This window comes from Pseudomonas sp. MYb118, from assembly GCF_040947875.1.
In the GTDB taxonomy this organism is placed as follows: Bacteria; Pseudomonadota; Gammaproteobacteria; order Pseudomonadales; family Pseudomonadaceae; genus Aquipseudomonas.
Genome location: NZ_JBFRXN010000004.1, coordinates 632,757 through 688,141, shown reverse-complemented (window position 1 = coordinate 688,141; position 55,385 = coordinate 632,757). Strand labels below are relative to the sequence as shown.

General features: G+C 62.0%; 56 protein-coding genes and 2 pseudogenes (2 of these 58 cut by a window edge). 24 read left to right on the top strand and 34 right to left on the bottom strand.

Annotation, left to right across the window (positions count from 1 at the left end):
- The 12 genes from ABVN20_RS29205 to ABVN20_RS29150 all read right to left on the bottom strand — a co-directional run.
- A protein-coding gene (locus tag ABVN20_RS29205; RefSeq protein ID WP_368559253.1) for a GNAT family N-acetyltransferase crosses the window boundary here: on the bottom strand, window positions 1–319 show its beginning. 362 nt of this gene lie to the left of the window's left edge; the window shows 319 of its 681 coding nt (coding positions 1–319); it begins with the start codon at window positions 317–319; its stop codon lies off the left edge, out of view.
- Window positions 320–466: 147 nt separating this feature from the next.
- Window positions 467–2,938, bottom strand: coding sequence for a TonB-dependent siderophore receptor (locus ABVN20_RS29200; protein ID WP_368559252.1), 2,472 nt, complete (start codon window positions 2,936–2,938; stop codon window positions 467–469).
- Window positions 2,939–3,053: 115 nt separating this feature from the next.
- Window positions 3,054–4,007 (bottom strand): FecR domain-containing protein, encoded by a 954-nt coding sequence (locus ABVN20_RS29195; protein ID WP_368559251.1) that lies wholly within the window; start codon window positions 4,005–4,007, stop codon window positions 3,054–3,056.
- A gap of 3 nt (window positions 4,008–4,010) precedes the next feature.
- Window positions 4,011–4,520, bottom strand: a complete 510-nt coding sequence (locus tag ABVN20_RS29190; RefSeq protein ID WP_368559250.1) for a sigma-70 family RNA polymerase sigma factor — start codon at window positions 4,518–4,520, stop codon at window positions 4,011–4,013.
- 201 nt (window positions 4,521–4,721) lie between these two features.
- Complete coding sequence (locus ABVN20_RS29185) at window positions 4,722–7,217, bottom strand: TonB-dependent siderophore receptor (RefSeq protein ID WP_368559249.1); 2,496 nt, start codon at window positions 7,215–7,217, stop codon at window positions 4,722–4,724.
- A 216-nt stretch (window positions 7,218–7,433) separates the two neighbouring features.
- On the bottom strand, window positions 7,434–8,363 hold the full coding sequence (locus ABVN20_RS29180) for a FecR domain-containing protein (RefSeq protein ID WP_368559434.1): 930 nt from the start codon (window positions 8,361–8,363) through the stop codon (window positions 7,434–7,436).
- A 26-nt stretch (window positions 8,364–8,389) separates the two neighbouring features.
- Window positions 8,390–8,932 carry a sigma-70 family RNA polymerase sigma factor gene (locus ABVN20_RS29175; protein WP_368559248.1) on the bottom strand — a complete coding sequence of 181 codons (543 nt, stop codon included), beginning with the start codon at window positions 8,930–8,932 and terminating at the stop codon, window positions 8,390–8,392.
- 95 nt (window positions 8,933–9,027) lie between these two features.
- The gene (locus ABVN20_RS29170; protein WP_368559433.1) at window positions 9,028–9,570 is read right to left on the bottom strand and encodes a YceI family protein; all 543 of its coding nucleotides are present in this window, start codon (window positions 9,568–9,570) and stop codon (window positions 9,028–9,030) included.
- A 70-nt stretch (window positions 9,571–9,640) separates the two neighbouring features.
- Window positions 9,641–10,102: a MarR family winged helix-turn-helix transcriptional regulator gene (locus ABVN20_RS29165; protein WP_368559247.1), complete on the bottom strand. Its 462-nt coding sequence runs from the start codon at window positions 10,100–10,102 to the stop codon at window positions 9,641–9,643.
- A 171-nt stretch (window positions 10,103–10,273) separates the two neighbouring features.
- Complete coding sequence (locus ABVN20_RS29160) at window positions 10,274–10,726, bottom strand: Ohr family peroxiredoxin (protein ID WP_368559246.1); 453 nt, start codon at window positions 10,724–10,726, stop codon at window positions 10,274–10,276.
- A 204-nt stretch (window positions 10,727–10,930) separates the two neighbouring features.
- Window positions 10,931–12,289, bottom strand: a complete 1,359-nt coding sequence (locus ABVN20_RS29155) for an MATE family efflux transporter (RefSeq protein ID WP_368559245.1) — start codon at window positions 12,287–12,289, stop codon at window positions 10,931–10,933.
- Between the two features lie 328 nt (window positions 12,290–12,617).
- Window positions 12,618–13,295 (bottom strand): GntR family transcriptional regulator, encoded by a 678-nt coding sequence (locus tag ABVN20_RS29150; RefSeq protein ID WP_368559244.1) that lies wholly within the window; start codon window positions 13,293–13,295, stop codon window positions 12,618–12,620.
- Between the two features lie 157 nt (window positions 13,296–13,452).
- Here ABVN20_RS29150 and ABVN20_RS29145 point away from each other — a divergent pair, with 157 nt between their 5' ends.
- The 3 genes from ABVN20_RS29145 (at window position 13,453) to ABVN20_RS29135 (ending at window position 16,800) form a co-directional block, all read left to right on the top strand.
- Window positions 13,453–14,250 (top strand): enoyl-CoA hydratase-related protein, encoded by a 798-nt coding sequence (locus ABVN20_RS29145; protein ID WP_368559243.1) that lies wholly within the window; start codon window positions 13,453–13,455, stop codon window positions 14,248–14,250.
- A 1-nt stretch (window position 14,251) separates the two neighbouring features.
- Entirely contained in the window at window positions 14,252–15,448 is a 1,197-nt protein-coding gene (locus ABVN20_RS29140; protein ID WP_368559242.1) for a CaiB/BaiF CoA transferase family protein, read from the top strand.
- A gap of 62 nt (window positions 15,449–15,510) precedes the next feature.
- Entirely contained in the window at window positions 15,511–16,800 is a 1,290-nt protein-coding gene (locus tag ABVN20_RS29135) for an MFS transporter (RefSeq protein ID WP_368559241.1), read from the top strand.
- A 359-nt stretch (window positions 16,801–17,159) separates the two neighbouring features.
- Here ABVN20_RS29135 and ABVN20_RS29130 read toward each other — a convergent pair whose 3' ends face one another.
- A complete protein-coding gene (locus tag ABVN20_RS29130) occupies window positions 17,160–17,978 on the bottom strand; it encodes a GIY-YIG nuclease family protein (protein WP_368559240.1) in 819 nt (272 codons plus the stop codon).
- A gap of 168 nt (window positions 17,979–18,146) precedes the next feature.
- On the opposite strand from ABVN20_RS29130, the gene ABVN20_RS29125 reads away from it, so the two are divergent.
- Window positions 18,147–18,590 carry a glycine zipper 2TM domain-containing protein gene (locus ABVN20_RS29125; RefSeq protein WP_368559239.1) on the top strand — a complete coding sequence of 148 codons (444 nt, stop codon included), beginning with the start codon at window positions 18,147–18,149 and terminating at the stop codon, window positions 18,588–18,590.
- A gap of 58 nt (window positions 18,591–18,648) precedes the next feature.
- Here ABVN20_RS29125 and ABVN20_RS29120 read toward each other — a convergent pair whose 3' ends face one another.
- A complete protein-coding gene (locus ABVN20_RS29120) occupies window positions 18,649–18,930 on the bottom strand; it encodes a hypothetical protein (protein ID WP_368559238.1) in 282 nt (93 codons plus the stop codon).
- A 265-nt stretch (window positions 18,931–19,195) separates the two neighbouring features.
- On the opposite strand from ABVN20_RS29120, the gene ABVN20_RS29115 reads away from it, so the two are divergent.
- The 5 genes from ABVN20_RS29115 to ABVN20_RS29095 all read left to right on the top strand — a co-directional run bounded on the left by ABVN20_RS29115 (window position 19,196) and on the right by ABVN20_RS29095 (window position 23,105).
- Window positions 19,196–19,432 (top strand): hypothetical protein, encoded by a 237-nt coding sequence (locus ABVN20_RS29115; RefSeq protein WP_368559237.1) that lies wholly within the window; start codon window positions 19,196–19,198, stop codon window positions 19,430–19,432.
- Window positions 19,433–19,501: 69 nt separating this feature from the next.
- Entirely contained in the window at window positions 19,502–21,040 is a 1,539-nt protein-coding gene (locus tag ABVN20_RS29110; protein ID WP_368559236.1) for a multicopper oxidase family protein, read from the top strand.
- Between the two features lie 12 nt (window positions 21,041–21,052).
- Complete coding sequence (locus ABVN20_RS29105; RefSeq protein ID WP_368559235.1) at window positions 21,053–22,189, top strand: hypothetical protein; 1,137 nt, start codon at window positions 21,053–21,055, stop codon at window positions 22,187–22,189.
- A 3-nt stretch (window positions 22,190–22,192) separates the two neighbouring features.
- Entirely contained in the window at window positions 22,193–22,750 is a 558-nt protein-coding gene (locus ABVN20_RS29100; RefSeq protein ID WP_368559234.1) for an SCO family protein, read from the top strand.
- 19 nt (window positions 22,751–22,769) lie between these two features.
- On the top strand, window positions 22,770–23,105 hold the full coding sequence (locus ABVN20_RS29095) for a hypothetical protein (RefSeq protein ID WP_368559233.1): 336 nt from the start codon (window positions 22,770–22,772) through the stop codon (window positions 23,103–23,105).
- Window positions 23,106–23,109: 4 nt separating this feature from the next.
- Here ABVN20_RS29095 and ABVN20_RS29090 read toward each other — a convergent pair whose 3' ends face one another.
- The 3 genes from ABVN20_RS29090 to ABVN20_RS29080 form a co-directional block, all read right to left on the bottom strand.
- Window positions 23,110–23,601, bottom strand: a complete 492-nt coding sequence (locus ABVN20_RS29090) for a DUF2269 family protein (RefSeq protein ID WP_368559232.1) — start codon at window positions 23,599–23,601, stop codon at window positions 23,110–23,112.
- Window positions 23,602–23,603: 2 nt separating this feature from the next.
- Entirely contained in the window at window positions 23,604–24,731 is a 1,128-nt protein-coding gene (locus ABVN20_RS29085; RefSeq protein ID WP_368559230.1) for a saccharopine dehydrogenase NADP-binding domain-containing protein, read from the bottom strand.
- 87 nt (window positions 24,732–24,818) lie between these two features.
- The gene (locus ABVN20_RS29080) at window positions 24,819–25,775 is read right to left on the bottom strand and encodes a threonine dehydratase (protein ID WP_368559229.1); all 957 of its coding nucleotides are present in this window, start codon (window positions 25,773–25,775) and stop codon (window positions 24,819–24,821) included.
- A gap of 84 nt (window positions 25,776–25,859) precedes the next feature.
- Here ABVN20_RS29080 and ABVN20_RS29075 point away from each other — a divergent pair, with 84 nt between their 5' ends.
- Window positions 25,860–26,705 (top strand): helix-turn-helix transcriptional regulator, encoded by an 846-nt coding sequence (locus ABVN20_RS29075; protein ID WP_368559228.1) that lies wholly within the window; start codon window positions 25,860–25,862, stop codon window positions 26,703–26,705.
- Here ABVN20_RS29075 and map read toward each other — a convergent pair.
- From map to ABVN20_RS29025, 10 genes and pseudogenes are all read right to left on the bottom strand, one after another.
- Complete coding sequence (gene map, locus ABVN20_RS29070) at window positions 26,698–27,486, bottom strand: type I methionyl aminopeptidase (RefSeq protein ID WP_368559226.1); 789 nt, start codon at window positions 27,484–27,486, stop codon at window positions 26,698–26,700. The genes ABVN20_RS29075 and map overlap by 8 nt on opposite strands.
- Window positions 27,483–27,755, bottom strand: coding sequence for a ParD-like family protein (locus ABVN20_RS29065; protein ID WP_368559225.1), 273 nt, complete (start codon window positions 27,753–27,755; stop codon window positions 27,483–27,485). The genes map and ABVN20_RS29065 overlap by 4 nt, the downstream gene beginning before the upstream one ends.
- A 73-nt stretch (window positions 27,756–27,828) precedes the next feature.
- Complete coding sequence (locus tag ABVN20_RS29060) at window positions 27,829–29,019, bottom strand: M20 family metallo-hydrolase (protein ID WP_368559431.1); 1,191 nt, start codon at window positions 29,017–29,019, stop codon at window positions 27,829–27,831.
- A complete protein-coding gene (locus tag ABVN20_RS29055) occupies window positions 28,937–29,566 on the bottom strand; it encodes an L-2-amino-thiazoline-4-carboxylic acid hydrolase (protein WP_368559224.1) in 630 nt (209 codons plus the stop codon). Before ABVN20_RS29055 ends, ABVN20_RS29060 begins: the two co-directional genes overlap by 83 nt.
- Before the next feature lie 63 nt (window positions 29,567–29,629).
- A complete protein-coding gene (locus ABVN20_RS29050; RefSeq protein ID WP_368559223.1) occupies window positions 29,630–30,781 on the bottom strand; it encodes a branched-chain amino acid ABC transporter substrate-binding protein in 1,152 nt (383 codons plus the stop codon).
- 84 nt (window positions 30,782–30,865) lie between these two features.
- Entirely contained in the window at window positions 30,866–31,582 is a 717-nt protein-coding gene (locus ABVN20_RS29045; protein ID WP_368559222.1) for an ABC transporter ATP-binding protein, read from the bottom strand.
- The gene (locus ABVN20_RS29040) at window positions 31,575–32,105 is read right to left on the bottom strand and encodes an ABC transporter ATP-binding protein (protein WP_368559430.1); all 531 of its coding nucleotides are present in this window, start codon (window positions 32,103–32,105) and stop codon (window positions 31,575–31,577) included. The genes ABVN20_RS29045 and ABVN20_RS29040 overlap by 8 nt, the downstream gene beginning before the upstream one ends.
- An 88-nt stretch (window positions 32,106–32,193) precedes the next feature.
- Window positions 32,194–32,349, bottom strand: a pseudogene (locus ABVN20_RS29035) (ATP-binding cassette domain-containing protein); the annotation flags it as partial.
- A complete protein-coding gene (locus ABVN20_RS29030; protein WP_368559221.1) occupies window positions 32,346–33,449 on the bottom strand; it encodes a branched-chain amino acid ABC transporter permease in 1,104 nt (367 codons plus the stop codon). The pseudogene ABVN20_RS29035 and the gene ABVN20_RS29030, both read right to left, overlap by 4 nt.
- Entirely contained in the window at window positions 33,446–34,393 is a 948-nt protein-coding gene (locus ABVN20_RS29025) for a branched-chain amino acid ABC transporter permease (protein WP_368559219.1), read from the bottom strand. Before ABVN20_RS29025 ends, ABVN20_RS29030 begins: the two co-directional genes overlap by 4 nt.
- Before the next feature lie 205 nt (window positions 34,394–34,598).
- On the opposite strand from ABVN20_RS29025, the gene ABVN20_RS29020 reads away from it, so the two are divergent.
- The 3 genes from ABVN20_RS29020 (at window position 34,599) to yghU (ending at window position 37,565) form a co-directional block, all read left to right on the top strand.
- Complete coding sequence (locus ABVN20_RS29020; protein ID WP_368559218.1) at window positions 34,599–35,498, top strand: LysR substrate-binding domain-containing protein; 900 nt, start codon at window positions 34,599–34,601, stop codon at window positions 35,496–35,498.
- A gap of 245 nt (window positions 35,499–35,743) precedes the next feature.
- Window positions 35,744–36,598, top strand: coding sequence for a hypothetical protein (locus ABVN20_RS29015; protein WP_368559217.1), 855 nt, complete (start codon window positions 35,744–35,746; stop codon window positions 36,596–36,598).
- Between the two features lie 127 nt (window positions 36,599–36,725).
- Complete coding sequence (yghU, locus tag ABVN20_RS29010; RefSeq protein WP_368559216.1) at window positions 36,726–37,565, top strand: glutathione-dependent disulfide-bond oxidoreductase; 840 nt, start codon at window positions 36,726–36,728, stop codon at window positions 37,563–37,565.
- 335 nt (window positions 37,566–37,900) lie between these two features.
- Here the strand turns inward: yghU and ABVN20_RS29005 are convergent, their stop codons facing one another.
- On the bottom strand, window positions 37,901–40,798 hold the full coding sequence (locus tag ABVN20_RS29005) for an EAL domain-containing protein (RefSeq protein WP_368559215.1): 2,898 nt from the start codon (window positions 40,796–40,798) through the stop codon (window positions 37,901–37,903).
- Between the two features lie 190 nt (window positions 40,799–40,988).
- The gene (locus ABVN20_RS29000) at window positions 40,989–41,468 is read right to left on the bottom strand and encodes a VOC family protein (protein ID WP_368559214.1); all 480 of its coding nucleotides are present in this window, start codon (window positions 41,466–41,468) and stop codon (window positions 40,989–40,991) included.
- A 167-nt stretch (window positions 41,469–41,635) separates the two neighbouring features.
- Between ABVN20_RS29000 and ABVN20_RS28995 the strand changes: the two genes are divergently transcribed.
- Window positions 41,636–42,808 carry a GGDEF domain-containing protein gene (locus tag ABVN20_RS28995; protein ID WP_368559213.1) on the top strand — a complete coding sequence of 391 codons (1,173 nt, stop codon included), beginning with the start codon at window positions 41,636–41,638 and terminating at the stop codon, window positions 42,806–42,808.
- Between the two features lie 4 nt (window positions 42,809–42,812).
- Here ABVN20_RS28995 and ABVN20_RS28990 read toward each other — a convergent pair whose 3' ends face one another.
- The gene (locus ABVN20_RS28990) at window positions 42,813–43,202 is read right to left on the bottom strand and encodes a GFA family protein (protein ID WP_368559212.1); all 390 of its coding nucleotides are present in this window, start codon (window positions 43,200–43,202) and stop codon (window positions 42,813–42,815) included.
- A gap of 122 nt (window positions 43,203–43,324) precedes the next feature.
- On the opposite strand from ABVN20_RS28990, the gene ABVN20_RS28985 reads away from it, so the two are divergent.
- The 4 genes and pseudogenes from ABVN20_RS28985 (at window position 43,325) to ABVN20_RS28970 (ending at window position 45,186) form a co-directional block, all read left to right on the top strand.
- Window positions 43,325–43,729, top strand: coding sequence for an antitoxin Xre-like helix-turn-helix domain-containing protein (locus ABVN20_RS28985; protein ID WP_368559210.1), 405 nt, complete (start codon window positions 43,325–43,327; stop codon window positions 43,727–43,729).
- A complete protein-coding gene (locus ABVN20_RS28980; protein WP_368559209.1) occupies window positions 43,723–44,415 on the top strand; it encodes an RES family NAD+ phosphorylase in 693 nt (230 codons plus the stop codon). The genes ABVN20_RS28985 and ABVN20_RS28980 overlap by 7 nt, the downstream gene beginning before the upstream one ends.
- Before the next feature lie 126 nt (window positions 44,416–44,541).
- A pseudogene (locus tag ABVN20_RS28975) lies at window positions 44,542–44,619 on the top strand (outer membrane lipoprotein carrier protein LolA); the annotation flags it as partial.
- A gap of 126 nt (window positions 44,620–44,745) precedes the next feature.
- Complete coding sequence (locus ABVN20_RS28970) at window positions 44,746–45,186, top strand: phage infection protein (RefSeq protein ID WP_368559208.1); 441 nt, start codon at window positions 44,746–44,748, stop codon at window positions 45,184–45,186.
- Between the two features lie 72 nt (window positions 45,187–45,258).
- Here ABVN20_RS28970 and ABVN20_RS28965 read toward each other — a convergent pair whose 3' ends face one another.
- Window positions 45,259–46,929, bottom strand: a complete 1,671-nt coding sequence (locus tag ABVN20_RS28965; RefSeq protein ID WP_368559207.1) for an MFS transporter — start codon at window positions 46,927–46,929, stop codon at window positions 45,259–45,261.
- A 218-nt stretch (window positions 46,930–47,147) separates the two neighbouring features.
- Here ABVN20_RS28965 and ABVN20_RS28960 point away from each other — a divergent pair, with 218 nt between their 5' ends.
- A complete protein-coding gene (locus ABVN20_RS28960) occupies window positions 47,148–47,717 on the top strand; it encodes a chorismate mutase (RefSeq protein ID WP_368559206.1) in 570 nt (189 codons plus the stop codon).
- A gap of 4 nt (window positions 47,718–47,721) precedes the next feature.
- Here the strand turns inward: ABVN20_RS28960 and ABVN20_RS28955 are convergent, their stop codons facing one another.
- On the bottom strand, window positions 47,722–48,108 hold the full coding sequence (locus tag ABVN20_RS28955) for a cytochrome c family protein (protein WP_368559205.1): 387 nt from the start codon (window positions 48,106–48,108) through the stop codon (window positions 47,722–47,724).
- Between the two features lie 249 nt (window positions 48,109–48,357).
- On the opposite strand from ABVN20_RS28955, the gene ABVN20_RS28950 reads away from it, so the two are divergent.
- The 4 genes from ABVN20_RS28950 to ABVN20_RS28935 all read left to right on the top strand — a co-directional run bounded on the left by ABVN20_RS28950 (window position 48,358) and on the right by ABVN20_RS28935 (window position 53,962).
- Window positions 48,358–49,731 (top strand): glutamine synthetase family protein, encoded by a 1,374-nt coding sequence (locus tag ABVN20_RS28950; protein WP_368559204.1) that lies wholly within the window; start codon window positions 48,358–48,360, stop codon window positions 49,729–49,731.
- 7 nt (window positions 49,732–49,738) lie between these two features.
- On the top strand, window positions 49,739–51,130 hold the full coding sequence (locus tag ABVN20_RS28945) for an aldehyde dehydrogenase family protein (RefSeq protein ID WP_368559203.1): 1,392 nt from the start codon (window positions 49,739–49,741) through the stop codon (window positions 51,128–51,130).
- A gap of 3 nt (window positions 51,131–51,133) precedes the next feature.
- Window positions 51,134–52,294 (top strand): iron-containing alcohol dehydrogenase, encoded by a 1,161-nt coding sequence (locus ABVN20_RS28940; protein ID WP_368559202.1) that lies wholly within the window; start codon window positions 51,134–51,136, stop codon window positions 52,292–52,294.
- Between the two features lie 105 nt (window positions 52,295–52,399).
- Window positions 52,400–53,962: an amino acid permease gene (locus tag ABVN20_RS28935; RefSeq protein WP_368559201.1), complete on the top strand. Its 1,563-nt coding sequence runs from the start codon at window positions 52,400–52,402 to the stop codon at window positions 53,960–53,962.
- A gap of 256 nt (window positions 53,963–54,218) precedes the next feature.
- On the opposite strand, the gene ABVN20_RS28930 is transcribed toward ABVN20_RS28935, so the two are convergent.
- Entirely contained in the window at window positions 54,219–54,509 is a 291-nt protein-coding gene (locus tag ABVN20_RS28930) for a type II toxin-antitoxin system RelB/DinJ family antitoxin (protein WP_368559200.1), read from the bottom strand.
- A gap of 310 nt (window positions 54,510–54,819) precedes the next feature.
- The gene (locus ABVN20_RS28925) at window positions 54,820–55,155 is read right to left on the bottom strand and encodes a hypothetical protein (RefSeq protein ID WP_368559199.1); all 336 of its coding nucleotides are present in this window, start codon (window positions 55,153–55,155) and stop codon (window positions 54,820–54,822) included.
- A 176-nt stretch (window positions 55,156–55,331) separates the two neighbouring features.
- On the opposite strand from ABVN20_RS28925, the gene ABVN20_RS28920 reads away from it, so the two are divergent.
- Window positions 55,332–55,385 carry the 5' end (the start) of an amidase gene (locus ABVN20_RS28920; protein ID WP_368559198.1) on the top strand. The gene runs 1,647 nt beyond the window's last position, so the window shows 54 of its 1,701 coding nt (coding positions 1–54); it begins with the start codon at window positions 55,332–55,334; the stop codon falls past the right edge of the window.

Sequence of the window (55,385 nt, the reverse complement as noted above, 5' to 3'; positions counted from 1 at the left end):
CCTGCACCGCCATGTACGCCACGGCGCAGGCGTCGGGGTCCTCCTCGGTCGGCAGGTACAGCAGGAAACCCGCCAGCGTTTCCGGGTCGTCCACTTCGGTGGCGACCAGCAACTCCACGGCAATGCCCTTGGTCCCGTTCAGCGCCTCCAGGTAAAGGTGCACTTCATAGCCGATGGCGTACTGGTACACGTTGTACAACAGGTTGCTCGGCGGGATGGCGACCATGCTGATGTCGGTCAGGTTATCGACCACCATCTGCAGGATCTGGCTGGATAGGTGCTCGGGGCACGGGGTCTTGAAGTGGCTGATCTGGAACATGGGGGCATTGCTCTGGGGCGGACGCGAGGGTGTCTATCATACCGCGCTTGAGGAAGATCGTTCCCACGCTCTGCGTGGGAACGCCGCCCGGGACGCTCAGCGTCCCAAATCTGAAGCTAAACACAGAGCGTCCGTGGGAACGATCACTCACCAGTCGTAGGACATTTCCACCGAGGCCACTCGCTCCTGGCCGTAGTAGCAGCCGAACGAGTAGTTACAGTCGGAAACGTACTTGCGGTCGAACACGTTCTGCACGTTCAGACGGGTCTGCAACCCACGCAGGCTCGCGTCTAGCTTGCCCATGTCGTAGCTGATGGTGGTGTCATAGACGACGAACGACGGCACTTCGAACGAGTGCGACGAGTCGCCCGGCTTGCGTCCGGTATAGCGTGCGCCCGCGCCGAAGGTCAGTCCGTTGAGGGTCGCCTGGGTGAAGTGGTAGTCGGCCCACAACGAGGCGGAAACCGGGGCCTGGGATTCGTTGCGGTTACCCTGGTCGCCGTAATTGCTCTTGGTGTAGAACGAGTCGATGTAAGTCGCCGCCGCCAGCACGTCGACATTGGCCAAGCTGGATTTGACTTCCAACTCGACGCCACGCGAACGCACTTCGCCGTCCTGGGACTGGTACTGCGGATAGTCATCGTCACCGGTCAGCACGTTTTTCTGCTTGACCTGAAACACCGACGCCGTGATCAGGGTCTTCTCGAACGGCTGGTATTTCACACCCACTTCGTATTGTTCGCCCTCGGTCGGCGCGAACGCCTTGCCGCCGCGCTCCGGGGCTTCGGTGCCGAGCGTCGGCAGGAACGACTCCGAGTAGCTGATGTAAGGTGCCAGGCCGAACTCGGTGACATAGGTCAGGCCCACGCGACCGGTGAATTTATTGTCGCGCTGGGAAGTCACGGTGTGCGCGAGCAAATCCTTGTTGTCGATTTCCGCCCAGTCCTGGCGGCCACCGATGGTCAGGATCCACTGATCCCATTTGATCTGGTCCTGCAGGTACACACCGGTCTGGCGCAGGGTGTTGTCCCACTTGGTATCCAGTTCCGGCACCACGCTGCTGGTGTCGAAGTTGTTCTTGCCGTAGAGGTCGACCGGCATCACGTTGTAGGCGTTGTAGCCATCGTAGATGCGACTGAAGTGGCGGTAATCCACGCCACTGAGCAGGGTGTGTTCCAGGGCGCCGGTGTTGAACTTGTACTCCAGGTTGTTATCGATGGTGTAGGTGGTGTTGTGCTGACGCCAGTCGACCTTGGTGCGGCTGGCGCGGGTGTAATCGGTCTCGCCTGCCGCGTCGGTCGCGAAGGCGCGCAGGTAGAAACCTTTGTATTGATCGCGCACGTCGGTGTAACGCGCCGTCGAGCGGTATTTCAGGTCATCGGTGAGGTTGTGGCTGAAGTCGTAGCCGAAGATGTACTGGTCACGCTTGTAGTCGTTGTAACGCGTGTCGCCGGAGAAAAAATCCCGGTCGATTTTCTTCCCGGTGGGGCCACGGTCCAGCGAACCGATGCGTGGCAACGACTGATAATCTTCCAGGCCATCATCGCGCTGGATCTGCGTCAGCAGTGTCAGCGACGTGTCGTCATTGGGGGTCCAGGTCAGGCTGGGCGCCAGCAACATGCGTTCGCTGTGGGTATGGTCGACCTGTTGGTTGCCCTTGTTGGCCAAACCGATGAGGCGATAACTCAATTGCTTCTGATCGTCGATCGGGCCGCTGGTGTCGAAGGCGCCGTTAACCCGGTTGTAGCTGCCCGCGCCCAGCTTGACCTGGCTGCGCTGCTCGGTAGTCGGGCGCTTGGAGACCATGTTGATCAAACCGCCCGGCTGGTTCTGCCCATACAGCACCGATGACGGGCCCTTGAGCACTTCGATGCGTTCCAGGGTGTAGGGGTCGATCTGCGGTGCACCGCCCAGGCTGCCCGCGTAGGGAATATAGGCACCGTCCAGATACAACGGCGTGGGTGCGAAACCACGGCTGGTGATCTCGTCGGCAATGGCGTTGCGGTCAGTGAAACCACCGGTGTTCAGCCCCGGCGTATACCGCAAGGCCTGGGTCAGGTTGCGCGCCCCCTGTCTCTCGACTTGCGCGGCGGTCACCACGTTGATCGCCTGGGGAATTTCCAGGATCGGCGTGTCGGTCTTGGTGCCGGTGGCGCTGCGCGTGGCGACATAACCGTCCACCGGGCCATAGGCCGATTCGATGACCTGCCCGGAAATATTGGTCGCCCCCAGTTGCAGCGCCGAACCCTCGACTGCCGGCAACAACGAGTAGCTGCCATTGTCGTGACGCACTGCCTGCAATTTGCTTCCGGCCAGCAGTTGGCGCAGGCCGGCATCCACCGTGTAGCGCCCGCGCAGCCCGGCAGTGCGCTGCCCATTGGCAACGGCAGGCTCATAGGAAACGGTCACGCCTGCCGTGGACGCAAACTGCGGCAGTGCCGTCGCCAACGAACCGGCCGGGATGTCGTATTGTGTTTCGACCTCGGCTTGCGCCCAGGCAGAGGGGGCCATGACGGCCAGGCCGACAGGCCCCATCAGCGCCATGCCCAGCAGCGCAGCGTGCACGGCACGGTTCAGGGGTTTGATGGAACAACGGATAGAGGGGTTGCGAGGGGTCATGCAGTTTCCTTTCGCCCAATGGCAGTGATTGGCAGCGTCTGTTGCGCTTCTATCTACCAAGTCGAACGAGAATCGGAATCAACAACCCCTGGGTGAAATTTTTTTGCCACCACCTTCAAACCGCTTCCACACTCGTCCAGAAGCGGCTGAAACGACGGATGCGCACGGGCAAGGTCGAAGTCAGGTTATCCAGGATAATATCGGTGCTGCCCAAGTGGAACGCGCCGGAAATACGCAACGCCGCCACCGCAGGATCACAGCCCAGGTGACCCGGGCGGTAACGCTGCAATTCACCGATGAAATCGCCCAGACGCCAGTCGTTGACCACCAGCATGTCGCGGGTCCAGGCGTCGGCCTGGGGATCGGCACGTTGCACGGCGCCGGTGTCGTCGCCGCCGAAACTCAATTGCTCGCCAGCCGCCACCCGCAGCGGCGCAAGATGGGCGTGGGCGGTGCGCACCTCGACGGCGTGCTCTTGCACACACACCAGAGTGCGCGACGCTTCGCAGCGCACCGTGAAGCGCGTGCCCAGGGCACGGATGCTGCCTTGCGCGGTGTGCACGATGAAAGGTCGCGCCAATGCGTCCCGTGCCGTTTCAATGTGAATCTCGCCACTGAGCAGGCGCACTTCGCGCAGGCTGTTGCTGTAGCGAATGTCCACGGCGCTGGCCGTATTGAGTTGCAACTGGCTGCCGTCATCCAGGCGAATGCGGCGACGCTCGCCCGTGCCGGTCCGCTGATCGGCCATCAAGGTTGGCAGTGCCGTGGTGTTCCAGGCCAACGTGCCCGCCCCGCCCGCCGCCAGCAGGATCGACAGGACCTTGAGCACATCACGCCGCTTGGCCCGGGCACTGGCCAGGGTCGGGCGCACGATGCCGGGAGCGACCTGGCCGAGTTTGTCCTGCAAACGTGCCAGACGCTCCCAGGCCTGGGCGTGGCGGGGATCATGTTCCAACCAGCGTCGATGCGCCTCGCGGGTGGCATCGTCCGGCACCTCGCCACGCAGGTCGACGTACCAACGGGCGGCGGCTTCAAGAGTGGCGTGATCCAGAGTCTGGGAACGGGTCACGGCTCAGTCCTCGACCAGCAACAGACAGTGTGTCAGCGCGCGCACCGCATGCTTCTTCACCGTGTTGACTGAAACGTCCAGGCGACGAGCAATCTCGACATAGCTCAGGCCATCGAGCTGGGCCATCAGGAAAATCTCGCGGGTGCGGCTGCCGAGGCCATCGAGCAAGCGGTCGATTTCCATCAGGGTTTCGATGATCAGCGAACGCTCTTCCGGAGAAAACGCCACCGGCTCGGGAAGCAGTGCCAGGGTTTCCAGGTAAGCCTGCTCCAGCGCCCGCCGGCGAAACATGTCGATCATCAGGCTGCGCGCGACCGTACTCAGGTACGCACGGGGTTCGCGCAACTCCACGGCCTTACGTTGGGTCAGCACACGAATGAAGGTGTCTTGCGCCAGGTCAGCCGCGTTGTCGACACAGCCGAGGCGCTTGCGCAGCCAGCCACAGAGCCAGGAATGATGCTCCTCGTAAAGGGAGTGCACGGCGTGTTGCTGCGAGAGGTCGACGGAGGACATGCAGAGGCCCAGGAAGAATTATTTGATAATGACTCTCATTTTCTTCCAATGGACTGCAATATTGCAAGACTGATCCTACGGTGATTGCGGACAGACCTTGGGCAGGGCGAGATTCGTGAACCGGAGAGTTGCGCCGACTTGGCGGACCTGCAGATATCAGCGCAGGCCGGCCAAGTCCTGGAGGACCGCTACGCTATCGCGTTACCACTGATAAGTTGCACTCGCCTGCACGGTGCGTTGCGCGCCGTACCAGCACCACGAGTACGAGTAGCAAGTCGACACGTACTCCTTGTTGGCCAGGTTGGTAGCGTTCACGGCCAGGCGCAGGTTGTCCTGCAGGCTCATGATATTCGGGATGTCGTAGTGCACCGCCGCATCCACCAGCGTGTAGCCTGGCACCTTCAGCGTGTTGGCGGCATCGCCCCAGGACGAGCCGACGTAACGGGCACCGGCGCCGACACCGAAGCCTTTGGCGACGCCATCGTGGAAGGTGTAGTCGGCCCATACAGACGCCGTGTGGCGCGGGATGCCGTAGGTGGTAGTGCCTTTGGTCGATACGGCCGGGCCCACGGCGATGTCGGTCAGCGGCGCGTAGTTGACGGTGCTGTTGGACTTGGTGATGCGGTTGTCCAGGTAGGCGTAAGCCGCTGTGATATCGAGGTTGTCGTTAAGGCTGGCCTTGCCTTCCAGCTCGAAGCCACGGGAGCGCACTTCCCCGCTCTGCTCCTGGCAGCGGCCATTGCCACAGAGGTGCGTCGGGTCCGGATCGAGCGTCGGCACGTTGGTCTGGGTCAGGTCGAAGATCGACGCGGTGATGAAGCTGTTGCTGCCCGGTGGCTGGTACTTGATCCCCACTTCGTATTGCTTGCCTTCGGTCGGCTTGAACACCGAGCCACCAAAACCGGTGCCCGATTGCGGCTCGAACGATTCGGAGTAGCTGGCGTAAGGCGCCAGGCCGTTGTCGAACAGGTAGACCAGGCCCACGCGACCGGTGAACGCTTCACTGTCGAGGGAAGATTTGGTTTTCACGTTGCGCTGCAGATTCAGCGTGCTGTTGTTATTGGTCGCCCAGTCATAGCGACCGCCCAGCAACAACACCCAACGGTCCCACTTCATCTGGTCCTGGAAGTACAAGCCTTTTTGCTGGTTGCGTTGCGTGGCATCGCTGGAGTACGCCGGGGTTTCGACAGGCAGGCCGTAGACCGGCTCGAAAATGTCTATGTCCGGCCCTTTGCCGTAACCGGCCTTGGTGTCAGTGCTGGTGTTCTGGTAATCGCCACCCAACAGCACGGTGTGCTGCACAGGCCCCGTGTCGAACTTGGCCTGGGCCTGGTTATCCAAGGCGTAGGAATCCAGGTTGACATCGGTGGCGATGGTGGAGCGGTTCGCCGTGCGGTAATCGGCCTTCAGGTTGCTGTGATAGAGGCTGCGGTACTCACCTTCGCTGCGCAGGTAGCGCGCATTCTGGCGCAGGGTCCAGACGTCGTTGAGGTGGTGTTCGAACAGGTAGCCGACGGAAAAATACTGGCGGTCGCTCTTTTCGAAATCCTTTTCGCCGTCGTAATAATCGACGTCGATGTCACGCCCGATTGGGCTGTCCAGCACCGACCCCCAGGCCGGCATCGAACCGTAGGACGCCGCTTTCGGATCCTTCTGGAAATGCCCGAGCAACGTCAGCGAGGTGTCATCGCTCGGACGCCAGGTGAACGACGAGGAAATGGCCTGGCGCTGGGTTTCGGTGTGTTCGAGTTGGCCATCGGCCTCGTCGTACAGGCCGGCCACGCGATAGGAATAAACGCCTTGATCATCCAGCGGGCCGCTCAGGTCGAACGTCGTGCGTTTCTTGTTGAAGGTGCCATATTCGACGCCAATTTCATGGAACGGCGTCTCCAGCGGCCGCTTGCTGACCATGTTGACCACACCGCTCGGGCTGGCCTGGCCGTAGAGCACCGACGACGGACCGCGCAGCACGTCGACGCGCTCAAGGTCGAACGAGTCCTTTTGCGGCGAGGCATCCCGGCTGCCGGGCATGCGCAGGCCGTCCAGGTACACCGCCGGGGAGAAACCACGAATGGTCATCTGGTCCAGGCGCGAGGCGGTCGAGCCACGGCTTTCGGTGACCACGGCGGCGGTGTAACGCAGGATCTGGTTGAGGCTTTCCGCACCTTGGGCGCGCATCTGGTCCTTGGTTACCACCGAGATCGACTGCGGTGTTTCAACCAGCGCCGCGTCCGTCTTGGTCGCCGACAGCGAGCGCGTGGCGACGTAGCCTTTCACCGGGCCGGTCGGGCTTTCGCTGGCGTAGGCGCCGTTGATGTTGGTGGCCTGTAATTCCAGGGACCCGTCCACCGGCTCTGGCACAGGCTCGATGCGAAAACGCGTGTCCGACAGCGCGATGGCGTTCAGGCCACTGCCCTGCAGCACTCGGGCGAGGGCTTCGTCGGTGCTGAAAGAGCCATTCAAGCCGTTGCTGCGTTTGCCGCGGGTCAATGCGGGGTCGAAGGCCAACGCCAGGCCTGCCTGCTCGGCCAGGCTGTTGAGCGCCTGGCTCAAGTCACCGGCGGCAATCGAGAAGCTGCGCATTGAGCTGGCCTGGACAGCGGCGACCGACGTTTGAGCCGCGAGCAGCGGCGTAGCCACAAAAGCCAACGCCACTGAAAGCGCCAGTGGGTGCAACGGACGAACAAAGCGTGACATGAGAAACCCTGCAAATGGTTAGGCATTACTAACCATGACGGCCATGTCGAAAAAAGGGACAAGTAATGCGAGCGATTTGCATTAATTTTTTTGGCCTACTGGAAAACCTGTAGGAGCGAGCTTGCTCGCGATGGCGGAGTGTCAGTTGCATTCATACTGGCTGATACACCGCCATCGCGAGCAAGCTCGCTCCTACAGAAAGGTGTGATGCAAGCGCTAGCGCCGCTTTACCACCACCAGCCAATCCGTAAACCGCTCCACATCAATCGGCAAATTGTCCGCCAGGGTGGCCAGTGCCGCGTCGGTGTCGTCCAGGCGGAACACGCCGGAAACCCGCAGCCCCTGCAGCGCCTGTTCGTCAAACCGCACCAGGCCGTGGCGGTGGCTGGCCAATTCGTGCAGCACATCGCTCAAGGGTCGGTCGTCGACCTTGAGCAGACCCCGGGTCCAGGCATCCGGACTGGAATTGCCGATGGCTTGCGGTGTCGCCACCTGGCCGTCCCTGAGGACAGTCTGCTCGCCCGCCTTGACGTTCACCGCCTCTCCCACATTGGGTTTGGCGGCTACCACCGACTCAAGCACGCTGACCACGGTCGAGCCGTCGGCGTCGCGCTTGACCAGATAGCGCGTGCCCAACGCCGTCGCCGTGCCCTGGTCGGTGCGCACCACAAATGGACGCGTGGCGTCCTTGGCCACCTCGACCCACAACTCGCCGGCCAGCAGTTCGATAACGCGTTGCTGCCCGTCGAACTTCACATCCAATGCCGAATGACTGTTGAGCTGGACACGGCTGCCATCGGCCAGCACCAGCTCGCGTCGCTCACCAAATCCGGTGCGCTGATCGGCGAGCCACACCGGGCCGTTTTCCAGGCCGATCCAGCCACACAACAACACGCCCAGCAACGCCATCGCCTGCGCACCGCGCCCTGCCCTCGTCGACCCCGGACGCACGAATGCCTGTTTGAGGGCGACACGCGCAGGCGCCGTGGGCAGCTCATCGAGGCTGCCCAGCAATGCGCGCATGCGCTCCACCGCCACCGCGTGGCGCGGATCGGCCTCGTACCAGAGACTGAAGGCTTCCCGGTCGGCGTCGGTGGATACGTCATCGTGCAGCAGGGTCAGCCAGTGGGCAGCCGCGTTGATCATGCGATCAGAGGGTTGATCAGCGGTATTCACTCGGAGGGTGCACCGTACAAGGTGGTGTAACAATGCACTAATGCACTGGCGACGTAGTTCTTGACGGTGCTGGCCGAGACGTTCAATTGCAAGGCGATTTCGCTGTAGGTCAGGCCGTCGAGGCGGCTGAGCAGAAAGGCTTCGCGGGGCTTTGCCGGTAACCCGGCGAGCATCACCGCGATTTTCTCCAGAGCTTCAAGTGCCACATGGACCGCTTCGGGGTCCGGCATGCTGGCGTCGTGCGCCTGGATTGCCAACGCTTCAAGGTAGGCTTGCTCGATCCGCCGACGACGAGCGCCATCTATCAGCAGACGCCCCGCCGTCGTCGCCAGGAACGCTCGCGGTTCCTTGATGCTGTGGGGGTCCGCAAGGCTCAGCACGCGGATGAACGCCTCATGGGCCAGATCGGCCGCCCGCTGTGAGCAACCGAGTTTTTTCCGTAGCCAGCCGTGCAACCAGGCATGGTGAGCGCAGTAGAGGTCGGTGAACGTGCGCTGACGGAGGGAAAAATCGTCCTCGGCCGCGGAAACATCGGGCATACGAAAAAGCTTCTCAAATAAGAAAGATTACCAGTCGCGCGAACGATGACAGCAAAATCATGGCGGGGCAAGCGATCAGATCAATGACACACGCACTATTGCTGTGGCGCCACCATGCGAAAGTGGATGTTGATGTCATTGGACACCACGGTGTCGGCGAACTCGCCTTCACCGATCTTGAAGTCGCTGCGCTTGAGCGTCAGCTGGCCGTCGAAGATGCCAATGGAGCGATCGGCCTTGAGCAGCACCGGCACGTCCAGCACCTGGGTGATGCCACGAATGGTGAGCGTGCCGGTGAACAGATAGCGGTTGTCGCCCAGGGCTTTCACCGCCGTGGTGGCGAAGGTCGCCACCGGCGAATTGGCCGTATCGAACCAGGCGGGTTGTCTCAGCGTTTCGTTGGCGTCGCTGCTGCCGGCGTCGATGCTGTCGAGTTCGATGGTCAGCCCGGCATGCGCGGCCGAAGGGTTGCTGGTGTCGAAGTCCAGCGTACCGTCGAAGCGGCTGAACGTGCCGTAGACTCGCGAGCTGAATTGGTTGTAGGTGAAGGACAAGGTGCTGGCGGTGTTATTGACCTGCTTGTACTCGACAGCATGGGCGCCGGAAAAGGCGCCACAGGTCAGTACGGCCAGCCACAGGGTGGAACGAAAAAGTCGAGGTTTCAATGGGATTCTCCGACCTTGCGCTGTTTGCCGGCGCCGGCGTGGGTCAGTCCTTCGAACGCATTGATTTGATCAAATTGCTGCGCAGTTTCACGACTGAATGCTGCAGCTGCGTGAACTCCTGCGGCGTCAGCCCGGTGGCTTCGGCCAGCCCGCTTTCCGGCTGGTTTTCCCGCAATGCCCGGCCTTGCTTGGTCAGTTTGATCCGCACTTGCCGCTCGTCCTCGGGGTCGCGCTGGCGTTGCAGATAACCCATCGCCTCGAGTTTTTTCAGGATCGGCGTGAGGGTGTTGGATTCCAGAAACAGCTTTTCGCCGAGGCTGCCGACGGTCTGATCGTCGGTTTCCCACAGGGCGACCAGGGTGATGTACTGCGTGTAGGTCAGCCCCAGTTGTTCCAGCAGCGGCTTGTAGGCCTTGCCGAACGCCAGGTTGGTGGAATAGACGGCAAAACACAGGAACTCGGAGAGCTTCAAGTCTGCGGGGTCTACCTTGGCATTGGCGTTCATGGTTTTCCTCGATAGCGGGTGTTCGCATTTGTCTGACTATACGTCGTACGCGACAGTGTCGGTAGTGCACTAACGACGCACGCCGATTCAATCCATTGGATCGAACCGGCGTAGGTCGTTGCCTTACCACCATATACGCTTTTATCGCATGCGATGTTTATGATCAAAAAATCAGGCAGTCAGCACATTCAATTCCACATCAATGTTGCCGCGGGTGGCCTTGGAGTACGGGCAGATCTGGTCGGCCGTGTGCGCCAGTCGGGTCGCGATGTCGTGCGACAGGCCCGGTACGCGCAGGGTCAACCGCGCCTGAAGGAAGTACTCCGAACCGCCCTGCCCCAGGTCGACTTCGATGTCCACCGACAGATCCCCGGGCAGCACCACGTTCAAGTCATTGGCTACCAGACCTACCGCAGCGGTGTAGCAGGCCGACCAGGCGCCGGCGAACAGTTGCTCGGCGGTCGGGTGCGGCTGGGTGGCGGCAAACACATGAGCGGGCTTGGCATTGCCAGGCGAAGACAAGGTGATGTCGAGGGCGCCGTTGTGGCCGCGCGAGGTGTTGCCAGCCGTGCTGTGGGTGGTGTGGGTCTTGCCGGTGGCCAGGACTTTTTCGATCTTGCTCATGGGGTGATTCCTCTGCGGTACGATAGCTTGGATTTGTTAGCGCATTCGATTCAATCGCATGCGATGAATAAATATTTACCCAAGCCGTTGAGGGTGTCAATAGGCAAGACGCGAATCTGGCGACGAACGGTATAGCGGGTGGTTGCGCAAAAAAAATGGGCTGCCCTTTCCAGGACAGCCCACTTTGGGTCTGGTTCGTGGCGCCTACACCAGGCGTTCGATCTTCTGATGCTTCCACACCAGTTGGTAATACGCAGCCTGCAACACCAGCATTCCCAGATACGCCACCGGGAACGCCATCCACACGCCTTGCAGGCCGAAGTGGTTATCCAGCACGTACGCGGCCGGCAATTGCACGCCGAGCACGCACACGATCGAGATCGCCATCGGCACCAGCACCGTGCCGCTGGCGCGCATGATGCCGCCGATGATGGCCTGGAAACCGAACACCAACAGGCTCCAGAGCATGATGTGCAGCAGGTGTTCGGCCATGCTGCGGGTGGCGTCTTCGGTGAGAAACAGGCCCAGCAGCCAGTGCGACAACAGGTAGCCGAGCAGCACCAGGCCACCGGTCAGGCAGACGTTGATCCACATTCCCGTGCGCAGGATCGGCCCGATACGCTCGACCCGCCCGGCACCAATCGCCTGGGCACCGAGAATCGACGCGGTGATGGCAATCGACAACGCCGGGAACTGCACGTAATTGACGATCTGCGTCACCGCGCCATAGGCCGCCGTCGCCTGGGAACCGTGCTGGTTGACCAGCGCCAGGATCACCAATTCCGACAGCGATAACACCACCATCTGTAGTCCCGTAGGTAAACCGATGCGCAGCACCTTGCCGAGGATCTCGCGATCCAGGCGCATCGCCGCGAACATCTCGCGATCCGGCGCCAGCGGATGGTTACGCCGGATCAGCCGCCAGGCCAGCCAGCCCATCGCCGCCAGGTTACCCACCAGCCCGGCATAGGCTGCGCTCTGGATACCCATCATCGGCAAGCCCAGCCAGCCGCGAATCAGCGCCGGGGTCAGCGCCAGGCCGATCAGGGTCGACACCAGCAACGCCATCAGCGGCGACAGCGTATCGCTGACCCCGCGCAGCAGTTGGGTGAACAGCACGTAGACCAGCAGCGACGGCATGATCCACAACATCACGTGGGCATACGCCACCGCGTCGTCGAGCACGTCCGCCGGCGTGCCCAGGCCCTGCAACGCCGCGCGCGCGAACACCGTACCGAGCACCGCAGCGACAAGCCCGATGATGGCCCCTAGCAGCAAGGTCGTGGCGGCAATGGCCTTGACCAGATGCGTCTCCCGCGCGCCCCAGGCCTGACCAATCAACACCCCTGCCCCGGCGCCCAGGCCGATGACCAGGGCGATGAAGAAGAACACGATGGGAAACATCCCCGACACCGCCGCCAACGCCTGGGTACCGAGCAGTTGGCCGATGTAGATGCTGTTGACCGTGCCCGTCATGGATTGCAGGAAATTGGACAGGACCATGGGCCCGAGGAACAGCAGATAGGTTTGCCAGAGCGGGCGTTGGGCAGTGGGGTTTTGCATGGGGTGCGGGTCCAGCGAAGCGGCGAGGGTTGGATTCTAGAGGATAGCGGTGGTGGCGATGAATATTTTGAAATAGGCCAGGAAACCTGTGGGAACGCCGGATTTGTGTCCGACCACAAACCCTGTAGGAGCGAGCTTGCTCGCGATGGACGTCAACGATAACGCTGGGTGTCTGGAAGACCTCATTGTCTGGACGTTCATCGCGAGCAGGCTCGCTCCCACAATGGGTTCATGGCGAACTCGGGATTTGTATCCAACACCGGGCCTGTGGGAGCAAGCCTGCTCGCGATGAACGTCCAGGCACCGCGGACTACCTGCCCCCACATCATCATGACTGACGCTGCGTACTGACAATCCCATGCTCGAGCATGGTCGCCAGCAGCACATCGGTCTTGTTGCGCAGGTGGTCTTCCATCAATGCGCGCAATTTCTTGCCATCGCCTTTTTTCAGGTACACCAACATCTGCTCGTGCTCGTTCACGGCCTGCAACCAGCGGCCAGGGGTGGGGTTGAGTCGGCGGCGGACGTGGCGCAGGCGGGCGTTGAGGTTGCCGAACATTTCGGTCAGCACTTTGTTGTCGGCGATACGCAGGATTTCCAGGTGGATTTTCTGGTTGAGGTCGAAGTAGCTGGCCAGGTCGCCCTGCTCGTGGGAAAGCTGCATGGCCGCTTGCAGGACTTCGAGATGGGCGATGTCGGTCGCCGAAATTTTCTGGCAGGCCTGTTCGCCGGATAACCCCTCCAGGGCCGCCAGCAAGGTCAGCATGTTGGCGGCCTCCTCCAGCGACAGGCTGGCGACTCGCGCCCGGCGGGTCGCCGAGATCTCCACCAGCCCTTCACGGGCCAGCATCTTGATCGCCTCGCGCAGCGGCGTGCGCGAAACCTCCAGTTCCTCACAGATCGCCCGCTCCGACAGGGGCGCCCCCGGCTGCAACTCGCCGCTGACAATTTTTTCGCGCAGCGCCAGGTAGGCGGTTTCGTTGATCTGCGGCTTGGACTCGGCCATCGGGTCACTCTCAGGATTTGGTATCCCGAATCTTAGCTGGACAGACCAACGGCGTCATAAAGAACTTGCGGAAAATTTTCTCGCCTCTATATTTGGGATACCAATTTTACAAATTGGCATCCCAAATATAAGAAATCACATCCACAAAGGTGTTTGCATGAACAGCCTCTCCCCATCGCCCGATGTGGTTCTGGTCGAACGCAACGGCCCGATTGCCACGGTGGTGCTCAACCGCCCCGAAAAACTCAACGCCACTACCCTGCGCAGTTGGCAACTACTGGCCGACGCCATGCGCGAACTGGACGCCGATGACAGCGTGCGCTGCGTGGTCATCCGTGGCGCCGGCACCCAGGCGTTCGCCCCCGGCAACGACATTTCGGAATTCGAAACCCAGCGCAGCACGGTCGAGCAAGCCCGGGCCTACGGGCGGGTCATGCACGATGCGCTCAGGGCTATCGACGCCTGCCGCCATCCACTGGTGGCGATGATCCACGGCATCTGCGTCGGTGGTGGCCTGGGCATCGCCTCGCTCTGCGACATCCGCATCTGTGGTGAATCGAGCCGTTTCGGGGTGCCTGTCAACAAGCTCGGCCTGGCCATGGCCCATGACGAAATGGGCGGGCTGATGCGCATCGCCGGCCCCGATGTGACCTTGCAGATCCTCCTCGAAGGCCGCGTGTTCGACGCCAGGGAAGCCCTGGACAAACGCCTGGTCAGCCGCGTGGTGGCCGACGCCGATGTCGAGGCGAGTGCCCTGCACTGCGCCGACCGGATCGCCGCGGGCGCACCGCTGGTGGCGCGCTGGCACAAGCAGTTCGTGCGCAGGCTGGAGAACCCCGCACCGCTGAGCGCCGAGGAATACGAGGAGGCCTTCGCCTGCTTCGGCACCGAGGATTTCCAGATCGGTTACCAGGCCTTCCTGGCCAAACGCAAACCCGTTTTCGGAGGGCAATGAAATGGCCGGACCATTGGCAGGAATGAAAGTCATCGAGCTGTCGCACATCATGTCGGGCCCGGTCTGCGGGATGATGCTGGCCGACATGGGCGCCGAGGTGATCAAGGTCGAGAAAATGGACGGCGACGACTGCCGACGTTTCGCACCGATCCTGGATCATGGCGAGTCAGCCTCGTTCATGATCCTCAACCGCAACAAACGCGACATCGCCCTGAACCTCAAGACCGAAGGCGGCAAGGAAGTGCTGCGGCGCATGCTCGCCGACGCCGATGTGGTGACCGAGAACTACCGCAACGGCACCATGGAAAAACTCGGCCTGGGCTACGACGTGCTCAAGGAGCTCAACCCCGGCCTGATCTACTGCTCGGTGTCCGGCTACGGGCGCACCGGGCCGTTCGCCGACAAGGGTGGTTTCGACCTGATCGCCCAGGGCCTGTCGGGGATGATGAGCAACACCGGTGAGCCGGGCCAGGACCCGATCAAGGCCGGCTCGCCGATTGCCGACATCAATGCCGGGATCCTCGCCGCGCTCGGCATCGCTGCGGCCTATGCCCACAAGTTGCAGACCGGGCGCGGGCAAGTGGTCGACACCTCGTTGCTGGAGGCCGGATTCCAGCAAATGTACTGGCCGGCCGCCAACTACTTTGCCGAAGGCGTGATCCTGCCGAAGATGGGCTCGGCCAACTCGACCAGCACCCCGTATCAGGCGTTCCGCACCCGCGATGGCTGGATCAATATCGGTGCCGCCAACCAGGGCAATTACGAACGCCTGTTGCAGGTGCTGGACGCTCCGGAAATCGCCAACGACCCGCGTTTCGCCAGCAACCCGGAACGCATGCGCCACCGCGAAGTGCTGGTCGCGCTGATCACCGCGCGGCTGGTGCAGGACACCACCGACAACTGGGTCCAGCGCCTGGATGCCGTCGGCCTGCCGGTGGGCGCGGTGCTGGATATTTCCCAGGCGGTCGAGCATCCGCAGATTCTGGAGCGGGACATGATCGTCGAGACCCACCACCCGGTCACGGGTTCGGCTCGCAGCATCGCCCTGCCCATCCGTTTCTCCGAAACCCCCAAACAAGTGAACCGCCCGGCCCCGCTGCATGGCGAGCACACCGTGGAGATTCTTGAGGAATACGGTTTCGATGCGCGGCGCATCGCCGAGCTGCGAAATGAGGGAGCGATCCTGGCCACGGACTGACCAGCGGAAATTCCCTGCAATTCAAACATCGCGTTATCTACAACAACAAAAAGGTAGCGAATATGAACAGGTTCAAGCTCAAGGCCACCACCACCATCATGGTGCTGTTGTGCCTGATGTACTTCATCACCTACGTCGACCGCGTCAACGTCAGCACCGCCGCCGGGCAGTTCAGCAGCGAACTGGGGTTGAGCAACACCCAGCTGGGCTTCATCTTCTCGGCGTTTGCCTATCCCTACATGGTGTTCCAGTTCATCGGTGGCTGGGTCAGTGACCGATTCGGCGCCAAACGCACCCTGATCGCCTGCGGCTTCATCTGGGCCACCGCGACGGTGCTCACCGGCATGGCCGGCGGCTTCCTGACCCTGGTAGCCGCACGGATGTTGCTGGGGCTTGGCGAAGGGGCAACCTTCCCGGCGGCCACCAGCGCCATGGCGGCGTGGGTGTCCAAGGACAAACGCGGTTTCGCCCAGGGCATCACCCACTCGGCCGCACGCCTGGGCAACGCCATGGCACCGGTCATGGTCATGGGTTTGATGACCGCCTATGACTGGCGCTTCGCCTTCTACCTGCTGGGTGCGGTGAGCTTTGGCTGGATTGTGTTGTGGTACGTGGCCTACACGGAAAAACCTGCCGACCACCCACGCATCACCCCGGAAGAAGTGGCGCAATTGCCGCAGCCGAAAGTCCGTCGCAAGGACGCGCCCGGTACTTACGCACGGTTGTTCAAACGCATGATTCCGGTGTCCAGCGTGTACTTTTGCTACAACTGGATCCTCTGGCTGATGCTCAGCTGGATCCCGATGTACTTCATGCACAACTACAAACTGAACATCAAGGAGGCGGTGATTTTCACCTCCGGGGTGTTCTTCGCCGGCGTGGTCGGTGACTTGCTGGGTGGCTGGCTCAGCGACAAGATCCTGCATCGCACCGGCAGCCTCAAGCTGGCGCGAACCTGGCTGGTGGCGGTCTGCATGGCGCTGACCGGGTTGTCGCTGATTCCGGTGCTGCTGTTCCAGGAGCCGTTGTACTCGCTGATCTTCCTCGGGCTGGCGTTGTTCTTCAATGAAATGACCGTCGGACCGATGTGGGCCGTGCCGATGGACATCGCCCATGACCGCGCCGGCACCGCCAGCGGCATCATGAACGGCACCGCCGCCACCGCAACCATCATCAGCCCGCTGCTGGCCGGCTACCTGATCGACCAGACGGGCAACTGGAGCCTGCCGTTCATGGTCTCGATCGGCGTGTTGTTCTGCGGCGTGCTGCTGACCTTCACCATGAAACCGCAAAATGCCTTCGAAGCCAAAACCGCAGAGGAACCGGAAATGGCATTGAAGCCGGCCGTCTGACCTTCCCTCCCACAGTGGGTCCATGACGAACTCGGAATGTGTGTTCGACACCGGACCTGTAGGAGCGAGCTTGCTCGCGATGGAAGCTCAGGCACCGCTGGCATCCAGACACCCAGCGTTATCGTTGACGACCATCGCGAGCAGGCTCGCTCCCACAGTGGGTCCATGACGAACCCGAAATTTGTGTCCGACACCGGACCTGTAGGAGCGAGCTTGCTCGCGATGCCAGCCCAGACATGGCGGGCATCCAGACAGCTCGCGTTATCGTTTACGACCATCGCGGGCAAGCCCGCTCCCACAGTGGGTCGGGGTGAACTCGGAATTTGTGTTCGATGCCAGACCTGCACACGCAAACCCAATCAATTGATGTTCAAACCAAACCGTCGCGTGAGCAGCTTTTCCTTCCACTCCCCTTCCCTGGCAATAATTTCGGTTGCTCCGGCGGCAGACGAAGACACTTCAAGTATCGCGACCTGGAACTCATGCTCCTCCAGCGCCTTGAGTCCGATATTGCCGCCATGACCCGTGGAGAGATACTCAAGCCAGCGGCCCCAGAAACCCTCCTCCCCATAAGCGGAACCCACATAGAGCTTGCCCGTTTTAAGGCAGGTCAACGCGTACACGCCACGCACGACCGACAGCGCCGTACGCCAGGACACGGGGATGGAGGTCAGCTCTCGAACCGGCCAGCGGAATGACCCGAATCCCGGAAACGGCGGCTCGATTGCAACGCGGCGCATCTCCAGTACTTTCTTGTCCTGGTTATCGGCCCGTTGCACCCAACTGCGCAAACCCGGCCCCCACTCGATCACCAGTCGGCCTTTGTAGTCGTCGAGGCTGTCATCAGGTTGCATGTCATACCAGAGCAGGCCGCTGACATCTTCACCGGTCACAGGGTCACGCGTTTCGGCTGGGACAAGGGATTGGCCCACCACCCGGTAAAGACCCACGAACAGCGTTTCGTTAAGCGGCGTCGCCACAAAGGATGCCACCCAACCAGCATTGCCAAACACATCGCGGTTTTGAATCGCTTGGTATTGCTCGAAGCGCCCATCATCGGCGACCCACAAATCGTAGGGTGTCTTGCCACGTTCCGCGCGTTGGTCCTGATGCCTGACAAGGCGCACTCTCGATAAATCCAGACCTTTGCTGCTCAGGAAAAAGTTGAATGTAACCACGCGGGCTCCCTTTGTCGGGTTCGATGGGGATCAATATGTATCATCATTGCAACAGCGCATTAGCATATCCGAAATGATCTCATCGCAGCATGGCCACCCCAGAGGATTTTTCGTCTACCGTAAACCAGTGTTTTACATGACCGACTTCTTCCAAAGTGGAGTTCAACCATGAAAACCATCGCACTCTTGTTAAGCCTTTCACTGATAACCGCCTGTGTCCCGTTCGATGCGGGAAGTGGTGGTGCCGGCGAGATGGAGATTCGTTCAGGGAAGATCGAACAGATCACCCAAACCCAAATGCAGACCAATCACGACAGTGGTGTTGGCGCCATACTAGGGGGGCTGGGTGGGCTGGGGCTGGGAAGTTTGATCGGCCGGGGGACCGGCCGGGATGTTGCCATGGTTGCCGGGGCACTTGCCGGTGCTGCGGGTGGCAACTATGCGGAGAAGAAACAATATGACCAGCCACGGGATGCGCAGCAGATCATCGTGCGGACCAACAGCGGTGTACTGGTGTCGGTCACCCAACCCATCAACCCGTCGCTGAGCAAAGGCATGAATGTTTATGTCGAAGGTTCCGGCAGCGAGGCCAAAGTCGTGCCGCAGGGTTGAATCCGCAACGGGAGGCTCCATGAGTCGGGCCGATCATGGAGTCATACCCCGAACTTTTTCACTCATGCTCGTTGGCCGTATCCGCCGCCAGGCGCAGTTCGTCGTTGGCCTGGCTGAGCAGGTCCTTCGCCCGCGCTGCATGACCGCCAAGCCGCGAATCGTTGGCACGCTGGGCGTCCGAGACCAACTTCCAGGCCTGCACGATATGCTCCTGGGCATCGCGCAAATTGCCGTGTCGATCACCAATGTCCACATGCGGCTGGTCAGCCTGAGTGGCACAACCGAAGATCAAAGTTGTACAGACGACACCACTCAACATCCACTTCTTGATCATGTTCATGGCTCTCTCATTTATGAAACAGCTGACGGATGGCACGCGGATGTTAATAAACACCCAACTCGCATCCGCATTAAAATGCTTTATGGAAATTGCCTCTATATCCAAGCGCAATAAATAACAGCGAAAAGACATTACCCAAGTAATTTCCTCAACTTTCCAAAAACAACTTAGCCAACTAACAGTTACCATCCGCTCGTCAGAAATCCAACTCATTTACAAATACGCTGACTACTTTTACTCCATTCACGACGAATGGAGTCTCCCTATGCGATCTCTCAAAACAATATTCCTTGCGTCACTCATGGCGATCGCTGTGATGTCTCACGCAGGTGTGGCTAATGCTGAGGACGATATCGAAAAAGATGTCCGCAACGGTGTTCGCGACCTGGACAAAGATGCCGAGCAGGATGGCAAGGACATCAATAAGGAGGCCAAGAAACTCGATAAAGAGCGGCACAAGGAAGACAAACATCTGGACAAGGAAGAGAAGAAACACCTTTGAGCTCCTTCTCGGAACGCCCCGGTGTCGATTCATTGAATGACAAATGTCATACCAGCGTAGGTCGCGATCATGCCCAGAGCTTCAAGCGTCCGCCTCTTCAGTCTCTTCACGAGCGTCGTTGCACTGGCATTTCTGTCCGCCTGCACGACCCGGCAATCCGCTGACCCCGCCTCCCAACCGCTGCGCCAGAACCCGGAATTCACCTACGATGCCAGCGGCGTGACCCACGCCACGCTGACGGCTGCCGAGCAACAGGTGAACGTGGGCAACGAGCGTTACGTGTCGCTGGTGTTCAACGGTGATTACGACTCGCCGCTGATTCGCACCCGCCCGGGCGGCACCATGGCGATCCGCCTGGACAACCGCATGGACGAAATCACCAACCTGCATTTCCACGGCATGCAGGTGTCGCCGCTGGATCAGGGTGACAACATCTTCCGTTTCACCCAGCCCCATCAGGTAGCCGAGTACAACGTCAAACTGCCGCCAGAGCACAGCCCCGGCGCCTACTGGTATCACAGCCATTTCCACGGCGGTTCGCAGCGCCAGGTGTCAGCCGGTATTGCCGGGCCGATCCTGGTCGACGGCATGCTCGACCCCTTCCCCGAGCTCAAGGGCATCAAGGAACAGGTGCTGGTGCTGCGCAATTTCCAGAAAACCCTGACTGGCAAGGTAGCCAGCGAAATCATCACCAGCGCCCCGTCGATTCGCACGATCAATGGCCAGGAGGTGCCGATCATCGACATCAAGCCTGGAGAAACCCAGCTCTGGCACTTCATCAACATTGCCGCCAACCAATACTTCCGCATTCGCATCAAGGATGGCCACTCAATGCAGGTGCTGTCCCGGGACGGCAACACCGTGACGCGCCGGGTCGATACCAACCAGGTGCTGATTGGCCCGTCAGCCCGTTTCAGTGTGCTGGTGGTGGGCCCGCCCGCGGGCACCTATGAAATCGAAGCCGGCTCGGGCAACACCGGGCCGGCGGGCGACCAGTATCCAGCCGCGAAACTGGCGGTGCTGCGCTCCAGCGGCGCGCCGGTGGCGACCAAACAGATCACCAGCGCCTACCCGCCCGCCGAGGACTTCAGCAAGATCGCCGTGAACAAGACGCGCCAGTTCGCCTTCCAGGATTCGGACACCGACTCCAACGCATTCATGATCAACGGCACGCGCTTCGAACTGGGCCGGGTCAACACCACGGTCAAGCTCGGCGATGTCGAAGAGTGGCGCCTGTTCAACCCGTCCCAGGAGCTGCACCAGTTCCACATCCATCAGGTGGATTTCCAGGTCACCGAAATCAACGGCAAGCGCGTGGAGTTCAGTGGCTACCGCGACAACGTGTTCATCCCGGCGACGGGTTCGATCACCGTGCGCATCCCGTTTCGCGACCCGGTGATCCTCGGCAAGTTCGTCTACCACTGCCACATCCTCGAACACGAGGACGGCGGCATGATGCAGGCGATCCAGGTGGTCAAGCCCGAGGATTACGAGCAGGCGGTCAAGCTCGAACCCCTGGGCGGGCTGTACGGTGAAAACAACCAGTTGTGCTCCTACCTGCGCAACACCGGACAGGACCCGAAAGCGTCCAGCCCACTGATCAAGTAAGAGGGGCACGCCATGTACAACTATCGCTTGGCTGTGTTGTTGGTGGGTTCGGTGTATGCCCTGGAATCGACGCTGGCCGATGACGGGCAATACCCCAACGTCGGCATGGACTACGACGCGACCTTCCAGTATGACCACGTGCATTCCGACTCGCCCCAGGGCGGCAATCGCAACAGCACCGACGCCTACCCCGACATCAACGCGACCTTTTACTTCCGTTTCAGCCACGACCAGCAGATCCAGTTCTCCACCGAGATCAATCCCATCAACGGGCCCGAGCCTGGGCAGAAGCGCTTTTTCGAGGATGTGGGGCTGGTGATCAACGACCTCAACTATTACCAGAACAACGCCAACTCGGCGTTCATGGTCGGCAAGTACCACGTGCCCTTCGGCCGCGCCCAGGACCAGGCGCCGGGCCTGTACACCGAGGATTTCGTCAGCACTTACGATCTGGACGGCATGCTCGGCGGTACGGTGGCGTATCGTTTTTTCGACCAGAAGCTGGGGATGATCGAACCCAACCTGAGCCTCTACACCGCCGACAACTCGTTTCTCGGCCGCCCCTACCTGCGCCACGGCGACAAACTCACCAGCAAGGACGGCGGCCCGTCCAACACCGGCAAGCTCGACTCCTACGCGGTGACCGTGAACTGGCTGGCGATTCCGGCGGTGCCTTACCTGGAGATGCAGGCCGGTTTCATGTCGAACAAACAGGCCAAGGATGCGACCCAGCCCAACCCGCCCGGCGAGGATGACGAGACCATCAAGATCGCCTCGGCCCGGTACATCTGGGCTTATGAACCGAGCACCGATCTGGAGCCGACCCTGGCCGGCCGCTATTTCGATATCGTGCCCTTCATCGAATTCGCCGACGTCGACAACGAAGACGGGATCAAGGGCAATGACACCCGCTACCTGACCACCTCGCTGACCTTCGATTTCGGCGACTGGAGCCTGGGGGCGACCCGCACCGACAAGCATCGGCAATCCAGCGGTGGCGCCGATCACCAGGACTACCTCAACGAACTGAGCCTGACCTACAACATCACCGGCCAGCTCAAGCTCGGCCTGTCTGCTGGCACCCAGAAAGAGGACGGGCAAATGTCCGAACTGGTGGGCCTGGCGCTGACATACTCCGGAGGGTACTGATCGATGAAGTGGTTAATCACGCTTCTGCTGGCCGGCCTGGCGGCCACCGCCACGGCAGCGACCCGCACCGACGTCGGCGGGCCGTTCCAACTGACCGACCAGAACGGCCAGCGCGTCAACGAACGCAGCTTTGGCCAGCCGGCGTTGCTGTATTTCGGCTTCATGACCTGCCCGGCCATCTGCCCGACCGATCTTGCGAAAATGGCCCGCATCAGTCGCCAACTCAAGCAACAGGGCATCAACGTGCGACCGGTCTTCGTGACCATCGACCCGGAACGCGACACACCGAAAAAACTCAAGACCTACGTCAACTACTTCGCCAGCGACTTCGTCGGCCTGACTGGCTCACCACAGGAAATCGTGCGCATCACCGACGCCTATCACGTGTACTACAAGAAAGTGCCGTCCGGCGATCGACCCGACCAGTACATGATGGACCACTCGACTATCCTGTTTTTGATCGACAGCCAGGGTCGCTACCTCAAGCATTTCGGACGAGGCATGGACGAGAAGGAAATAGAGAAGCAGGTCGCCACGGCACTGTCCGACGCCTCGGCGTGACAGTGCGGGGAACACCGACATGAGCGAAAAGAAGGCGCCCGTCACGCTCAACGAAGACATCTGCGTGCATGTGTTCAGCGCCTCGGCCGCCATGGTCGGCGTGTGCATCACCGTAATCGGGATTTTCCAGGTGGTCGGCACCCTGAAGAGTGCCGACTCCATCGGTGATGACCTGCTGGCGATCAACGCCATCCTGTACCTGATCACCACCCTGATGTCCTACTGGTCCCTGCGCACCCGCCAGTTCCAGCGCAATCACCTCATGGAAAAACTCATCGACATCCTGTTCCTGGTCGCCCTGACCTGCACCACGGCGATTGCCGGGTTCATCACTTGGGCGATCACGTTCAGCTAGTGACCTACAGCAGCAACCCGAGCCACTGCGCCGGCGTCATCTTCGTCACCATGATCAGCACGATCACGAACATCCCGGCGAACCCCGCGACGCCCAGCCAGAACCATTGGCGGTAGACGCTGGCGTAGCCATCATCCAGTGCCTCGCCAGTCGCCACGGCGCTGGACGCCATCCGGCACAAGCGTTTTTGCAGCACCAGTACCGGCAGCCACAGCGAACCCACGCAGAGGAAGATGATCAGCGCGGTCAGCACCCAATCGGTGCTCAGCGGCAGCCCGGCGAGTTTGATCAGCGCATAGCCGGTGATGATCTGGATGAAACCGGCCGGTGTGGTGATCCAGGTGTCGAAGCGCACGACCATTCTGGCCACGTGTGCGATCACCTGCGGATTGGCGGTGCGGCTGGCGGCAATCAGGTACAGGTAGGAGCCCATGCCGAAACCGAAGAGGAAAATGGCGGCGATGATGTGCAGGTATTTCAGGCACAGGTAGAGCATGGTCAGCGTTGCTCGTCAGAAAAATGCACGGACAGGCTCAGGTTCTTCGGGTCATTGATGGCGGCCATGTATTCGTCGACGCTGATTTCGCCCACACACGGCCGGGCTCCGCTGGCGGGCGTGTAGTCCTGGGCGATTTTTGCCGCCAGTGCCACCGCCGCACAGCTGGGGATCTGCGGGCCCTTGTCGTTGCGCGCCGTGAGTTGCACGGTCATCGACAACGGTTGGTCTTGCACACCGATGCCGTGAACGTCGATGTACATCGCACTTTTGCCATCCCCAAACCGCTCGAACCACAGACCCCAGCGATGCAGCCTGGCAGCCCACGCGGCATGATCGCGCACAATCCCCATCTTCAGGGCCTGGGCCAGCACGCCGTTGGCGATACCGCCAAGCTTGAGCCCGGAACCGGCCTTGAAGCTCAAGGTATGGGCGCCATAACGATCGGCAAAGATATCCATGTCAGGGACATCGACATTGGCCAGCAGCCGACGACCCAGGTGGGGCATCTTGCGCAGCGTCAGGTCTTGCCAGCCCGACACTGCGTGCACCTGGCCGTTCTTGAGTTGATGGATCGGCTTGCCGGCGTAGGCAAGCACACCTTCGACCGTCGACAGCCCCGGCATTTTCGCCGACGAGGAAATGCCGTGTTCGATGCTGTCAATGCGTTTGAAACGATGACGCTGTTCGTCAATGATCGCCGACGACAGCGTAGGCACCGAGCTGCAGCCACTGAGGATCGCCACGCCCGCCGCTTTCGCCCGGGCATCGAGCACGCCAATGCCATTGACGAAGGTCCGGCAGTCAGACAGGTCGCAGTAGTTCACACCGGCGTCGATGCAGTGCTCGGCGACGGCGTAGGACTGGCCCTGAAAAGGGCCGCCGGTGTGGACCACCAATTGAATGTTCAGCGAGCGCAGAACGTCGGTGAATGCCGTGCCCATGGCATCGCCACACCAACCTTGGCAGGTGCCGCCCGACTGGGCGTTCAGTTCATCGACCTTGCGCTGCAACTTGCGCGGATCACGACCCGAGACCACCAGCTCGATGCCGGGCATCGCCACCAGATGCTGACAGACGATACTGCCGAAATTCCCGTACCCGCCGATCACCAAAACCTTCAATGCCATGCATACCTTCCCTGAAAACCGGTCGGACAGTTGCCTTCCACGGCGGGGAGCTTCACTGATATTGGCGGGTCGGGCAAGTCCGGTGGGTCAGCCGATCACCTTCGCATACACCGAGCGATCCACATTGCCCCCGGACAGGATCACCCCCACCTTCCTCCCGGCCATGGCCCCCTGCTCCTGCATGAGCGCCGCCAGTGCCGCAGCGCCGGCACCTTCGGCGAGGTTGTGGGTGTCGGTGTAATACACGCGCATGGCTTCGGCGATCTGTTCTTCGCTGACGGCGACGATGCGCGCCGCGCCCGTGCGATAACGCTCGAAGGCTTCGGGGATGGGTTTGCGCACGGCCAGGCCGTCGGCGAAGGTATTGGCCGACGGCGTTTCGCAGAGGCTGCCGGCCTCGAACGACAACTTGGCCGCTGCCGCTTCGGTGGACACCACGCCCACCACTTGCGTGTCCAGGCCCAGTGCATCGCGGGCGGCGATCACCGCGCAGATGCCCGAGCCGCAGCCAATCGGCACGTAGACGGTGTGCAGGTCCGGCGCGGCGCTGAACAGTTCCAGCGCATAGGTGGCCACGCCCTTGACCAGTTCTCCGTGGAACGGTGGCACCAGGTACAGGCCGTGGGCTTGGGCCAGCCGGGCGGCCTCTTCCCGCGCTTCGTCGAAGTCGCGACCAAACTCGACCACTTCGCCGCCAAAGCCGCGCATGGCGTTGTTCTTTTCCACCGAGTTACCCAGCGGCACCACGATCAACGCCCTCAGCCCCACGGCCGTGGCCGCCAGCGCCACGCTCTGGCCGTGGTTGCCGCGGGTGGCAGAGACGATGCCCTTGACCTCCGGATGCGCCTGCTTGAGCCAGTGCATGAAGGTGATGCCCCCGCGCACCTTGAAGGCACCGGTCGGGGTGTGGTTTTCATGCTTGACCCACACCGTGCAGCCCAGGCGCTCGGCCAGCAACGGCCAGGCGTACTGCGCGGTGGCGGGCATGACCTTGTAGACCTCGCGTGCCGCCTGTTCGATGTCGTCGCGTGTCAGTGTGTGCATGGGCAACCTCCCGGAAATTTCTTCCAGTCTAGGCACGGGCACCGTGCGGCGGCTTTCAAAAAACTGACCTGACTTTTGTGCCGCATGTTCACTACTATGGGCTGCATGAGCCAGCCACCACGCCCAACACTGCCCCTTGCTGCCGAACCGGTCCGCCGCGTCGAGGCCGGGCCCTGGGCGATCGAATTGTTGCCGGGCTCGGCTTATTCGGCGCGTTATGTGGCGACACAATCGGCCATCGGCTTTGCCTTCGACAGCCAGCGCGGCCTGCACGCCATTGGCAGCGACCGCGTGCAGCCTTTCGTCGCCACGCCCAACAGCCTGGCGTTCGTGCCGGTAGGTTGCGACGTGCTGTCCGAGTCCCCGAGCGGCGGCGAGTACCTGCGAGTGGTGCACGCCCAGGGCCTGGCGGCGGTTGGCGAGCACGCCTTCAATAATCGGATCGACCCGCAGGCCATCGCCCTGGCCCTGCGCATGCGCAGCGCGTTGTTGCAGCCTGGCGTGGAGGACGACTGGGAAGCCTGGGCGCTGGCCCTGACGCAGCGCGCCCAGGGTCAGGATGCCCTGGCCAATCTGCCGCGCGGTTCGATCACCGGCAAACGGCTGCGCCTGCTCGATGAATTCATCGACGACGGTTTGAGCGGCCCGCTGAGCGTGCAGGCGATGGCAGAGTTGCTTGCGTTGTCCGAAGGCTTTTTCATCCGCGCCTTCAAGCAGGCGATGGGCAAAAGCCCGCACAGCTACCTGATCGACCGCCGCGTGGCCCGCGCCCGGGCGCGGCTGCTCGACACCCGCGTTAGCCTGGCCGAGATTGCCCTCGCCTGCGGCTTCAACTCCCAGGCGCACATGGCAACGGTGTTCAAACAACGCCTGGGCATCAGCCCGGTGCAGTTGCGCCAGGCCTGCGCAGCGAACCGGCCGTTCAGATAGCCGGGAAGCCTTCCATGCTGTCCGGCCAGGCCGACAGCACCTGGAAACCGTCGTCGGTGACCGCCACCATGTGCTCCCACTGGGCCGAGAGCGAGCTGTCCTTGGTGACCACGGTCCAGCCATCGGCCAGGGTGCGCACGTGGCGCTTGCCGGCGTTGAGCATCGGCTCGATGGTGAAAATCATCCCGGCCTTCAACGTCAGGCCCTGCCCCGGATAACCGTAATGCAGCACCTGCGGCTCGTCGTGGTAGACCTTGTTGATGCCGTGGCCGCAGTACTCGCGCACGACACTGAAACCGGCATTCTCGGCGTGGGCTTGAATGGCGTAGCCGATGTCGCCGAGGGTGGCACCCGGGCGCACCACCCGAATGCCCGCGCACAGCGCCTCGTAGGTGGTCTTGACCAGGCGATACGCCTCGGGGCTGGGCTCGCCGACGAAGTACATGCGGCTGGTGTCGCCATACCAGCCGTCCTTTTTCACCGCGATGTCGATGTTGACGATGTCACCGTCCTTGAGCACCGTCGCCGACGGCAAACCATGGCAGACCACCTCGTTGACCGAGGTCAGCACGGTTTTCGGGTAGCCCAGGTAACCGATGTTGCCGGGGATGGCCTTCTGCACGTCGACGATGTAGTCGTGGCACAGGCGGTCGAGTTCGTCGGTGGTGACGCCGGCCTTCACGTGGGGGGCAATCATCGCCAGCACCTGGGCCGCGAGCTGGGCGGCGATGCGTGACTGGGCGATTTGCGCCGGGGTGTTGATGCGCACGTTGTTCCTCATGGGCGCGCTCCAGCGGTCGCCAGACGTTCCGGTGCAGGCTCGGACGCAGGCTCCGCCAGGCCGCACAGCTGTTTCAGCTCCAGGCCGCCGGTCAGTTCGGCACGCACCAAAAGGCGAGAGATCTCGCTGTGGTCGAGGTTGGGATACAACTCGGCGAGCATGCCGATGCGCATCCAGTGCTCGGCCTGGGCGTTAATCGAGCGACTCAGCGCGTTGCTGGCAACGCGCAGGTGCTCATGCAGCTCTTCGGAGATTTTGACGATACCCATGGGCTTCACTATATGAAATGTATATGTTTCATATCTTATTTGATTGCCCCGGAAAATCCAATATCGTCGCGCGTCACGCCTCCATGGCTTTGGCCAGGATCGAATGCAGCAACACATCCGCGCCCGCCGTCGACCAGTGCAGGTGAATGTGCTCAGCCTCGTTGTGGCTCAGACCATTGACGCAGGGCACGAAGATCATCGCGGTGGGAGCCACGCGATTGAGGTAGCAGGCATCATGCCCGGCACCGGAAATCATCGGTCGATGGCTATAACCCAAGGCAGCGCTGGCGACGCGTACCGCTTCCACGCAGTCGGCATCGAAGGCGATCGGCGCGTACTGGAAAATCTGATTGACGCTGTGTTGCAAACCGATGTTTTCGGCGATCTGCTGCACCGCTTCGCGCAGTTGTTCATCCTGGCGAGCCAGAACGCTTTCGTCCGGGTGACGGAATTCGACACTGAAAAACACCCGGCCTGGCACCACGTTGCGCGAGTTCGGGAAGACGTTGGCCATGCCGACCGTGGCCCGGCCTTCCGCGCCCTGCTCCAGCCCCAGACGATTGACCGCTTCCACTACGCGGGCGAAACCGAGCAAGGCGTCCAGGCGATGGTCCATTGGCGTCGTGCCGGCATGGGCGCTGCGGCCGATCAGTTCGACTTCATACCAGCGCTGGCCCTGGGCGCCGGTGACCACGCCGATGGTCACATCCTGGGCTTCCAGAATCGGTCCCTGCTCGATGTGCAGTTCGAACGCGGCATGGATGGCCTGGCCGCCCACCGGGTGCGGGCCGGCATAACCGATCTGCTCCAGCGCCTGGCCGATGCTCACGCCCTTGGCGTCGGTGCGGGACAGACCGTATTCGAGGTCGAACACCCCGGCATACACGCCAGAGGAAATCATCGCCGGCGCAAACCGCGAGCCCTCTTCGTTGGTCCAGTTGATCACTTCGACGGGACGCTCGGTCTCAATGCCCAGGTCGTTCAGCGCACGCAGCACTTCAAGGCCCGCGAGCACGCCATAGATGCCGTCGAATTTGCCGCCGTAGGGTTGGGAATCGCCATGGGACCCGGTGACCACCGGCGCCAGGTCATCGTTGCGCCCGGCCCTGCGGGCGAAAATATTGCCCATGGCGTCCACGCGAATGCTGCAGCCCGCCGCTTGCGCCCAGGCCACGAACAGATCACGGCCGCGTCGGTCCTCGTCGGTCAGGGCCAGCCGCGACACACCGCCGTTGGCGGTCGCGCCGATCTGCGCCATCTCCATCAGCGAATCCCACAGGCGTTCGCCGTTGACCCTCGCCAGCGTACTCATGAATGTGGCTCCTGGCGTTTGGCGGGAGGCTTGGCGCGGTAGCGGAAATCGCACCGGGGGCGCCGCCCATGATGGTCTGGGTACGGGTCAGTTCGATGTCGGGGTTGTAGCCGACGATGAACAACTCATCGCGGGCGCACGAGAGTAGATGGCCAATTTCACCCAGGCCCATCTCGTGGTACATCTCGGCGTAGCGACAGCGCTTGACGTCGTAGTCGTAGTGTTCGGCATCGCTGGCGATGATCTCGACTTTCAGCGCGTCATCCTGCTCCCACAGCACTTGCAGCTCGACGAAGCTTTGCAGGTCCGCGCCTTTTTCTTCCAGCGCGGCAAAGTGTTTACCCGCCTTGATCGCGGCATTGCCGACCGCTTCGCCGATCACCGCGGCCGCGTGCTGCTGGCCGTGTTCGCGCACCAGGATGTCGTAGATCGGCTTGATGATTTCCGCTTCAATCCGCCGCCGCGCAAGAATGCCCAGTTCACCTTCGAGTTTGCTCATTGTGTGCCTCCATCAGCTCCACGCAGGCGGGCGAACCATGGTCCGCCCGCCCATTGACTCACTTTACCTGGCGCCGCCAGCGACGCTCACCGGCACCCATTGATTGGCCTTGACCTGATACACAGTGAAGGTCGGATTGCGCAGGTTGCCCTGGGCATCGAAAGCGATGGTCCCGGTCACGCCCGGATAGCTGATCGCTCGCAGCACCGGCAGGTATTTCTGCGGGTCGGTCGAGTCAGCTTTTTCAATGGCCGCCACCAGCACGCCGACGCCGTCATAGGCGAACGGCGCGTGCAGTTCGATCGGTGCCTTGAAGCGCTGCTGATAGGCCTGGTCGAACGCCTGGCCACCGGGCATCTGCGCGACCGCCAGCCCCGGTTCCAGGGCGATCACGCCCTCGCCTTCGTTTTGCGCCAGTTGCAGGAACGTCTGGCTGACGAAACCGCCCGCCCCCATCAGCGGCGCCTTGATCCCAAGCTGCTTGATGCGACGGGCCAGAGGTGCGGCCTGGGCGTCCACGCCACCGAAGAAAATCAGGTCCGGGTTCTGGCTGCGGATATTGGTCAGTACCGCGCTGAAGTCGATGGTCTTGTCGTCGACGTACTCACGGGAGACCACCTTGGCACCGCCTGCCTCGATCGACTTGACGAACTGATCCGCCAGCCCCTGGCCGAACGCGGTGCGGTCATCAATCACCGCGATGCGCTTGGCCTTGAGGGTTTGCAGGGCGTAATCGCCGGCTACCTGGCCACCGTCATCGTCGTGACCCATGATGCGAAAACTGGTGTCGAAACCCTGCTGGGTATAGGCATGACCGGTGGCGACCGGCGCCACCTGGGCGATGCCGGCATCGTGATAAACCCTGGCTGCCGGAATACTGGTGCCGGTGTTCCAATGGCCGACGACACCGACCACGCCGGCGTCCACCAGGCGCTGGGCCACCGATACCGCCGTGCGCGGATCGGACTGGTCGTCCTCGGAAACCAGCTTGAACGTCACCGCCTCGCCGTTGATTTTCGGATGCTGGGCGTTGGCGCGGTCGATGGCCAGTTGCGCACCGTTTTCCAGGTCCTTGCCGATCCGTGCCGACGGGCCGGTCAGTGGGCCGGCCAGGCCGATCAGCACTTGCTGGTCAGCCTGGGCCACGGCACTGGCAAGGCTGCCAAGCGCCACACCGAGCAATGCAACACGTTTGAAAGGGGCAGAAGTTTTCATCGGTATTTCCTGTTTCTCAGAGGCCTCTTGGCCTGTACGGGCTGGTCGAAACACGCCGGGCGTCCGGTGGCGTCAGTGGTTGATTCATTCACCGAGGTAGGCTTCGCGCACCTTGGGATCATTGAGCAAAACCGGTGATTGGCCGCTGTGGCTGATGCGTCCGGTGTCCATCACGTAAGCGCGGTCCGTCACTTGCAGCGCCAGGCGCGCGTTCTGTTCCACCAGCAACAGCGTCATGCCCTGGCGACAGACGTCCTCGATCACCTGGAACAGCTTCTCGACCATGATCGGCGCCAGGCCCATCGAGGGTTCGTCGAGCACCAGCAGGCGCGGCCGGGACAACAGGGCCCGAGCCAGGGCGAGCATTTGCTGTTCGCCGCCGGAAAGCAGGCCGGCGGATTGCTGCAAGCGTTCTTCCAGACGTGGGAAATGCTCGAACAACTGGCGGATTTCGCGGTCGACCTGCTGCCGGTCGCGGCGCAAAAACGCCCCGGCGTGCAGGTTCTCCAACACACTCATGCGGGCAAAGATGCCGCGGCCTTCAGGCACCATGGCGATGCCTGAACGCAGCCGTTCGTGGGCCGGCAAGCCGAGGATCGAGCGCCCGCCGAAATGGATCTGCCCCGCCGCCACCGGCAATAACCCGGTCAACGCCTTGAGGCTGGAACTCTTGCCGGCGCCGTTGGCACCGATCAGTGTCACGCGCTCGCCTTCGGCAACGTGCAGGTCCACGGACTTGACCGCTTCGATGGCGCCATAGCGGACCTTGAGACCTTCGATACGCAGCAGTGGCTCAGACATCGGCGCTGGCTCCCAGGTAGGCTTGAATCACCGCCGGATGGCGGCGCATGTCGGCAGGCGCGCCCTGGGCGATCACCTGGCCGTAATCCAGCACGCTGATGCGATCGCACACGCCCATCACCAGCTTCACGTCGTGCTCGATCAGCAGCAGGCTGTGGCCATCGGCACGGATCTTTTCCAGCAAGCCGCGCAATTGCACTTTCTCGCTGGCATTCATGCCGGCAGCCGGCTCATCCAGCGCCAGCAGCAAGGGTTGCGTGGCCAGGGCACGAGCGATTTCCAGACGGCGCTGGTGGCCGTAGGACAAGCTGTCGGCGCGGTGATCGGCAACGCCGTCGAGGCCAACGTAGCGCAACCACTGATGGGCCAGTTCGCGGGTCTGCGCTTCCTCTTCGCGGGCCCGGCGATGACGACTCAAGGCCGCCCACAAGCCATTGCAGGTGCGCACGTGGCGACCGACCATGACGTTCTCCAGAACGCTCATGCCATTGAACAGGCGAATGTTCTGGAAGGTTCTGGGCAATGCCGGCCTCGGCCACTTCATGCACCGAATTCGGCCGGTAGCTTTTGCCGTTGAGCTGGAAGCGTCCGGCATCGGCGCTGTAGAGCCCGGTCATCACGTTGAAGAAGGTGGTCTTGCCGGCGCCATTCGGGCCTATCAGGCCGTAGATCTCACCGGGCTGGATGCTCAGGCTGACATCGGTCAGCGCGGCGACCCCGCCAAAACGCTTGCTGACGTGCTCGATCTGCAACAACGGCGTGCTCATCGGGCACCTCCGTGACGCGCCGGCCACAAGCCGGCGGGCCGGTAGAGCATCACCAGAATCAGCGCCAGGCCATAAAACAGTTGGCGGATGATTTCCGGGTCGAGCAGCACCTGGCCGAACAGCGCCTGCTGCAACGGCCCCATGGTTGCCCGCAACGCTTCGGGCAGCGCCGCCAGCAGCACGCAACCGAGAATCACGCCGGGCACATGGCCCATGCCGCCAAGGACCACCATCGCCAGCACCGCGATGGATTCGTTGAGCGTGAAGGATTCCGGCGAGACGAAGCCCTGGAACGACGCGAACAACGCGCCGCTGAGGCCGCCGAATGCGGCGCCGATGGCAAAGGCCAGCAACTTCAGGCGTCGGGTGTTGACGCCCATGGCCTCTGCCGCGTCCTCGTCTTCGCGGATCGCCATCCAGGCTCGGCCGATACGCGAATCCTGCAGGCGCAGACAGGCGAACAGAATCAGCAGCACCAGCGCAGCGAACAGGTAGTAGTACAAATACACCGACGGCAGGCGCAGGCCGAAAATCTCCTGGGTCCGGGCCAGGTTCAGCCCCAGCAGGTTCACCGGGTCCACCGAGGAAATCCCCTTGGGGCCATTGGTGAGGTTCACCGGACGGTCGAGGTTGCGCAACAGAATGCGGATGATTTCACCGAAGCCCAGGGTGACGATGGCCAGGTAGTCGCCACGCAGGCGCAGGGTCGGCGCCCCCAGCACCACGCCACAGCCCGCCGCCAGCAACGCCGCCAACGGCAGGATCAGCCAGATGGACGTGTGCAGGCCGCCGGGCAACAACGCCGCCAGCGCAGGAAACTGCAACAGCAGATGTGGCGAGGACAGCAACGCCGCCAGATAAGCCCCCACTGCATAGAAGGCGATGAACCCCATGTCCAGCAGGCCGGCATAGCCCACGACAATGTTCAGGCCCAGGGCGAGCATGATGTACAGCAGGGCGAAATCCAGGGTGCGCACCCAGGTGTTGCCGCCGGCGTGGCCGACCACCCACGGGGCCAGCACCAGCGCCAAAGTGAACAGCAACAGGCCCAGATGCGCGCGTTTGCTGGAAGGAGTCGAGACTGCAATGGAATGAGTCATGCGCGGGTCGCCAGTCGTTCGCCAAGAATCCCCGAAGGGCGCAACACCAGCACCGCAATCAACACGATGAAGGCAAACACGTCCTGATAATTGCTGCCGAACACACCCCCGGTGGCCGCGCCCAGGTAGCCGGTGCCCAGGGCTTCGATCAGCCCCAGCAACAGGCCTCCGAGCATCGCGCCCTTGAGGTTGCCGATGCCGCCCAGCACCGCGGCGGTGAACGCCTTGATACCCGGCAGGAAGCCCATGTAGAAATGCGCGCTGCCGTAGTTGCTGGCCATCAAGATGCCGGCAAGCGCCGCCAGCGCACCGCCGATGGCGAAAGTCAGGACGATGATCCGATTGGGGTTGATGCCCATCAGGCTGGCCACTTGCGGGTTCTCGGCCACCGCCCGCATCGCCCGTCCGAAGCGCGTGCGCTCGACCAGCAGCACCAGGGCCAGCATCACGGCCAGGGCGACCGCGATGGTGGTCAGTGCGGTCAGGTTGGTGATGGCGGCGTGGCCGTCGGCATTGGCGAGTATTTCAATCGGCGCCAGCGGCAGCAGTTGCGGGAACATTTGCGGGTTGCGCGTCCACACCAGCATCGCGGCGGTCTGCAACAGCAGCGAAACGCCGATACCACTGATCAGCGGTGCCAGGCGCGGGGCATTGCGCAAGCGGCGGTAGGCCACGCGCTCGATCAGCATCGCCAGCAACGCACAGAACGCCATGGCGATCAGCGCGGCAAAGCCCAGCACCAGCACGCCAGGCAAGTGCGGCCAGAGTGCCTGCAACAGGCGGATCACCGACAGCCCCACCAGAGCGCCGATCATCAACACGTCACCGTGGGCGAAGTTGATGATCCGCAAAATGCCGTAGACCATGGTGTAGCCCAGCGCGACCAAGGCATAAAGGCTGCCCGACACCAGGCCGTTGAGCAGTTGCTGGATCAAGACATCCATTGAAAGCCGATTACCCCATACACAAGGCCGGCTGCAAAACGTGCCGGCGGAACCCCAGGAACGCGGCACACTAAGTTTTTATTCTATTTTTATCAAATATCAGAAAGTCATATGGTTATTCTAATCGGATAAAGCGCCATAAACGCCATATAGTCGGCATTTACACCACTGTTTAGGCTTGTATTTTTAGTGTTTAATTCAACACATGAATAATTTAGAACAGTTAGCCAATGACCCTCCCCTGCGCGCCGTGCGCACCTTCGAAGCCTTCGCCCGTCATGGCGGCGTGAATGCGGCCGCACGGGAATTGGACGTCTCGCCGTCGGCGGTCAGCCATCAACTGCATTTGCTGGAGAGTTTTCTGCAGCAACCCCTGACCTTGCGCCAGGGGCGTAACCTGATCCTCACCGATGAAGGCCGCGAGTATTACCGCGCGATCCGCTCGGCTTTCGCCGTGTTGCGCAGCGCCACCGAACACGTGCGCGAGAAAAGCGCCACGCGCCAGGTCACCATCAGCCTGATCCCGCTGTTCGGCATCAACCTGTTCATTCCGCGCCTGGCCGAGTTCCTGGGCGCCAACCCGGAACTGGACATCAACATCACCTACGCTAACCACCGCAGCTACCCCAGCGACGCCGCCGACCTGTCGATCCGCTTCGGCACCGGGCACTGGCCGGGTTATCACAGCGAGCCGTTGATCAGCGGCGCGGTCAGTGCTTATTGCAGCCGGGAATTCCTGCAACGGCATGGCCCCATCGAGTCGCCCGAAGCCCTGAGCCGGTTGCCCTTGCTGCACGATGAAGAGCGCGGCACCTGGAGCCAGTGGTTCCAGGCCGCCGGCGTGCAACACGCCAACGCGCTCAACGGTTTGCTGCTCGAAGACGGCCAGCTGGCATTGACCGCCACGCTCACCGGTTTGGGTTGTGCGTTGCTGCGCGAGCCCCTGGTGGCGCCGCATGTCATCACTGGCGAACTGGTGAAGCTGTTCGACCTGGGGGTGGATGACGGTCGCCAGTACTACCTGTGTCGCCGTTCCGGCAGTGAGCTGTCCACCGACGGCGCCAGGCTGCATGAATGGATTCGCCAGCGACTGATGAGCCACTGATCCGGCGGCCGAGCGCAGCAAAAACACGCTCGTGCTCAATTAATGAACAATACGTGACAGCCCGCGCACGCTCTGCTTCTCAGGATATTATCCACAGGTATACCCACTCAATCTGTGGATAGTTCTCACCCGTGGAACGGGTAAACCTTTGGATGATGGCAATGCCTGCCAAAGCATGATTTAGTAACAGGCTGTACACATTCCCTCTGTGTTTTACGCTGCGAGCCTCTCGCCAAGGACGAACAATGATCACCGGTTCAACGTCATCGTATGCGATGTCCACCTACTCCGCTTCGGCTGGCGCCGCCTCCGCCACAGCATCGCAGGGGCGCAATGTGCACAACAGCTCGAAGCCGGACAAGGCGCAGGACACTGATTCGATCACGCTTTCGGACAAGTCCAGCGACTACAGCAAGTCGATCGCCGATAACAAGCCGTACTTCCCCGTCCGCGAAGGCATGAATGCCGATGCGCTGGTGCTGGGTGTCGCCAACCCCGGCGCCGTTTCAAGCTCCAAGGACAAGACCTTCTCCGAAGTGGCCGCCGATGCCCGCAAGCGCATGGATGAAAAATATGCGCTGATGAAAGGCAGCGACAAGCCCTACACCGGCAGCGATGAAGACCGCAACAGCCTGATGGGCGACCTGGACCGGCGCTCGCTGAACGCGGTGGCCACCAACGAAGGCGGCCTGTTCACCGCCGAGGAACAGGCGTCGGCCCAGGCCCTGATGCGTCAACAGGGTCGGCTCGCCACCGGTTATTACAGCGGCCCGGCCGACCAGGAGAAAAACTGGAAAGACCCGTTTGCCAATGATCCTTACGGCCGGGCGAAGGCAGCGCTGGATTTCATGAACAACATGAGTCCGGAAGAAAAAGCCAAGCCTGAGTGGCTGTCGCAGCGCCTGTCCCTGGAAGCGGCACTGAACCAGAGCCAGGGCTCCGAGCTGAACCCGGACAAGAAGAAAACCGGGCACTTCCCCAACCTGGCGGAAATCCTCTCGGGCGCCGTGACCCAGTCCGACGAGGACAAGGACAGCCAGTCGCGGTTTGGCGACCCTTCCGCGCAGATCATGAAGGCCCTCGAAGCGCGCAATGCCTGACGTATCCAGCACGTCTGCCTGAACGCAGCCCGGGTGACCGGGCCGCGTCCTGCCTCTCATCCAATGCTCTGTGTCATCATGCCCTCAACGTTGTCCATTGTGGCTCGCTAACGATGAGGTCTGATTCATGAGCAAAGCGCCCTACGTTCCGCCCAAGGTCTGGAAACACGAAGCCCCGTCTGGTGGCCAGTTCGCCAGCATCAATCGACCGACTGCCGGCCCCACCCATGACAAGGTCCTGCCGGTTGGCAAGCACCCACTGCAACTCTATTCCCTGGCCACGCCTAACGGCGTGAAGGTCACCATCCTGCTCGAAGAGCTGCTGGCCCTCGGGCATACCGGCGCGGAATACGATGCCTGGCTGATCCGTATTGGCGAGGGCGACCAGTTCTCCAGCGGCTTTGTCGAGGTCAACCCGAACTCGAAAATCCCGGCGTTGCTGGACCGCAGCGTGGAGCCGGCGGTCCGCGTGTTCGAGTCAGGTTCGATCCTGTTGTACCTGGCGGAAAAGTTCGGCGCCTTCCTGCCGACCGATCACGCCGGACGCACCGAAACCCTGAACTGGCTGTTCTGGCAGATGGGCTCGGCGCCCTACCTGGGGGGCGGCTTCGGGCATTTCTATGCCTATGCGCCGGAGAAATTCGAATACGCGATCGACCGTTTCACCATGGAAGCCAAGCGTCAGCTGGACGTGCTCGACCAGCGCCTGGCGCAGAACCGCTACCTGGCCGGCGACCACTACACCATCGCCGACATCGCCGTCTGGCCCTGGTACGGCCAACTGGTGCGCAACAACGTGTACTCGGCAGCAGAATTCCTGTCCGCCCACGAGTACCGGCACGTACAGCGCTGGGCCGAAGACATCGCCCAGCGGCCGGCAGTGCTCCGTGGCCAGCGGGTCAACCGCACCTGGGGCGATGAAACGAGCCAGGTACCGGAGCGACATTCGGCTGCGGACCTGGATTGACTCGGGGTGCCTGACACACCGCTATCGCGAGCAGGCTCGCTCCCACAGAACTACACAGTTTCCTGTCTCGCGATGGTTTCCAACGATGACGCCGTACACCTGACACACCGCTATCGCGGGCAAGCCCGCTCCCACAGAACCACACAGTCCCCTGTAGGAGCGAGCATGCTCGCGATGGTCGCCAACGATGACGCAGGACACCTGACACACCGCTATCGCGGGCAAGCCCGGCCCCACAGAACCACACAGTTCCCTGTAGGAGCGAGCTTGCTCGCGATGGTCGTCAACTATGACGCGGGGCATCTGACACACCGCTATCGCGGGCAAGCCCGCTCCTACAGGGGGTGCATCAGCGGGGTTGCCATCAATGCCTGGAGGCTCATCGGTTTGGAGAAGTAGTACCCCTGGGCCTGCCCCGCGCCCATTTCCCGCAGCAGGATCAGTGTCTCTTCATCCTCGACACCTTCGGCCACCACACTCAGGTCCAGGGACTCGGCCATGCGCACGATGGCCCGGACAATGGCGCGGCTGCGGGCGCTGGTGGTCAGTTCGAAGATGAACGACTTGTCGATCTTCAAGCCACTGAACCGATACTGATGCACATAACTCAAGGACGAGAACCCCGCGCCAAAGTCATCGAGCACCACCGACATGCCGTTGTCGGCCAACTGCTGCATGGTCAACCGGGCCATGGCCGGTTCGGCCACCAGCGCCCCTTCGGTCAGTTCCAGGCAGATGCGCGACGGCTCGACCCCATGGGACGCCAGCAGCGCCAGGACATCCCCGGCGAACTCCGGACGGGTCATGCTGTAGCTGGAACAATTGACGTGCACCGGCGGCCAATGGGCGTGCTCGGGCTGGGCGAGGATCACGGCAATGCTGGTGAGCATGTACAGATCCAGCCGCCCGATCAGGCGCAGGCCTTCCACGTCCGGCAGGAATTCGCCCGGCGCCACCACCCGGCCGCCCGGCTGCCGCCAGCGGATCAGCGCTTCGAGGGCCAGCAGTTCGCCGGTCTCGACACTGACGATCGGCTGGAAATACGGCAGCAGTTCGTCATTGCGCTTGAGTGCGTTGCGCAGCGCCCCTTCCCGCTCCATCTGGTCCGAGACCTCGCGGCGCACTTCCTGGTTGAACACCGCGTAGCTGTCGCGCCCGGCGCTCTTGACCCGGTACATCGCCGCATCGGCATCGCGCAGCAGGTCGGCCGGTTCCAGATGGAACTGGCTGTCGGCACTGACGATGCCGATGCTGCACGAAGAAAACACCTCATGGCCATTGATGAAGAACGGCAGGTCGAACGCCACCAGGATGCGTTCGGCGATTTCACTGACTGCCTCCAGTGACGCCTCGGGCGCGAGCACCGCGAACTCGTCGCCCCCCAGGCGCGCCAGCATGTCGGCTTCGCGCAGGCAACTGCGCAGGCGGTGCGCGGCCTGCATCAGCAGCAAATCGCCAAAGTGGTGGCCAAGGCTGTCGTTGACCATCTTGAAGCGGTCGAGGTCGATGAACATCACCGCCAGGTGCCCGCCTTCACGATCGAAGCGGTTCCAGGCCAGGTTGAGTCGCTGTTGCAGGTAAGTCCGGTTGGGCAACCCGGTCAGCGCATCATGGGAGTTTTCGTGGAGCAGCTTGGCGTTGGCGTGATCGAGCTCGCGGGTGCGGTTCTGCACCCGCGCTTCGAGCTTGAGGTTGGCGGCGTGGATCGCCTCGGCGGCAGTACGCCGCGACAGGGCGGTGTCGATATGCCGCGAGACGAACGTCAGCAATTCCTGGTCGCGCTGGGTGTAGCGCACATGCGAGGTGTAGCTCTGCACCGCCAGCACGCCACGCACCGAATCGCCATCGAACAGCGGAATGCCCAGCCACGAGCAGGAGCGCACCGACTCGTCGATCTCGATTTCACCACGTGCCGCCAGGCGGTCGGCATCGTCGGAGTCGATCAGACACGGCCGACGCTGGCGGATCACGTACTCGGTGAAACCGCGATTGCCGCGCCGGGGCGCTGGCGTGTTTTTTTGCCGTTCATCGACGTAATACGGAAAGGTCACTTCCGTGGTGGTGTCGTCGAACAGCGCGATGTAGAAGTTTTTCGCAAACAGCAGGTCGCCGACGATGCCATGCAACGTCTGGAAGAATTCGGCCATGTCACCGGGCTGGCTCGACAGCTCGGCGATCTGGAACAGCGCACTCTGCAAATGCTCGGCACGCTCGCGGTCGGCCACTTCCTGGCGCAAGGCGTCGTTGACCGCCGACAGCTCCAGGGTACGGCGCATCACCGTCTGCTCCAGGTCCTCACGGTGCAGAATCCGGTCCAGCGCCATCGCCACATGCCGCGCCACCACCAGAAACAGCGCACGGTCCTCGGCGCTGTAGGTGCGGGAAACGTCGTAGACCTGCATGGCGAGCATGCCGAACACGTCGTCCGAGGCGTTTTTCAGCGGTGCCCCCATCCAGAATTCCGGACGGTCACCCACGCAGTAAAACCGACCCTCGGCCTGGGCCGCGAGAATGCCGGCGGAGTCGATCAGCAGCGGCTGGCCGGAGGTCAATACCTGGCCGGTCAGCGACAGGTGCGAGGGGTCGAGGTATTCGTAGTTCTCCGACTCCAGGGCGTCCACGTCAATGATGTCGACGTAATACGGGTAGTCGATCTTGTGGGTCAGCGGGTCGTACAACGCGAGGTAAAAGTTCTCGGCGTCGATCAGGCCGGCCAGCAGTTGGTGCACGCCCACCAGGAACACCGAGCGGTCGCGGGTCGAACTGGCCAGATAGGTGATTTCGTACAGCACCCGTTGCGTATTCTGCGCACGGGCCAGGGTATCGGTCTGCAACCGGATGCCCAGGCGCTGGGCAAACTCGGCAAGCGCCGGCTGCGCCGCCTCGTTGAGTGGTGCAAGCAGCCAGCCCAGCTCACTTTCGCCCCGGCCGGTCGGCCAGCGTTGCAGGCGCCAGTTCTGGCAAAAATCGTCGAAGTCTTCATTGGCCACGCTCGAAGGCCACTGCACCCGGGGATCGCCCTGCCCGACCAGATGCATTTGCTCTCCGGCACGGTAAACCACCCACGCGGTGGTATGACCCCAATGGCGAGCCATTTCCAGCAATTGCTCGATCGTGTCCTGGTGGTCAGCGCTGACACTGCCGACAGTAGCCGAATTCCCTTCCAACGCCGAGGCTGCCACGCCTGCGTCATCGGATTGCAGAGGGGAGTCGGTCAATGGACGAAAACTCATCTGCCCTCCCTGAGCCAAAACTGGCGATACCCACTTATCGGATGCTAGCAAAGTGCTGGCGAGCTTCTCGTTTAAAGGTTATCGCAGTATTTATCAATGGATTTATGCGCTTTGCCCTCCAACAAGGGACCGGCAACGGATTATTTGTGAAAAGCTGCCCAGATCGGCGATTTTCCTGCCACGGCCTCCCTCAACCCTTGAGCGCTGCCTCAATCTGCGCAATGTCGATCTTGACCATCGTCATCATGGCCTCGAACGCACGCTTGGCGGCTGCCGGATCAGGGTTGATGATCGCCTGCGACAGGACCCGCGGCGTGATCTGCCAGGACAAGCCCCACTTGTCGCGACACCAGCCGCAAGCGATGGCCTCTCCCCCATTGTTGACAATGGCATCCCACAAACGGTCCGTCTCTGCCTGATCGTCGGTCGCCACCTGGAACGAGAATGCACCGTTGTGCGGGGTGCCGGGACCACCGTTCAGGCCGAGGCACGGCAGGCCCATCACGGTGAATTCGACCGTCAGGACATCGCCCTGCTTGCCCGCAGGATAGTCGCCGGGCGCCTGATGAACGGCATCGACCGAACTGTCCGGAAAGGTTTTTGCATAGAAAGTCGCGGCCTCCAGCGCGTCACGTTCGTACCAGAGGCACAGGGTATTTTTGCTGGCCATTGGGATGCTCTCCGATTTAATGGGGCTGACACATCAGTCTAGCTATGCTTGGTCGAACGGGACGCCACACAATCGACATTGCAACAACCGATGACCAGCGCTGCGAAAAATCCCCTCAAACGCTTACAATCGCCCCTTTTCACGCATTTCAGGTATACCAGCAGTTTATGGCGCTCGACCCTATCACGATGTTGACCATCACCATCGCCCTTGCAGCGGCCGCTGCCCTGTACCTGGCGATCGAATGGCGCAGCATCCGCGAACCCTCGCTGCTGTTCTGGAGCGCGGGGTTCGCCACGATTTCCGTGGGCTCGACCCTCGCCCTGCTGCGTGTCAGCGGGATGTTGCTGATCGGCATCTGGTTCGCCAACGGTCTGCTGGTGACCGCGCACTTTCTCTTCCTGCTGGGCGTCGCGCGGTTCACCGAGGTGCGCCTGTCCCGGGCCTGGTACCTGATTTTCCTGGCGTGGCTGGCGATGCTGTTGCTGCCGGACGAACCGTCGTGGTCAAAGATCATGCTGGTGGCCAACTCGCTGCTGGTCGCGTTGCCGACACTCAAGGCCAGCTTCCTGCTGCGTCCCCACGGCCGGTCATTGAGCGTGGGCGCGGTGCAGTTGCGCTTTGTGTTGCTGACCCACGGGGCGTTCTACACGGCCAAGGCGATCTCGGTGATCATTCCGGGCACGCTGATCGACCTCGCGGCCTTCCGTGGCGAGATCATTCAGATTTCGCTGGTAGAGGGCGCGATGGCGATCATGCTGATTGCCCTGTCGATGACCGGCACCGAGCGCTATCGCCGGGAAAAACGCATCGCCCGGCTGGCCGCCCGTGACCCGCTGACCGCCCTGTACAACCGTCGCGCCCTGGAAGTGCGGGCCCCGCGCCTGCTGGACGAGGTTTCCAGCAGACGACCGGGCGCACTGCTGTTGATCGACATCGACAACTTCAAGCTGGTCAACGACCTCTACGGCCATACCGCCGGTGACCGTTTGCTCATTTCGCTGAGCGAGATGATCCGTTCGGTACTGCCCGAAGGGGCTTTGGCGGCCCGTCTGGGCGGCGACGAGTTCGTCATCCTGCTCAATAACACCTCTTGCGAGCGCATCCTGGGGCTGGGCAGCAAGTTGCGTTATCGCTTCCACCAGACGGCCTCCGAGGACTTCGCCACGCCGGAACCGGTGACCCTGAGCATCGGCGCCAGCCTGTTCGACCAGCCACCGGCCAGCCTGGCGGCGCTGATCGAGCAAGGTGATGCGGCGCTCTATGAGTCCAAGCGTGGCGGGCGCGACAGCATCCGCCTGGTGGATCGCACCGTGGCGAGCACCGAATTGCAGCGCTGACGCCCTATTCCTCGCGCCCGTTGCCCTCGCGGTCGCGCGGGTAATGGCGACGCAGGGGAAACGCCGGCAGCCACGCCTCGCGACGGCAGGTCCAGAGTTCGTAGGTGGGGGTCAGCTGGTCGGGGGCGTCCAGGGCGCCCAGGTTCACTTCGATTTCGTCATCGCTGCGGCCAAACACCGAAGAACCACAACGCGGGCAGAAGAAGCGCCCGGCGTAGTCGCGGGTTTCACCCTGGATCGTCACGGCCTGTTCGGGGAATATCGCCGAGGCGTGAAACAGTGCGCCGTGATGCTTGCGACAGTCCATGCAGTGACACAGCCCGACCCGGTACGGTCGGCCTGTGGCCTCGATCCGTACGTTGCCGCACAGGCAGCCGCCGGTGAATCGGTCCATGTCGTCCCTCCTTTGGTCCCGTTTGGCTTAACCATAGCAGGCGCCTTTGGTCGTCAAGACCTTGATCCACAGACCCTCAATGAACTAATTTGAGTCTATGGATTCAACTTGAGGTCACGAATATGGCCGTTGCCCTCCAGCAACCTGCATTCACCAAGAGCCAATGCGTCACGGGCCTGCGCGCCGCCGTGGGCATCCTGGAAAAATGGCGGGCCTCCAGCGAGCAGGCCTGCCGTATCCTGCGCATCTCCCGCAGCACCTACACCCGCGCGCGACAGCACGACCCAGACTGGGCGGTGGCACTGGACGCCGACCAGATGCAGCGCATCAGCTTTGTGCTGAACATCCACGCGGCCCTGCGCCTGGTGTTCGACAACCCGGAAAACGTCTACGGCTTCCCGTCGATGAGCAACGACAACGAGTTCTTCAACGGCCGCTCACCGCTGGAGATCATGGCCCAGGGCGACATGATTTCCCTGTATGAAACCTTCCGCCGCATCGACGTACTGCGGGGCGCGCAATGGTGAGCCTGGAGGCGCTGGCCACCCTGCCCGATGCGCAATTGCAGGCCTACCGATTGGTCAATTCGAAGTTTCCGCCGGTGGCGTTGTTCGACGACGTGGCGGATGCCGATGCCTTCGAGGTGCTGTACCAGATCCAGGAACTGACCAACCCCAGGCTGAAAAACGAAGTCGGCCGCCTGGAGCTGATTCGCCGCAGCGAAATCCCCTTCGGCATTCCCGGCTGTTCCTATGCGACCGCGCCCTTCACCCACGTCAATCCGGCGGGCTCGCGCTTCAGCGATGGCAGTTTTGGTGTGCTGTACCTGGCGGACACCCTGGAAACCGCGCTGGCTGAAGTCAAACATCACCAGAGCCTGTACTGGTCAAACGTTCCGCGCCTGAACTATGAGCGATTTGTCTTTCGCGGGTTGTCCTGTGCGTTCCTGCAAGCCGGAATGAAAGATGCGACCGCCATTGCGCCGACTGATCCGGTGTACCACCCCGATGACTACAGCGCGGCGCGGCGCCTGGGGAAAATGCTCAAGACCGCCCAGTGCCCAGGGCTGCGTTACCACTCGGTGCGCAACGCCGGCAGCCACTGCTGGGCCCTGATGACGCCCAGGCCGGTGCTGTCGGTGATTCAGGCGGCGCATTACGAGATGGTCTGGAACGGGCAGATGACGAGCGTCAGCCAGATCAGCGAAGCGTGAATTCGTCATAGTTCCCTGTACGGTGGTTGTTAATGCCTGATACCCCTCGGTGTCTGGGCCTTCATCGCGAGCAAGCTCGCTCCTACAGAGGGCGGTGATGAACCTGTAGGAGCGAGCTTGCTCGCGATGGTCGTTAACGATGACGCGGGGAGTCTGACACCCCGCGGTGCCTGGGCTACCATCGCGAGCAAGCTCGCTCCTACAGGGGGGGGTTGGTGCGGGCATTATCGGCGTCGATAGTTACCATCAGTTCAATGAAGTTCTCATAAAAATTGTGCGGCGTAACATCAGCTCCATACCAAACAACTACACCCCTTGGAGCACACGATCATGAAACGCCAAACTCTTCTCAGCATCGCTTTCTCGGTTTTCGCAGTTAACGCTTTTGCCGCTACCTCTGCTCAGCCAGTTGTTGCTGAAGGTGGTTCGGATCGTTTGATCGAACGTCGTGTAGCCGAGGGTGGTTCTGATCGTCTGATCGAACGCCGTGTAGCTGAAGGTGGCTCGGATCGTCTGATCGAACGTCGTGTGGCTGAGGGTGGTTCCGACCGCCTGATCGAACGCCGTGTAGCCGAAGGTGGTTCCGACCGTCTGATCGAACGCCGTGTAGCTGAAGGTGGTTCCGACCGTCTGATCGAGCGCCGCGTAGCTGAAGGTGGTTCCGACCGTCTGATCGAGCGCCGCGTAGCTGAAGGTGGCTCTGATCGTCTGATCGAACGTCGCGTAGCTGAAGGTGGCTCGGACCGTCTGATCGAACGCCGTGCCGTATGAAGCATGGCTCCAGCGCAACACTCAACAAAAAGCCCGGCCTGAACAGCCGGGCTTTTTTGTGCCTGTCGGGTATTACTGGTGGATATCCCGGTCCTTGGTTTCCGGCATGAAGAAGATGCCGAGCACGGCGGTCATCACCGCGATGACGATCGGGTACCACAGCCCGTAGTAGATATCCCCGGTGGCCGCGACCATGGCGAAGGCCACGGTGGGCAGGAAGCCACCGAACCAGCCGTTGCCGATGTGGTACGGCAGTGACATCGAGGTGTAACGGATGCGCGCCGGGAACAGTTCCACCAGCCAGGCGGCGATGGGGCCGTAGACCATGGTCACGTAGATCACCAGGATGGTCAGCAGCAACAGCACCATCGGGTAGTTGGTCTTGGCCGGGTCGGCCTTCTCGGGGTAACCGGCCTCTTTCAGCGCGGTGCCGAGGGTGGCGGTGAAGGCATCGTTGCGGGTCTTGAAGTCGGCCGCCGGCATGCCGGTGCCTTCGAAACTCTCGACCACCTGGTTGCCGATGCGGATCTGCGCCACGCTGCCCGGCGCTGCGGTTTCATTGGTGTAAGGGATGGCTCGCTTGGCCAGCACGGTCTTGGCAAGGTCGCAGGAACTGGTGAATTTGGCTTTGCCCACCGGGTCGAACTGGAACGAGCACTGGGCAGGGTCCGCAACCACCGTGACCGGATTTTTTTCCTGGGCAACGAACACGTCGGGGTTACCGTACTGGGTCAGCGCGTGGAAGATCGGGAAATAGGTCACCGCCGCCAGAATGCACCCGGCCATGATGATGCCCTTGCGCCCGATGCGATCGGACAGGCTGCCGAAAATCACGAAAAACGGTGTACCGATCAGCAACGAACCGGCAATCAGCAGGTTGGCGGTCTGGGCGTCGATCTTGAGTGTCTGCAGCAGGAAGAACAGCGCATAGAACTGCCCGGTGTACCAGACCACGGCCTGACCGGCGGTACCGCCCAACAGCGCCATGATGACGATTTTCAGGTTGTCCCAGCGCGCGAAGGATTCGGTCAGCGGCGCCTTGGATGCCTTGCCTTCAGCCTTCATCTTCATGAACACCGGCGACTCGCTGAGTTGCAGGCGGATGTACACCGAGATGATCAGCAGCAGGATCGACAGCAGGAACGGTATGCGCCAGCCCCAGGCTTCGAACGCTTCAGTACCCAGAATCGTGCGGCAGGCGAGGATCACCAGCAGCGACAGGAACAGGCCCAGGGTCGCGGTGGTTTGAATCCATGAGGTGAAAAACCCGCGCTTGCCCTTCGGCGCGTGCTCGGCCACGTAGGTCGCCGCCCCGCCGTATTCGCCGCCCAGCGCCAGGCCTTGCAGCAGGCGCAGGGTGATGAGGATGATCGGCGCCGCCACACCAATGGTCGCGTAGCCCGGCAGGAAACCCACCACGGCGGTGGAAACGCCCATGATGACAATGGTGATCAGAAAGGTGTGCTTGCGCCCGATCATGTCGCCCAGGCGCCCGAACACGATGGCGCCGAAGGGCCGCACGGCAAAACCTGCGGCGAAGGCGAGCAAGGCGAAGATGAAGGCGGTGGTTTCATTGACGCCGGCAAAGAAGTGCTTGGCGATGATTGCAGCGAGGGAGCCGTAAAGGTAGAAGTCGTACCATTCGAACACAGTGCCCAGGGACGAGGCGAAGATCACCTTTCGCTCTTCCCTGCTGATCCCGCGGTTGGGCGAGTCGCCCGTGGTGCTGTCGATTGCGGCCATGAGTCTTCTCCGTCGTGTTTTTGTTTTAGCTGACACGGATTGCGCCGCCTTACATCGCTGCAAGGTTTCCTGAAGCATAATCAGCTTCGCGAAGATATCCACTCGCCATCATGTATAAACCTTCACCCTGTAGAAGGCGTCAGGCGGTGGGGACACCGCTGGCTCATTTGTGATACACAACATCGGCCAGCGCGTCCCACGTCCAATGAGGCTTGCCCATGTGCTCGACCCTTCGCCTGCCGAAACTGATGTTTTGCGTCCTGTCCGCCGTGATCGCCTGCAGCGCCCAGGCCGATGTGACCGCCCCGCCGCCCGCCAGCCTGCAACCGCTGGTGGCGACCATGAACGAACGCCTGAACATCGCTGACCGGGTCGCGCTGAGCAAATGGGACAGCCGCACACCGATCCAGGACAGCGCCCGGGAAGCACAGGTCATCGCCGCCGCCAGAAAGCAGGCGATCAGCCGTAAGCTCAACCCGGACGAGGTGGCCGATTTGATCGCTGCGCAGATCGAGGCCAGCAAGCTGGTGCAATACGGTTTGCTCGCCCAGTGGCAGGCGGCGGGCAAGGCGCCGGATCTACCGCGACCGAACCTCACCAAGGAGGTCCGCCCACAACTCGATGAAGTGCAAAAACGCCTGTTGCAGGCCTACGCCGAGTTCGCACCCTATCGCACCGACCCCAACTGCGCCCAGTGGCTGGCCAAGGCACGGTCTGCCCTGATCAAGGACTACTTGCATGGCCAGGGATTGATCCGCGCCACCGGGGACCTGTGCATCGTCAACTGACGCTTTACTGCGTCTGGAACGTCTGCAAATACGCCAGCACATCCTCGATTTTCTGCGGATCGCTCAAGCCCCAGAAAATCATGCGGGTACCCGGCACGACTTTCTTCGGCGCTTCGAGATAGGCCGTCAGGGTTTCGCGATCCCACACCAGTCCGGCGGCTTTCATCGCGTCCGAATACTGGTAATCCGAAGTGCCCGCCGATGGGCGACCAAAGATGTTGTTCAGTTGCGGCCCGAAAGAAGCCCGCGCCGACTCGCCGACCTGATGGCACCCCCCGCAAATCCTCGGGAACAGTTTGGCCCCGGCTTCGGCATCGCCGGCAGCCAGGGCCTGTGCGGCGAACAGGCTGGTGTGGAGCAAGGCCAGGGTCAGTGCAACAACTTTTATCATGCGCAAGTCCAGAACAAAGGGCACAAGGATTCAGCGAAAAACAACGCGCGCCAGTTTGCACTCGCAACGTGATCGCGTCGAACGCCTGCACAACTTTTGTGCGCCAAAACTTGCGTCATGCAAAAGCAAGCTAAGCTGTGAGCAGCTTATTGCTCACGATGCTCGCTTCTGCAGGGTTGTGGTTTTTCTGGAGAGCGTCTGCAACAGCTACCTCAGACAGGCCCAACTTGTTCACGCAGGAATGACGTGATGACCGAGCCCTTCCTCAGTTTTGACGCGCTCAAGCGCGCTGCCGCCTCTGGTGAAATCGACACCGTCCTGGTCTGCATGGTCGACATGCAGGGACGCCTTGTCGGCAAGCGTTTCCAGGTCGAGTTTTTCATCGACAGCGGCTACCAGGAAACCCATTGCTGCAACTATCTGCTGGCCGACGACATCGACATGGAGCCGGTGCCCGGTTATGCCGCCGCCAGTTGGAGCAAAGGCTACGGCGACTTCGTGCTCAAGCCCGACATGGCCACCCTGCGTCGCGTGCCGTGGCTGGAAGGCACGGCGCTGGTGCTGTGCGATGTGCTCGACCATCACCATCGCAAGGACTTGCCCCACAGCCCGCGAGCGATCCTCAAGCGCCAGGTCGAACGCCTGCGCGAGCGCGGCTACACCGGCATGTTCGCCTCGGAGCTGGAGTTCTACCTGTTCGACGAAAGCTACGAAGCGATCCACCAACGCAATTACCACCAACCGAAAACCGCCGGTCATTACATCGAGGATTACAACATCCTCCAGACCACCCGCGAGGAACCGGTGCTGCGCGCCATTCGCAAGCACCTGCAAGCGTCGGGTATCCCGGTGGAAAACTCCAAGGGTGAATGGGGCCCTGGCCAGGAAGAGATCAACATCCGTTACGCCGACGCGATGACCATGGCCGACCATCACGTGCTCATCAAGCACGCGTGCAAGGAGATCGCCGACGCTCAGGGCAAGGCGATCACCTTCATGGCCAAGTGGCGTTATGACGCCGCCGGCTCCAGCAGCCATATCCATAATTCGCTGTGGGACAAGAACGGCAAGAAGCCGTTGTTCTTCGACGCCAAGGCCGAGTTCGGCATGTCCAAACTGATGCGTTCCTGGGTGGCCGGGCAGCTCAAGTACGCCAACGACATCACCTGTTTCCTCGCGCCCTACATCAACTCGTACAAGCGCTTCCAGGCCGGCACCTTCGCGCCTACGCGGGCGGTGTGGAGCCGCGACAATCGCACCGCCGGCTTTCGCCTGTGCGCCGAAGAGAGCAAGTCCATCCGCATCGAGTGCCGCATCGGCGGCGCTGATCTGAACCCCTACCTGGCCTTCGCCGCGCTGATCGCGGCCGGGCTGGCCGGCATCGACGAGAAGCTCGAACTGGCGCCGCCGTTCGAAGGTGACGCCTACGCCGACGAGCGCTCGCCGGAAGTCTCGAAAACCCTGCGCGAGGCCTGCGCGGCGCTCAAGGGCTCGCGCATGTTGCGCGACGCGCTGGGCGATGACGTGGTCGAGCACTACGTGCACACCGCCGAATGGGAACAGAAAGAATATGACCGGCGTGTCACCGACTGGGAATTGCAGCGCGGTTTCGAGCGCTATTGAGATCATCATGACTGCGAAGATTGAGCTCATCTCCCCGGTGGATGGCCGGGTCTATGTCGAGCGCGAGTACGCCGACGCGTCACAGGTCGAACAGGCCCTGGCGGCCGCACAACATGCCCAGGTCGAATGGCAGCGACAGCCCTTGAGCGAACGCGCCGCGCGGTGCAGCGCCGCCGTCGAGGCGATGCTGGCGATGCAGGCCGACATCGTCCCGGAACTCGCTCGGCAGATGGGTCGCCCGGTGCGTTATGGCGCCGGTGAACTGCGCGGTTTTGCCGAGCGCGCACGGCACATGATCGCCATCGCGCCCCAGGCCCTGGCACCGGTGGAGCCTGCGCCGGTGGCCGGGTTTCGCCGCTACATCAAACGTGAACCGCTGGGTACGGTGCTGGTGGTCGCGCCGTGGAATTATCCGTACCTGACGGCGGTGAACACGATTATCCCGGCACTGATGGCCGGCAACAGCGTGATCCTCAAGCACGCCTCGCAAACCCTGCTGGTGGGCGAACGTTTTGCTGAAGCCTTGCGCCGGGCGAATCTGCCGCCAGGGTTGTTTCACAACCTGCTGCTCAGCCACGAAATGACCGCGCAAGTCATCGCGTCGGGCCGCGTGCACCAGGTGAATTTCACCGGCTCCGTGGAGGCCGGCAAAGCCATGGAAGCCGCTGCGGTCGGGCGCTTCATCGGCGTAGGCCTGGAGCTGGGCGGCAAGGACCCGGCCTACGTGCGCGCCGACGCCAACCTTGAACATGCGGTGGAGAACCTGGTGGACGGCAGCTTCTTCAACTCGGGGCAAAGCTGCTGCGCCATCGAGCGCATCTACGTCGACCAGCGCCTCTACCCGGCATTCGTCGAGCGCTTCGTCGCCCTCACCCGCCAGTACGTGCTGGGCAATCCGCTGGATGAGGCGACGACGCTGGGGCCGATGGTGTCCCCGGCAGCCGCCGATTTCGTGCGCGGCCAGATCAAGGCCGCGCAAGCCCAGGGCGCCAGGGCCTTGATCGACGTTAAGGATTTCCCCGCCGATGTGCCAGGCAGCGCCTACCTGGCGCCGCAGGTGCTGGTGGACGTCGACCACAGGATGTCGGTGATGCGCGACGAAAGCTTCGGCCCGGTGATCGGCATCATGCCGGTGGCCGACGATGACGAAGCCGTGCGCTTGATGAACGACAGCGAATTCGGCCTCAGCGCCTCGATCTGGACCCAGGACCTCGCCGCCGCCGAACGCCTGGGTGAGCGGATCGCCACCGGCACCGTATTCATGAACCGCTGCGATTACCTCGACCCGGCGCTGGCCTGGACCGGGGTCAAGCACAGTGGGCGCGGCGCCACCCTGTCGAGCCTGGGCTACGAGCACCTGACCCGGCCCAAATCCTTTCATCTGCGCCACGAGGTGTAGCCCATGAGCCTGACTGGAAACTGGAACTACCCCACCAGCATTCGCTTCGGTGTCGGGCGGATCGCCGAACTGGCCGATGCCTGCCGCAGCCAGGGCATCCAGCGTCCGCTGCTGGTCACCGACCGCGGCCTGGGCCAGGCACCGATCACCCTCGCCGCACTGGATGCCATGCGTGCCGCGGGCCTGGGCGCGGCGCTGTATTGCGACATCAAGCCCAACCCGGTGTCGGCCGATCTGGACGCCGGTCTCAAGGCCTGGAGCAGCGGCAACCATGACGGCGTGGTCGCCTTCGGCGGTGGCAGCGGGCTGGACATGGGCAAGCTGATCGCCTTCATGAGCGGGCAGAGCCGACCAGTGTGGGACTTCGAAGACATCGGCGACTACTGGACCCGCGCCGACGCCGATCGTATCGCCCCGATCATTGCCGTGCCGACCACGGCGGGCACCGGCTCCGAGGTGGGCCGAGCGGCGGTGATCATCGAAGAAAGCACCCACACCAAACGCATCATCTTCCACCCGAAAATGATGCCACGGGTGGTCATCAGCGACCCGGCGCTCACCGTCGGCATGCCGACCAAAATCACTGCCGGCACCGGCATGGACGCGCTTTCGCACTGCCTGGAAGCCTATTGCGCCCCCGGTTTTCATCCGCTGGCCGACGGCATTGCCGTGGAGGGCATGCGCCTGGTGGTCAATGCCCTGGAGCGCGCGGTGCACACGCCCGATGACCTCGATGCCCGCGCGCAGATGCTCGCCGCCGCGGCAATGGGCGCCACCGCCTTCCAGAAAGGCCTGGGTGGCATGCATGCGTTGTCGCACCCGGTGGGCGCGCTGTACGACACCCACCACGGCATGACCAACGCGGTGTTCATGCCTTACGTGCTGCACGCCAATCGCTCGGCCATCGAGGAACGCATCACCCGTCTTGCCGCCTACCTGCAACTGCCCAATCCCGGGTTCAAGAGCTTCATGGACTACATCCTCGAACTGCGTCAGAACATCGGCGTGCCGCATACGCTCAAGGAGCTGGGGGTGGATGACCGCCAGGTGGAGCTGATTGCCGACATGGCCATCGTCGACCCCTCGGCCGGCGGCAACCCGTTGCCCATGACCAAGGACAGCGCCACGCGAATTTTTACCGCGGCCTATCACGGCCACGTGTAGATCCAGAGCAGTAACGGTTGTAACAGGAGCAGTACGACAAGGTGTTAAGGCCAGCCCATTGCGCGAACGCCAATGGCTTGATCAAAACCTCAAGGGGTACACCGCATGAACCCAGCAAGCCAGCCAGGCGCCGACACTCATGACGAGGACGTCAAGGCACTGCACAGCATGGGCTACGCCCAGCAACTCTCACGGCGAATGGGGGTTTTCTCCAACTTCGCCATTTCCTTCTCGATCATCTGCATCCTCTCCGGTGGCATCAACTCACTGGCCCAGGGCACCTCGGGCGCGGGCGGTGCCTCGATCGGCATCGGCTGGCCGATTGGCTGCCTGATTTCCGGGGTGTTCGCCCTGGCGATGGCGCAGATTTCCTCGGCCTACCCCACCGCTGGCGGGTTGTATCACTGGGGCTCGATCCTCGGGAATCGCTTCACCGGCTGGTTGACGGCCTGGTTCAATCTGCTGGGGCTGGTTACCGTACTCGGGGCGATCAACGTCGGCACCTACTACTTCTTTTTCGGTGCGTTCGGCCCTGCCCTCGGCATGGAAGACACGACCACGGTCAGGGTGATTTTCCTGGCGATCCTCACCGGCATCCAGGCGTTGTGCAACCACTTGGGGATCGGCCTGACCGCCAAACTCACCGACTTCTCCGGCTACCTGATTTTCGCCACGGCCCTGACGCTGACCATCGTCTGCCTGATCTCGGCGCCCAGTTATGAGTTTGTGCGGCTGTGGACCTTCGGCAACTACTCCGGCGCAGCGGGCGGTGGTGTCTGGCCAGAAGTGTCGAACAGCTGGGTGTTCATGCTCGGCCTGCTGCTGCCGATCTACACCATCACCGGCTACGACGCCTCGGCGCATACCTCGGAAGAGACCCGCAACGCCGCGATGTCGGTGCCCAAGGGCATGGTGATGTCGGTGATCTGGTCGCTGCTGTTCGGCTGGGTGATGCTCAGCTCGTTCGTATTGATGCTGCCGAACATGGACGACGCGGCGAAACAGGGCTGGAACGTGTTTTTCTGGGCCATGGACGCCCAGGTCAATCCCAGTGTGAAGTTCGCGCTGTACGTGGCGATTTTCGTTTCTCAGTTTCTTTGCGGGCTGGCGACGGTGACCTCGGTGTCGCGAATGATCTTCGCCTTTTCCCGCGATGGCGGCCTGCCCTGCTCGAAGGCGCTGGCCTCGGTATCCCCGACCTTCCGCAGCCCGGTGGCGGCGATCTGGACCGGTGCGACCCTGGCGGTGCTGTTCGACTGGGGTTCGTCGGTGATCTCCATCGGCGAGACACCGGTCTACACCATCGTGGTCTCGTGCACGGTGATCTTCCTGTTCTTCTCGTTCATCATCCCCATCGTGCTGGGCCTGTTCGCCTACGGCACCGCGAAGTGGCCGACCATGGGCCCGTGGAACATGGGGCGCGGGTTGTACACGCTGTTTTCCCTGCTGTCGATCGTGTCGATGGTGGTGATCTTCGTCATCGGCATCCAGCCACCCAACGACTGGGCGCTGTACATCACCATCGGCTTTCTGGTGCTGACCGCCATCGTCTGGTTCGGCTTCGAAGCCCGACGCTTCCAGGGGCCGCCGACGGGTGACCTGATCGTCAAACGCCAGAGCGAAATCGCCGCAGCCGAGGCGGCGTTGAACAAGCAGGCGGGGGTTTGATCAACGACTGCATCTGTAGGAGCGAGCTTGCTCGCGATGGTCGTGAACGATGACGCGGGCTACCTGACTGCCCGCGTTGCCCGGGCATTTTTTTCGCGAGCATGCTCGCTCCTACAGAAGCCCCACATCACCTGTAGGAGCGAGCACGCTCGCGATGGTCGTAAACGATGACGCGGGCTATCTGAATGCCCGCGTTGTCCGGGCATTTTTTCGCGAGCATGCTCGCTCCTACAGGTGCACACACTGCCTGGGTAGCTCAGCGCGTTTTGGCTTCCTTTCCGGTTTCGCCATCAGCATCCCTCAACATGTCGTCGATCGAATCGAACCGCTGACGAATCTCTCGAGCTTGCTGCATGGCACGCGCGGTTTTCTGCGAAGGGGCGCGCACCTCGAATGGGAGCCCCTGGGTCACGACGACCTGACGAAGAAAAAGACGCAGCGCATCACTGATGCTCAAGCCGCAAGCGTTCAATACTTCAGTAGCACGTGCCTTCAAGTCTTCATCTATACGGCAACGCACGTCCGTGGTTTTCAGCATTGCATTCATGGAATAACCTCATAATACGTAGCTACATGGGCGCTACCTCAAACAGTGTGGTTGAACAGCTTTATCAGGGTCAACTTCAGGGTGATGGACGGCTGAAAAACCGGCATCGAGCCTCGTTGTGCATTTCAAACCTTTCCTCGCGCCGTGAAAATCAGCCCGATCCTCGATACCCCGATGAACCGTCCCAATCCGGTGCGGGAAATAACGCGGATACTCAAACGAAAAAGCCCCGCAAACATCAGCCTGCGGGGCTTTTTCGTCTTGGTGGATCAACGCTCGAGCGCGCTCGCCATGCGGCGAGCCACTGCGCTTACTGGGCGTTTTTCAGCTTGATCACATCACCCGATACGGTGGTGGTGTAGCCGTTCAGGACCCAGGCCCAGAACCAGCGTTCCTGCACCTGGGTGTTGATCAAGGCGTCGCCGCCCTTGGCCTGGATGGCCGCGTCCTGGGCGCGTACGAAACGGCTGTTCTGGCGGATCGGGATGAAACCGAAGAGCATCAGGCCGGTGGCGCTGGCTTCGCTGTGGCCCACCACGGTGTATTGGCTGGCGTCGTATTGCTGGGTCTTCATCGGTGCGCCGCTGCAACCGGCCAGAACCACGCCGACCAGGGAAACGGCAAGCACTTTGCTGAGGTAATTCACTGTGTTACTCCATATAAAAACGCCCGGGATCCATCTCTCGGGCGGCGCACACCTTAACGCAGGAGATGGCCGATGGGTATCGGGCCGAACCCTGCGCCACCATCTGGCAGCGCCTCCTTATTCGGCTTACCATGCCGCGCATTCCCCACTCATTATTCGATAACGGCGGTAGCAACATGATCGAGGTCACCGAGGTTTCCATTGCCCAGTTGCGTGCGGCGCTCGAGTCC

Excerpts from the sequence above, each read along its gene's own strand:
- ABVN20_RS28985 (WP_368559210.1), top strand. The coding sequence starts at position 43,325 with ATGGCCGTTGCCCTCCAGCAACCTGCATTCACCAAGAGCCAATGCGTC.
- ABVN20_RS29145 (WP_368559243.1), top strand. The coding sequence starts at position 13,453 with ATGAACAGCCTCTCCCCATCGCCCGATGTGGTTCTGGTCGAACGCAAC.
- ABVN20_RS29190 (WP_368559250.1), bottom strand. The coding sequence starts at position 4,520 with ATGTCCTCCGTCGACCTCTCGCAGCAACACGCCGTGCACTCCCTTTAC.
- ABVN20_RS28930 (WP_368559200.1), bottom strand. The coding sequence starts at position 54,509 with ATGAATGCAATGCTGAAAACCACGGACGTGCGTTGCCGTATAGATGAA.
- yghU (WP_368559216.1), top strand. The coding sequence starts at position 36,726 with ATGAGCAAAGCGCCCTACGTTCCGCCCAAGGTCTGGAAACACGAAGCC.
- ABVN20_RS28950 (WP_368559204.1), top strand. The coding sequence starts at position 48,358 with ATGACCGAGCCCTTCCTCAGTTTTGACGCGCTCAAGCGCGCTGCCGCC.
- ABVN20_RS28955 (WP_368559205.1), bottom strand. The coding sequence starts at position 48,108 with ATGATAAAAGTTGTTGCACTGACCCTGGCCTTGCTCCACACCAGCCTG.
- ABVN20_RS29180 (WP_368559434.1), bottom strand. The coding sequence starts at position 8,363 with ATGATCAACGCGGCTGCCCACTGGCTGACCCTGCTGCACGATGACGTA.
- ABVN20_RS29000 (WP_368559214.1), bottom strand. The coding sequence starts at position 41,468 with ATGGCCAGCAAAAATACCCTGTGCCTCTGGTACGAACGTGACGCGCTG.
- ABVN20_RS29200 (WP_368559252.1), bottom strand. The coding sequence starts at position 2,938 with ATGACCCCTCGCAACCCCTCTATCCGTTGTTCCATCAAACCCCTGAAC.
- ABVN20_RS28935 (WP_368559201.1), top strand. The coding sequence starts at position 52,400 with ATGAACCCAGCAAGCCAGCCAGGCGCCGACACTCATGACGAGGACGTC.
- ABVN20_RS28945 (WP_368559203.1), top strand. The coding sequence starts at position 49,739 with ATGACTGCGAAGATTGAGCTCATCTCCCCGGTGGATGGCCGGGTCTAT.
- ABVN20_RS29165 (WP_368559247.1), bottom strand. The coding sequence starts at position 10,102 with ATGAACGCCAATGCCAAGGTAGACCCCGCAGACTTGAAGCTCTCCGAG.
- ABVN20_RS29050 (WP_368559223.1), bottom strand. The coding sequence starts at position 30,781 with ATGAAAACTTCTGCCCCTTTCAAACGTGTTGCATTGCTCGGTGTGGCG.
- ABVN20_RS29160 (WP_368559246.1), bottom strand. The coding sequence starts at position 10,726 with ATGAGCAAGATCGAAAAAGTCCTGGCCACCGGCAAGACCCACACCACC.
- ABVN20_RS29100 (WP_368559234.1), top strand. The coding sequence starts at position 22,193 with ATGAAGTGGTTAATCACGCTTCTGCTGGCCGGCCTGGCGGCCACCGCC.
- ABVN20_RS29065 (WP_368559225.1), bottom strand. The coding sequence starts at position 27,755 with ATGGGTATCGTCAAAATCTCCGAAGAGCTGCATGAGCACCTGCGCGTT.
- ABVN20_RS29150 (WP_368559244.1), bottom strand. The coding sequence starts at position 13,295 with ATGGCCGAGTCCAAGCCGCAGATCAACGAAACCGCCTACCTGGCGCTG.
- ABVN20_RS28940 (WP_368559202.1), top strand. The coding sequence starts at position 51,134 with ATGAGCCTGACTGGAAACTGGAACTACCCCACCAGCATTCGCTTCGGT.
- ABVN20_RS29120 (WP_368559238.1), bottom strand. The coding sequence starts at position 18,930 with ATGAACATGATCAAGAAGTGGATGTTGAGTGGTGTCGTCTGTACAACT.
- ABVN20_RS29155 (WP_368559245.1), bottom strand. The coding sequence starts at position 12,289 with ATGCAAAACCCCACTGCCCAACGCCCGCTCTGGCAAACCTATCTGCTG.
- ABVN20_RS29085 (WP_368559230.1), bottom strand. The coding sequence starts at position 24,731 with ATGGCATTGAAGGTTTTGGTGATCGGCGGGTACGGGAATTTCGGCAGT.
- ABVN20_RS29075 (WP_368559228.1), top strand. The coding sequence starts at position 25,860 with ATGTTCACTACTATGGGCTGCATGAGCCAGCCACCACGCCCAACACTG.
- ABVN20_RS29125 (WP_368559239.1), top strand. The coding sequence starts at position 18,147 with ATGAAAACCATCGCACTCTTGTTAAGCCTTTCACTGATAACCGCCTGT.
- ABVN20_RS29025 (WP_368559219.1), bottom strand. The coding sequence starts at position 34,393 with ATGGATGTCTTGATCCAGCAACTGCTCAACGGCCTGGTGTCGGGCAGC.
- ABVN20_RS28995 (WP_368559213.1), top strand. The coding sequence starts at position 41,636 with ATGGCGCTCGACCCTATCACGATGTTGACCATCACCATCGCCCTTGCA.
- ABVN20_RS28980 (WP_368559209.1), top strand. The coding sequence starts at position 43,723 with ATGGTGAGCCTGGAGGCGCTGGCCACCCTGCCCGATGCGCAATTGCAG.
- map (WP_368559226.1), bottom strand. The coding sequence starts at position 27,486 with ATGAGGAACAACGTGCGCATCAACACCCCGGCGCAAATCGCCCAGTCA.
- ABVN20_RS29135 (WP_368559241.1), top strand. The coding sequence starts at position 15,511 with ATGAACAGGTTCAAGCTCAAGGCCACCACCACCATCATGGTGCTGTTG.
- ABVN20_RS28970 (WP_368559208.1), top strand. The coding sequence starts at position 44,746 with ATGAAACGCCAAACTCTTCTCAGCATCGCTTTCTCGGTTTTCGCAGTT.
- ABVN20_RS29045 (WP_368559222.1), bottom strand. The coding sequence starts at position 31,582 with ATGTCTGAGCCACTGCTGCGTATCGAAGGTCTCAAGGTCCGCTATGGC.
- ABVN20_RS29020 (WP_368559218.1), top strand. The coding sequence starts at position 34,599 with ATGAATAATTTAGAACAGTTAGCCAATGACCCTCCCCTGCGCGCCGTG.
- ABVN20_RS29060 (WP_368559431.1), bottom strand. The coding sequence starts at position 29,019 with ATGGAGATGGCGCAGATCGGCGCGACCGCCAACGGCGGTGTGTCGCGG.
- ABVN20_RS29095 (WP_368559233.1), top strand. The coding sequence starts at position 22,770 with ATGAGCGAAAAGAAGGCGCCCGTCACGCTCAACGAAGACATCTGCGTG.
- ABVN20_RS29005 (WP_368559215.1), bottom strand. The coding sequence starts at position 40,798 with ATGAGTTTTCGTCCATTGACCGACTCCCCTCTGCAATCCGATGACGCA.
- ABVN20_RS29115 (WP_368559237.1), top strand. The coding sequence starts at position 19,196 with ATGCGATCTCTCAAAACAATATTCCTTGCGTCACTCATGGCGATCGCT.
- ABVN20_RS29185 (WP_368559249.1), bottom strand. The coding sequence starts at position 7,217 with ATGTCACGCTTTGTTCGTCCGTTGCACCCACTGGCGCTTTCAGTGGCG.
- ABVN20_RS29055 (WP_368559224.1), bottom strand. The coding sequence starts at position 29,566 with ATGAGCAAACTCGAAGGTGAACTGGGCATTCTTGCGCGGCGGCGGATT.
- ABVN20_RS29030 (WP_368559221.1), bottom strand. The coding sequence starts at position 33,449 with ATGACTCATTCCATTGCAGTCTCGACTCCTTCCAGCAAACGCGCGCAT.
- ABVN20_RS29015 (WP_368559217.1), top strand. The coding sequence starts at position 35,744 with ATGATCACCGGTTCAACGTCATCGTATGCGATGTCCACCTACTCCGCT.
- ABVN20_RS29080 (WP_368559229.1), bottom strand. The coding sequence starts at position 25,775 with ATGCACACACTGACACGCGACGACATCGAACAGGCGGCACGCGAGGTC.
- ABVN20_RS28960 (WP_368559206.1), top strand. The coding sequence starts at position 47,148 with ATGTGCTCGACCCTTCGCCTGCCGAAACTGATGTTTTGCGTCCTGTCC.
- ABVN20_RS29105 (WP_368559235.1), top strand. The coding sequence starts at position 21,053 with ATGTACAACTATCGCTTGGCTGTGTTGTTGGTGGGTTCGGTGTATGCC.
- ABVN20_RS28965 (WP_368559207.1), bottom strand. The coding sequence starts at position 46,929 with ATGGCCGCAATCGACAGCACCACGGGCGACTCGCCCAACCGCGGGATC.
- ABVN20_RS29140 (WP_368559242.1), top strand. The coding sequence starts at position 14,252 with ATGGCCGGACCATTGGCAGGAATGAAAGTCATCGAGCTGTCGCACATC.
- ABVN20_RS29175 (WP_368559248.1), bottom strand. The coding sequence starts at position 8,932 with ATGCCCGATGTTTCCGCGGCCGAGGACGATTTTTCCCTCCGTCAGCGC.
- ABVN20_RS29090 (WP_368559232.1), bottom strand. The coding sequence starts at position 23,601 with ATGCTCTACCTGTGCCTGAAATACCTGCACATCATCGCCGCCATTTTC.
- ABVN20_RS29110 (WP_368559236.1), top strand. The coding sequence starts at position 19,502 with ATGCCCAGAGCTTCAAGCGTCCGCCTCTTCAGTCTCTTCACGAGCGTC.
- ABVN20_RS28990 (WP_368559212.1), bottom strand. The coding sequence starts at position 43,202 with ATGGACCGATTCACCGGCGGCTGCCTGTGCGGCAACGTACGGATCGAG.